Below are 57,671 nucleotides of genomic sequence, written 5' to 3' on the forward strand. Positions count from 1 at the left end.
TCGCGCGAGGCGACGCCACTCATAGAGCTGTGATCGCGATATTCCGTGACGACGTGCCGTTTCCGAACAACGGCCCGGCTCAAGCAGGCTCTCCGCGACAATCCGGAGTTTGACGGCATTGCTAAACCGCCGACGTCGACCGGTATCGACGATATCGAGGCGGCCAGCAGACTGACTGTGAGTATAGATGTCCATACAGGCAGTCAGCTATTTTTCCGCACACCTCTCAAGGCGGCCCAGCTCGGATGCGTACGATCCTTCAAGAGATCGACGGTAAAGCCACCGGCCGCGATCTCGGCCGCTTTCATCGTCTTGAGCCAGATTTTCGGATCGCGCACCGAGTCCAGAAAGTCGTGTCCGGCCCACGTAAGTCCTCGAAATCCGATCCCGGACATCGGCCGGACACCGCCATCGTCGATAAATGCTGCCTCTTTCAAAAGAGCCAAATGATAATCAATCTCATTATAATTGAAGCCCTCGACACGGATCTCCTCGTCATCGAAAGCGGAAAAGGTGCACATGCCTCCCGCGCGAAGCGGATAGGCTTCCAGCTTTAGAAGCAATTCGCGAATGAGATCCATATCGCGCTTCATGTAGGTCTTCTCTCTGTGCGTTAGGCAAAATAAAAAGCGGCGTCGCTAGTCGACATACCGTAAATGAATTGGTCTTTCTCCCAATACTCAGCCTGACTGCGTATTCCGGAAACGGGATACCAATAGCTATTTCTTATCCAAAAATGGGCTTGCTGACCCTCCATACCATATGCATACCCGTTCAAGATGTAAAAGCGAGCGGCGTGCGTATTGTAGTCATAGACGTATCTCATAGTCGCTCCCATGGATGTTACGAACATTATCATGGATTTCAGGCACTTGGCGATCCAGACGATGTGGTCGAACGTTCGATCCCGTTTCAAGATCGCCGATTATTTCTGTTAGCCTGAAGCCCGGCTGTGCATCGGCCGCCTCTGGAACAAACTTGATTCGCTTCGGGGAGATTCGGAGTTTTTGGGTTATAGACGTCATTCCCGAAGGCAAAGGACAAATGCTCCGCGCTTCGAGGCGCGATGGCAGTTAACTTGGATCGGTTACTTGTTCAGCTCGGTTGCCATCTGCAGGTGGTGTTCAAGGGCAGGGTGCGTGCCGGCAGCCCAGGTTTTCAACGCTGCGTTCTTGCCATCATCGCCATAACGTTTGAAAAGGTCGACGGCATCTTCGGAAGCGTGGCGACGATCTTGTGCTCGGCGAAATACACATCTTTCAAGGTGTCGTGAAAGAGAATGTCGAGCGTTTTGGACTCCTTAGCCATCATGGCTCCTTAGGCTGTGTTGCTTTTCGGTTGGAATGAATGGCCGCGTCACTTCTAAGTTTGACGGTCGTCCATGCAGAGGCACTGAGCAGCACCTGCGAACGCTGCCGCGACGTCATGCGATCTAAGGAAGTGCCTTTTATCCCTTCACGATCATACGACCATGGGTAAACAACCTACACGGCGGACTAAAATTCCGGTGGCCGTCGATCAGGCGAAACACTCTGTATTCTCGATGGTGCGGAACCCGGGTTGGCGCGAAACGGAAAAATGGGTCAAATCATTGGGCAACTCGACAGTCAGAGCCACGGTTGGACACAGATTACCCTACCAGACGCCCCAATATTCGACACCGCTAGACACCCGATCATGATTGCTCAACCCTGTGGGGTATGCTGCAGGTCCCGGAATGAACACAAACCGACAAAATTCGGCTGTATCCCAAGCCAAACCGATCCGGAGTAGCGTAGATCTATCCGCGTTTGACAGGCGAATCTGCGTTTTATGTAACCATTAATAGAATTATCTCTAATTACTTTATTCGCGGTAGCAACTCTTCAATAGAATCTCCGACTTTTCATCGGAGGATCATGGATACCTATGTCGTTGCCTGACCAAATTCACAATGAACTGAAGGCTCAGATTCTGAGCCATGAACTCGTCCCGGGCAGTACCTTAAAGATCGACGCTCTATCTGACCAATTTCGTGCCAGTACTATCCCCGTTAGAGAAGCACTTGCCAGGCTTTGCAGTGAAGGCTTGGCAATCCAGGAGAACAGAGTGGGTTTCAAAGTTCGGTCAGTGACGCCGAGTTTGGTGGAGGATGACTATCGGACCTTAGCTTCTGTCCTACAAATCGCCGTCAGTGAGGTCGCAGCCAGCTTGGCGCAAAAGGCAGGAGAACCACCGGGGCTAAGCGACGAAAGCAACGCGTTGGCATTGATAGCGAATTCTGAAAATGCTGAAACGTTGGATGAGTTTCTGTTTGGGTGTCTTTCATCGAAGCGTCTCGCCGCTCTGGCTGTGTTCTGTCTGTCGCATTGCCGCTATTTTCTTAAGCTCGACCTTGAACTTCGTGGAAAAGAAGGGTGGCGGCACTACATCCGCCGAAGGCAACGTACCGCAACAGCAATCCTCACTGGCAGAATCGCCCTGGCGCAAAAGCTGATCGCGGAAGAAAGAGATTGGCGTATCGAGAATATTCCAACTGTTGTGCGAGAGATGCTGTTTCGGCAGCTTATCGCCTGAATTCGCCTACCGGTCGCAATAGCACGCCCCCTCCACTCCCGTCATCCCAGAAACTCTTCCTTTGACTGCTGCCCACCCAGGCCGCGCGACGCTTTCACTTTTCGGTGGAAATGAAAGTGTTGCGCGATCTGGCAGGCTTCTGTGGCCCGGTTCCCGAATATATTTGAAAATATATTCTTTCATATCTCATAAATCGCGGCGAAGTTGAACCAATCACGACCGAAAGGTCCTGACTTCAGCATTGACCCGTTGTCGACTAGGCATTGCTGGGCAAACAGTCGCCATGTGCCGATTCTGAGAACTGATGAGCAAAGTTTAAGAGAAGTGCCAGTCGCCGATCTCCGGTGACGCTGATCCTCACTATTCGGCAAAGCCTGAAGATAGAAAAGGAGCATGGTAATGACGTCAAAGAAAATTGCGAAGGAAATTCAATCAACTGTGGCGGAAGTTGGATCCGCGGACGGGGCTAAAGCAGTTGATCGTCAGATAGGAACTCAAATTCGCGTCCAGCGGCAGCAGGCGAATATGTCGCAACTCATGCTTGGTGAAAGAATTGGTGTAACATTTCAACAAGTACAAAAATACGAACGCGGCAGCAATCGTGTCAGTTCATCCACACTTTATGAAATCGCTTGCGCACTGGGAAAGCCAATCGATTGCTTCTTCGAGGGCCTGCCACGGCCGAGATATGTTGATGCCATCGGGCGTGCCTCCAGCCATCAGATAGCTGATAGCGATGTCACAATGCTTTCCGGTTATCTTGGTCGAATCAATCAAGACGTGCGCGATTCGATTATGGATCTAATAGAGGCTATTACAGATAGATACTGATGAAATATGAAAATGCTTTCTCAAGGGCATAACTGATTCATATACAATGGTAATGACAATTACATGAACGATATGGATATATCGACATAGCAGATGATGCAGTCATTAATCAAAGATGCACAGTACATGGACCAAAGATACGTCCACGGAGGCAAAATGGCTCACAACACGATGATTACAGAGGCAGCAATACTCTCAATTACACGATCATTTGAGAGTACAGCCGAGGTTAAAGCGCTATTTCTGGCGGGAAGTTATGGATTTGGTATTCAGGATCGCTTTAGCGACATCGACCTAGTGGTGGTAACGTCAGATCCAGGCAGCGGCGAGTTCATTTCGAAATGCAGGACTGCCATCGATCAGATTGAGGAAGTTGTTCTTTGGCGTGTCCACGATTCGGATGTTGTAAGAGTTAGCAGCATAACCAGCGGTTGGCTAAGACTCGATATGATATTGGTGTCACCCGGTCAGATTGAAAGTCGTGTGCGCGACAGCCTGTCAAGACAGGGTCTGAGAACCTTATTTGACAAAGAGCGCATTTCCGAAATGCTTCCGAGTTCCACTGACAACAGGCCGATACAGCCATGTCGCACCCAGTGGCAATTCAGCGAGTTTATAAGGATCCTGGGTCTTTTGCCGCTCACCATTGGCCGTGAGAATTTTTTGAATGCGATAACAGGGGTCACTTATCTCAGAAACCTGCTTATCGATTTGATGATAGCGGAAACGGCAGCTCCAAACAAAGGCGGCGCCTTAAATATGCATCGAGGCCTAACAGACGCCCAGATCGAGATCTTATATTCACTTACCTTGCCTCAACCGGATCGAGATTCAATCATTGCTGCGAACCTCAGATTCGCAAGTGAATATATGCCACGCGGGCGCACGCTCGCTACGAGGCTCGGAATTGTATGGCCCGAGTCTTTTGAAATTGCGACGTGGCGACATCTGCAAGACGAACTGGCTATCACGCCGGTGTATGAGGTCCCGTCTTGCTGACCTCTAAGGTTGTGCAAATTGGTAAAGCAATCAAAGATAGAAATACCAGTTGACGCCGCCGCCCCCAGCTGCCACAATAGGTAGTATTATACGTTATAGCCTTCATAGGTTGTATATGTAGGCCAATCTCGCAGGGAGGCATTAGGGCGATGTGTCGGCGATCAAAGCGCACATGTTCAACGGACTCGCGTACTTCGTCAAAGGAAAGGTTTAGCCATGAAGAAAATAGCACGAAACCAGATCTGCAAAAATTATTCCGCGGATAATCTTCCTCTGATTGCTGTTGATCTGGGTGAAATCTTCATTGTGGAAACGGAAGATCGTCTTGCTCATTACGAAGGGCCCGGATCGGACGATATATTGAAAGCGATGACCGGCCCGATTTACATCAATGGCGTGAAACCCGGCGACTCGATCAAAGTAGAGTTTCTGGAAATGAGTTTGCCCTTCGAGCAAGGCTGGATCATTACGACGGGCCGTGGACCATTAAGTGATCAGGTGCCTGCGCTGATCAAAAAGAAAGTCAGAATCACGGACCGTGGAGTTCTGTTCAACGACAAGCTGACCTTGCCGCTTAGGCCGATGATCAGCCGCGTTGGTGTTGCACCAAGGGAAGGACAGCATGCGAGCATTGCAAAGGGCGAGTTTGGCGGTGCCATGGGTAACCCCCTGGTAACAAAAGGTGCTGCCGTCTACCTCCCGGTCTATCACGAAGGCGGTCTTCTCAGCATCGGAGACGGCCACGCTGCGCAAGGCGATGGAGAGGTCTCAGCATCAGCGGTAGAATGTGCTGTCGACGTAACCATCCGCGTGACGAAAGAGAGCCGCTTTAGGATTCCCCGACCTATCGTAACGACGCCGACGCACGTCCTGACCACCGGCGAGGGTCAAACAATGGAAGAGGCGGTGAACATAGCCGTCAGATCCATGAGCGAATTCTTGAAGCAGCAATTGGGTGTCGACGAAACCGATTCAGCAATGCTGATGAGTTCAGCAGGTGATGTGAGGTTCGGCCTCGCCGGCTATCCTCCTTTTACAATCTGCATGGCGATGCCGCAGTCAATCCTTCGAATTTAGATTCGTATCTGACAGCTTTGGACTTTTGCGGGAGATGGGGCCGGCCGGTATGTCGCTGGCGGTTTGTCGCAACGAGTGCGAGCTCCATTGAAACTCGACAGGCAACCGTCAACCTTGAGTATGGCAGTTATTAGATGGATGAGACCAAACAAGTTGTATTCATCGGAGCAGGCTCCGCGGGAATCGGTCCGCTTGTCTACGCCAAGGGAGCTGGGCGACTTCCAGGCTACCTCAAGCGACCTATTGCAATCATCGAGAAATCGTCACAATTTGGATCGGGTTCTTTCGGCGATTACCTCATAAACACCAACTCAAAGAGTGAGTTGTTTCTCGAGTGCTTGCAAGGAAGCCGGGCAGAACACTTTCCAAGAGCGATAGGAAGCGCCGCCTTTAGGATCCTGAGTGGCCAACGGCACCTGCCCGGAGCAATGCGGACTGTCGGTGAGCTTCTCGAGGAGATCGGCAAGGATGTTGCCGACACGATATACCGGTCGGGCACCTCGTCGATAATGACGAGAACAGCAGCGACGAAGATTACAACGAATATCGATGGCACATTCAGCGTAGATATCGCGTCTGAGAGCGGTGCATCGAGGATCCATGCACATAATTTGGTGCTCGCCACTGGCGGATCTGCTCTGCGAATGCCGCATGCTCTCAAACGGCTGGTATCCATTTGCTCCAGGCGAGCACGAAGCGACCTCCTTATGCTGCATTCCGGAGACCTTCTGGGTGCGCATGGATACAAGATGGCCATCGAGGAACTCAAGAAGCGGCGGGGTTGCCGTGCTCTGATTATCGGAGGAGGAGACAGTGCGTTTTCAGCGGCATGGCTTCTGCTTCAGTCAACGGAGCTGGAATTTGGCGAACGTGGTTTGACAGTCGCTTACCGCTCGACCCCAAAGGTATGTTTCGACAGTGCCGAGCGGGCTCTGGAATGCGGATACTCCGAATTTGCGAAGGATGACATATGTCCCCAGACGGGAATAGTTTTCCGTATAGGCGGTCTGCGACATGATGCAAAGGAGTTGTATCTCAATATCACGGCCGGACGCGAACCCAGGGTATGCTTAAAGCAACTTGACGATGGCCTCGCGGCGCTTGCAGCCGAGGACTTAAGTGATGTCGGTGTCGTGATATTCGCTACCGGTTATCTTCCGACGGAAGTACCAATTTTCGATGATAGCGCCCGCCCCATACCATTATTGGGCACCTTCACGGGCAAATATGTCGATGGCCAAGGTCGAGTGATCCGGGCGAATGGAGAGGTCTTTAAGCATATGTATGCAATCGGCCTATGTTCCGGCTACTTACCGATGGAAGGTGGGTTCGGAGGTGAGAGTAGTTTTGATGGTCTCGCAAACAGCGTCGCGCTATGTCAGACCTCAGTGGGAAAGATGATATTTGATCAGCTCGAACAGGAATAACAAAGCCCATTTATAACATAAGAACGACTGCTATTTCTCGAGCTCTTTTTGACATGAGGGTTGGCCGGCCATGAGCGATTTTGTGTATCGTAGCGCATCAATGGATGACAGGATGCGATCAGTTAATGAGAAGTATGAGGTGGAACGGCAGAAAAGGTTGAGAAGAGACGGGCTTTCTCAATATGCGCGAATATCAGATCGCCTGCCAAAAATCGCATTCGACCCATTTAATCCCATAGAACAACGTGAGCCGAAGAGAGATCATGTTACGTTTGCGTTTGTCGGCGGCGGCTTCTCCGGTTTGGTAACGTGCGCACGTTTGCGTGAGGTTGGAATCAATGACATTCGCATCATTGATCGCGCGGGTGACTTTGGAGGTACATGGTACTGGAATCGATACCCCGGCGCTCAATGTGATACAGCATCCACGGTATACATGCCACTCCTTGAGGAAACGAACTACATACCAACAGAGAAATATGCACACGCACCTGAGATATTGGCACACTGCCGGCGAATAGGGCTTCATTATTGCCTATACGAACATGCTCTATTTCATACAGATGTGACCGGATTGTCGTGGAGTGCTAGGGACCGTGTGTGGCACGTTACGACAAACAGAGGCGATGATTTTACCGCTCAGTATGTAGGGCTCGGTATAGGTGAGCTTCATATTCCTAAGGTACCGGACGTACCGGGAGTCGAGCGGTTCGAAGGCCGCTCAATTCATACTAGTCGCTGGGACTTGGAATGTGCGGGGGGTGATCCTGGCGGGCGCATCCTTAACGAGCTCTCCGGTAAACGTGTCGGCGTTATCGGTACCGGTGCGACCGCGGTCCAGTGTGTGCCGGAGCTTGCCCGCGCCGCAGGCGAGTTGTTCGTGTTCCAGCGAACGCCCTCTGCGGTATTCGCACGCGGAAACCACAAGATTGATCGGACATTATTTGCCGCAACACTGCAGCGCGGGTGGCAGAAACGCATGATGGCAAATTTTGCGGCCAACCGCAGCGATCTATGTCCAGAAGAAGATCTGGTAGATGATGGATGGACGTCCATATCACGGGATATTTGCGCAAGGGCGAGCGACTTTGGCAGTGGTCTTGATCAGCTTGGTGCAATGACAGCAGCCGAGAACGAAATCAATTTTCAGTATATGGAAAATGTGAGGCGGCGGATCGATATCACTGTCGTGGAACAAGCGACAGCCGAGAAGCTAAAGCCTTGGTATGGTCTCTTCTGCAAACGGCCCTGCTTTCATGATGACTACCTAGAGACGTTCAATAGCCCTACGGTCCACTTGATCGATACCGGTGGCAAGGGAATAGATCGGATCGTCGAGACCGGCATCGTTGCTGGCGGCAAGATGATCGAACTCGACAGTATTATCTACGCTTCCGGCTTTGAGGCATGGACTCCATACGTGCACCGGCTTGGTTTTGATCCGGTGGGAAGGAAAGGCATAAAGCTATCGGCGCACTGGCGAGACGGCGTCAAAACTCTTCATGGTATTCATATTCATGGATTCCCGAACCTGTTCGTAGTTGACCCGACGCAGGGGGCCAGCCTGTTTTCCAATATTACCCACAACATCTGCTCTTCGGCGGAAGCCATAGCGGAAATAGTAAAATACGCGCGAGAAAAGAGGGCTCGATCTGTTGAGGTTTCTCTGGCTGCCGAGAAAGAATGGGTGCAGCTCATTCTCTCCGGGGATCGGCTGCTCGGATCTTCTCATTGCACGCCAGGAAGATACAATTACGAAGGTCAGGCACTTGGTCGTGCCGCACAGCTAAATGCCGGCTACCCGGCAGGAGCATCCGCGTTTTTTGACTATCTGTCTGATTGGTGCTGCTCGGGCTCCTTCCGAGGTCTCTTGTTCGGCTGATGTTCGAATTTGCTCGGGCGGCGCACTATCTTTTTACGATAGTAAATTACAATATACACTTGAAAAGTGCAATATCCTGTGTGCTAATCGAGAAGACATCCAAAGTAACGAAGTTCGTGGTCTTCATCGGGTCGGGCAGGCCTTCGGCGGCCCCGCGCACCAGTGCAGACGTTAAGACAACATGGAGATCCCGCATGGACATCCTTTCATTCAAGCCGGGTCATGACGGGCAGATTGCCTGTCTTAGAGACGGTAGGCTGGCCTTCTCGATCGAGGCGGAAAAAGACAATGGTCCGCGCTACGCGGGCATTACACCCTCGACGATGCTCAAAGCATCTGCAGGGCTCGACAAATATCCTGATGTAGTAGCCCTCTCTGGTTGGACGTCCGAATTTTCCGAGCGGGGTATGCCGGTCGGCGCAGGTTATTTTGGTCATTCCGAAGCTGCAGTTTCTTGGCGCCATGAAAATTGGTTCGGAAGAGACGTCAGACACTTCACGTCGTCCCACGAGCGATCACATATAATGTGCGCCTACGGTCTATCGCCGTTCCCACAAGGTCAGCCCTGCTATGCGCTCACGTGGGAAAGCGAATTGGGGAGTTTCTACTTTATCGATGAAAAGGTCCGCGTGACCAAAATAGCGGAGGTTCTGCGCAGTCCCGGGCTTAAATACAGTATGATTTATGCATTGGCAGATGAAACGTTTCGCGGCCGATTTCGCATGGAGGATGCCGGCAAACTGATGGCCCTCGCAGGGTATGGCAAGCGCGGTAAACTCACACCGGCGGAACGCGAGACGGTTGATCGTGTGCTGAACGCCGATATATCCGTGAATTCGTTCCGAAAGGAGGCGTTCCAGGATTCACCCTATTACAATGTGGGGCTTCTCGATGAGGCGTTCGTGAATCTCGCCAAGCGTTTTTCCGATCAACTCTTTGACGTGTTCTGCAATCGGACACGCGAACTCGCGTTTGATCGAAGTTTCCCGTTACTGATAGTCGGTGGCTGCGGACTTAACTGCGACTGGAATTCGGCGTGGAAAGACAAGGGGCAATTTCAGAATATTTTCATTCCACCGTGTTGCAATGATTCTGGCGCGGCGATTGGCACCGCAATAGACGCTCAATTCTTCTTCACTGGTGACGCCAAAGTCCAGTGGTCAGTATACGCCGGCGAGGAATTCGTTAGCGATCTTGACGAGGTTCCCGGCTTCGATGTCGAAGACATGTCATTCGGGCGGATTGCCCAATTGCTCGCTGATGGAAAGATCTTGGGATGGGTGCAGGGCCGATATGAAATCGGGCCGCGAGCATTGGGAAACAGGTCAATATTGGCATCCCCGTTTCATGCTGAGACGCGAGACGCTCTCAATCGGATAAAAGAGCGGGAGCACTTCAGGCCGATTGCGCCGATATGCCTCGAGGAGGACATGCAGCTTCATTTCTCAGGCCCTAGCTCAAGCCCCTATATGCTGTTCTTTCATAAGGTGAATGACCAACGCTTGGCGGCCGTCACTCACGTAGATGGATCAGCAAGAGTGCAAACCGTGTCTCCTTCCAGCAACGAGCAAGCCTATACGCTTCTGATGGAATTTAAGAAGAGGACGGGGGTAGGAGTTCTCTGCAATACCTCTCTCAATTTCAAGGGCGCGGGCTTCATCAACCGGATATCCGATCTGGCTAGCTATGCGCTGAAGACCGGACTGGATGGATTTGTCGTGGGTAATCGCGTTTATCTCAACAAATCGGTTCGTCCTCGACATTAGGCCAAGGGTGAACGGGACCGATGGCGCTTGGTTGAAATTGCGGGCATAGTCCCACGCGTTGGCCGATCATTTTCATTTCCTATCGAAGGAGAAACTAATGTTAGCAGCTCACGATCGTATCTTTCAGAATCTCGCGGAGCGAGGTGATCCCCATATCAACGCCGCGATTTCACGCGGTGCCTGGCGATCGGTAGCGGAATTCATCGCAAACGGTCCCGAATGGGTTACAGAGCAAATTAAGCTATCTGGACTGAGGGGGCGTGGGGGTGCCGGCGTCTCGACGGCGCTGAAATGGGAGTTCATGCCCAAGCAGGTAGGCGACCGGCCCCACTATCTTGTTGTAAACGCGGATGAAAGCGAACCCGGGGCATGTAAGGATCGTGACATAATTGGCTACGATCCGCATCTGCTCATTGAGGGGTGTCTATTGGCCAGCTTCGCTATGCGAGCACACACCGCCGTAGTCTATATCCGGGGCGAGTATATGCGCACTCGTGAGCGCCTCGAGGCCGCCGTTCAAGACGCTTACGACGCCGGCCTTATAGGCAAAGACAACAAGCACGGATGGGACTTCGAGCTAATTGTTCACCACGGGGCCGGAGCGTATGTCTGCGGAGAGGAAACGGCCCTGCTCGAGAGCATTGAGGGAAAAAAGGGGCAACCACGCCTCAGGCCTCCTTTTCCCGCAAATGCGGGACTTTACGGATGTCCTACGACCGTGAACAATGTCGAATCCATAGCCGTCGTCGGCACTATTCTTCGCCGCGGTGCTGCCTGGTTTTCCGGTCTGGGCCGCCAGAATAACGCTGGCACGAAGGTTTTCTCAATCTCGGGACATGTCAACAATCCCCGGAATGTTGAGGATGTACTCGGCGTGCCGCTCAAAGAATTGTTGGAGGGACCGGCAGGTGGCGTACTGGGCGGATGGCAAAATCTCAAGGCAGTGATTCCGGGTGGCGGGTCGACGCCTCTCATTCCTGCCCATCAAGCAGAGTTTGCATTAATGGACTACGATTCTCTTCGCGAATTGAAGACTTTCCTGGGATCCGGTTCGATTATCGTCTTCGATAAATCGACCGATCTCGTAAAGGCTATCGCGAGACTTTCCAGGTTCTACATGCATGAGAGTTGCGGACAATGTACGCCATGCCGTGAGGGAACTGGTTGGTTGTGGCGCGTCATGCAGCGCATGGCGGCCGGCAGTGCGGATTATCGCGAGATCGACCTGTTGTTGGACGTCGCGGGCAGGGTTGAGGGGCACACAATCTGTGGCCTTGGCGACTTCGCGGCGTGGCCGATCCAAGGCTTAGTGCGTCACTTTCGCCACGAGATAGAAGAACGCATTAATTCCTATCGCTCATCCAGGCAATTTCATCCGGTCGTCTCGTCGCCGCGGCAGGTGGCCTAAGGCACGACAACAGGAGGAGACAGCTCATTAAAAGTCGCAGCGGGAGCGGCAAGAGAATGGAACGATTATTTGTCGCAATCGATATTTCAGATTCCCAGGTGGCGGATGCCTTGAAACGTATCGCGTGTGGGGCGCCCAATGTGGATTGGACCGCTCCCGAAAACCTCCACCTGACGCTCGCATTCATCGGTGACCCCCCTCAGCCTGTGCGACAGACTGCTCGGCTTTTTGAAGCCATCGCCGTAGAACCTTTCACGGCTAGCTTGTCGGGTGTTGAAGCCTATGATCTCGGCAACGGATATTCGGCGTTGTGCGCGCGAGTTGAAAAGACCGCCGAGCTGATGTCATTGCAATGTCAGTGCGTTGCGGTGCTGGCCCGGACCGAAGCCGATCTCAAAGGGCGCTCCTACCGCCCCCATGTTACGTTGGGTCTGGTCGAAAGCAAAAATTTGCATAAGTCACGGCCTTGGCTGAAGCGCCATGAAAGGTTCCAAGCGGAGTGTTTTGTTTCGGCTTTCCATCTTTATGCCAGCCATCGCATCGGCCGTTTCGTTGAACTGACAAGAATCCGCAGATACAGTGTAAGTGGTGTCTCGCTCACACCTCCGAAGACAAATTCCGAAACGTTGTAATAGGCGACTCACGGGTCTGATCTCCGCAGGTTGCCATTGCCTCCATCCCCGGAAGAAGAGTGTTCCCGAGATTTGTCAGACTATACTCCGTCGTCGGCGGGAATGTTGCTTAGTCGTGTCTGGCGATCACTCCCCAGCCCTCCAAGTCCTTTAATTCCTTTGAAAGAATCCTGACGCTGATCGATCAGCGAGACGATGGTTGGCCAGTTCTTGACTCGGGCGTCGTGGCCGGCGAAGTGAGCATTCTTGCGGTCCAGCGCTATCGATCTGATGGTCCTTTCAGCGGTGCCGTTACCGATCTCGATGCGGCCGCCAGTCAGGGGTGCCGCAGAGTCCATCCAGTATTTGGCAATATGGTCAACAGCTTCGCCGAGCGCCGACTTGTCCGCCGTTCGAAGACGGTGATGCGAGTGGATACGATCACGCGGTTCTTTAGGTCTTCCATGGCCACATCTGACCGCTGAAGCGGATCGTCTGCGCGGCGGCAATCACGGTGAGATTCAGCGTCAATCAGGATGAGACTCTGCGCCGGGGATGTGACGTAGGGAGGGCGTAGCCCGACCGGAGGCACATTCCCGGCGCGGCGCAAGATTTTGGCGTCTCATGATCGCGGTCGGCCCGATACGGTGGCGGTTTTCTGGATTGGAGAACCACCTTTGTGCCGGGTCGCCATGTAACCGATCATCAGATGAGATTATTCATGAAGTACCGACAAACACATTCTATTGAGGTTGCCGCCGCCAAGGCGTCGATCAGCCGGGCGACGGCTTTCCGTGTTGAGAAAGAGCAACGTCTTCCATCGCAGAGCAAGCCGCCGCGCAGTCGGCGTCGGCCCGATCCGCTTGAGCATATCTTTGATGCGGAGGTGGTTCCGCTCCTCATGGCCGCTCCCGGCATCCGGGCGGTCGCCGTTTACGACGAGATGCTGCGGCGTCATCCAGAGTTGTCAGGGGGCATTCGCCGCACACTCGAACGTCGGATCCGATCATGGCGAGCCGTTCACGGTCAGGAGCAGGAGGTGATCTTCCGCCAGTTCCATGAGCCTGGCCGGCTGGGGCTGTCGGATTTTACTGACATGGGCAGCCTCAACGTGACAATTGCCGGTCAGCCACTCGACCATCTGCTCTATCACTTCCGGCTGGTCTGGTCGGGCTTCGAGCACGCCCATGTCATCCTTGGCGGCGAAAGCTTCATCGCTTTGGCGGAGGGGCTTCAAAACGCCTTGTGGTCGATCGGCGGTACACCGCTCTATCACCGCAGCGACAGCCTGTCGGCTGCCTTCCGCAATCTCGATGCCGATGCCAAGGTCGATCTGACGCATCGTTACGAGGAACTGTGCGCCCATTATCGCATGACGCCGACGCGCAACAACAAGGGCGTCGCGCACGAGAACGGCTCGATCGAAAGTTCTCACGGCCATCTCAAGAACGCCATTCGCGATGCGCTCCTGATGCGCGGCACCAGAGATTTTGACGATCTCTGCTCCTATCGTGCCTTCATTGATGAGATCGTCAGCCGCCGCAATGCTGCACATGGCAAGCGCATCGATACCGAGCGGCCGCATCTGCAGGCGCTTCCCGATCGTCGCACCACCGACTTCGAAGAGGTGGTTGTCACCGTGTCGCGCACTGGCGGTTTTGCCTTACGCAAGGTCTTCTACACGGTCCCCTCCCGCCTTATCGGTCATAGGCTACGGGTGCGCCTGTTCGACGACCGCCTCGACGTCTTTATCGGCGGCACGCATCTACTGACGCTGCCCCGAGGTCGCGCCCATGCGAGTGGCAAGCACGATCAGGTCGTCAACTACCACCACGTCATCCATTCGCTACGCAAAAAGCCGATGGCGCTTCTCAATCTCGTCTATCGCGACAAGCTCTTCCCTCGGCCGGAATATCGCAGGGCTTTCGACGCTCTCATCGAGCAATTACCTGACCGACAGGCTTGCAAGATCACCGTCGAACTGCTGGCGCTGGCTCACGATCGCGGTTGCGAGCGTGAACTGGCAGAGGAGCTTGCCAGAACCGTCGACGCTGGCGAGCTGCCTGACCTTGCCGCCCTGCGGGCATTCTTTGCCCCCGACCCGGATCAGTTGCCGACCGTTCATGTGCAACTCGCATCACTCAATGGCTACGAAGCCCTGATCGGTGCGTCTTACGCGGGAGAGGTCGCATGAGGACCACTCACATCATCGACGAAGCCCGGCTCGGCATCATGCTCAATGAACTGAGGCTGCCGACGATCAAAATGCTGTGGCCACAATTTGCCGAGCAGGCCGATCGGGAAGGATGGCCAGCAGCCCGTTTCCTCTCGGCCATTGCCGAGCACGAACTGGCCGAACGGGCAAATCGTCGGATCGAACGTCACCTCGCCGAGGCGCATCTGCCACCGGGAAAGACCCTCGACAGCTTCGCCTTCGACGCCGTACCCATGGTCTCAAAGGCCCAGGTCATGGCCATTGCCGCTGGCGATAGCTGGCTCGCCAAAGGTGCCAACGTCCTTATGTTCGGCCCGCCGGGCGGCGGAAAGAGCCATCTCGCTGCAGCCATCGGCCTCGCGCTGATCGAGAACGGCTGGAGGATATTGTTCACTCGCACCACCGACCTCGTCCAGAAGCTGCAGGTCGCACGGCGGGAGCTCCAGCTCGAAGCCGCTATTGCCAAGCTCGACAAGTTCGATCTGCTCATCCTCGACGACCTGGCATACGTCACCAAGGATCAGGCCGAGACCAGCGTGCTCTTCGAACTCATCTCCGCCAGATATGAGCGGCGTTCCATTATGATCACCGCAAATCAGCCCTTCGGAGAGTGGAACAGGGTCTTCCCGGATCCCGCAATGACGCTCGCCGCAGTGGATCGTCTCGTCCACCATGCGACCATCTTCGAGATGAATGTCGAAAGCTACCGGCGCAGATCAGCCATGGAAGCCAAACGTCAGCGTGGAAGGCCTGCTTCGTTCGCGACAATCAAAAGCTCCACCCCGTTTGTCGCGGAGCGGCAATCAGAAACCGAGGAGACCCTTGCCAGCGACAATCAACATGATACCTTCACCCCGACCGCGACCTAAGAGTCTCATCTAGATTGTCGCTAGCGTCTCATCCTGATCGCCGCGCTATACGGATCGTCCGTGGACCAGACGTGTCGTGCAACATGATCGGCAGGACACATCGCTCCGATGCGACCGATTTTTCACGCGGGCGGGGATGGTCAGCCGAGACGAACGATGGCAGCCTGGAAGATCGAGATCAAGGTGCCTTCTGGCCGCCGGCAACGGCAAGGTAAGCCAGGAACGGTTATGACGCTGACATGGATAGTAAGCAGGGCCTGGCGCGTCGTTCCGCCGTTGGCTATAGCGCAACCAGGAGCCGTCACGGCCGCCGCGAGTGCCGCTCTCATCAGCTCGACTGAGACCTACGTCACTTGCCATAATCCCAGCAGGGACGGTCGAGCTGGCGCAGGTCTAGCTTTGCCACAGGTGGTAGTGTTTGCGCGAAGCTATAATCTTTCTAGCGCTGCCAGGACAAATGCCCGTCGTGCATAGGGCAGGCGAAGCGGGTCAGCATCGCAAGCGGTTTCACAGGCAACCTGGATAGGGTGCTGCTATGGATGCCGGTTTATTTTTTCGGCCACGTTCGTTAGTCAGATCTATTCTGGATACGCCACAGCTCCGCGTAACGCCCTCCAATCGACATCAACTCACAATGGTTACCATCCTCAACAATGGTACCCCTATCAAGAACCATTATCCGGTCGAACGTCGTCAAGGTCGACAGGCGGTGTGAAACAACAAGCGCTGTCTTGCGCTTGCGTTCTAGCCAGGAAATAATATTTTCTGTGACTGCCCATTCGAGCCGGGGATCGAGAGCGGAGGTCGCTTCGTCCAGCAGCAAGACGGGGCTATCCTTCAAAAAGGCTCTCGCCAGCATGATCCGTTGGCGTTGGCCAGCCGATATGTCGCGCCCGGAGCCACCCACGAAGGCCTCGAAGCCTGTTCTGCCCTCTGAATCAACGAGATCATGGACAAATTCATTGGCATAGGCGAGTTCTGCCGCATTTTCGATTTCCTCAAGCGTCGCGCTTGGGCGGGCAAGGGCAATATTTTCCCGAACGGATCGGTTCAGCAGCGGAACCTGAGTAGATACCAGGGTCATTGAACGCCAGAGTGAGTTTCTGTCGAGAGACCGCACTGACTGACCATCCAGTAGAACGTCACCACTAGAGGCCACATGAAGACCTAGCACCAAGTCGAGGATTGTTGATTTTCCTGCCCCTGATTGACCGACGATGCCGATTTTCTGACCAGCCTCAATCTTGAGAGTAAAATCGTTGAAGAGAGGTCGATCCTTATGGTGGTGAAATGAGACCTTGTGGAAGGCGATGCTGCCGTTCAAGAACCGAAAATTCGTTTCGGCGACCTCCGCCGGCACATCAGTGGGAAACGTATCCATTGAGTCGCGAACCGTGCCCAGGGCATCGAAAACGCCTTTGAAGAGATACATTATCCAGCCCGACATTCCCACAATCCGCAGGACAAGACCGAGAGTGGCGGCAATCTCGCCCTCCGTTATGGCCCCAGACTTCCAAAGCTCGAGCGATAACAATGCAAAGATGGCGATAAGGGCGCTATTTAATATCTCAAGCGCGGTTGTGGATATTGTGGTGAGCCTGGTAAGATGCCGGTGCCGAGCGGCCCAATCCTCTAAATCATCTTGTAACCTGCTGTTTTCGTCCGAGGTTCGGGAAAACAATTTTACCGTGGTTGCGTTTGTATAAACGTCGACGACCCGGCCCGCGAAAACCGATCGTGCCGCGGCGTTGTCCCGCGCGGCGATGCGGGCACGCGTCACGAAACAGGAAATAACAAATACGAAGGCCAGAAACCATGTCAGAAAGACAATGATATAGAGCTTGTTCAAAGTAACAAGAAAGCCAAGGGTTATCGCGCAGAAAACTAATACATAGGAAATATTGTCAAATACCTCAATTGTCGCGCCTCGCACGGCGTCTCCGGATTGAACGATCCGGTTGGCAATCCTTCCAACTGGTTGAGACATAAAGAATGGGATGGGCTGCTTCATCGTGTGGAGATGGCTCCGCCATCGGACCCTCGCCGATAAGTTCGGCACCACTATCTGGTCGACTGCCACATGACTGAGGAAAAAAAGCAGCGGGCGAACAACAAGGATGGAACCAATCGCAATATAGGCAAGTGCAGCAAAATCAGCCCCGCTTTCGCGGCTTTGGCGCAGCCCATCTATGCCCCAGCCAATGGAGAGGAACAGAAATGCCTCGAATATACTAAACCCCAGGCTGGTGGTGAAAATCAACAACAGCCACAATCTCACTTCATTGAGGTGGAATCTCAAGAATGACAAAGTCCCGCATTGCGGTTGTCGACTAAGGCTATAACCGGCATCGATTTTGATTCGGCTTTCCAGCCATCGGAATATGACGTGTGTTGGCCGAAGCATCGTCCTGCGATCTCCACTTTGACTTTGTTGTTATTCCACGGCTCGCAAACTCAGGACGACCCAGGTGCTTCGCGCCCCTATTTGGGTGTCGCTTGATCGCGGGCGCCAATGATGTGCTTGCTGATTGTGAAAAGACGCTAGCTTGGAAAACGCGCGGCGGGGTATGGGTAATTCGAGGGGAAAAGGGCCCTTTTCGTCTCCTCGTCATTTGTTGTCTTAAAGGTGTGGTCCTTGCCGACGAGCCTGGCTCGAGCGACGGCCGGTCGCGCCTCGATTGCCGTGAACCACCTTTCCACATGTGGATAGTGTCCAAGACACGCATCCTGGTCTCTGAATACGCGCGGCGCACGATCTACCCAGGCCCAAGCCGACATATCAGCGATGGTATATTCTCGTCCAAGTATGTATTCGCTGTTGGCCAATTGCTCGTCGAGCACTTGATAATGGCGCTGAGCTTCCCGCAGATAGCGATTGACAGCGTAGCCATTTCCTTCCGGAGCGGTGAACTGGAAGTGCACGGCTTGTCCCGAAAACGGGCCGAGGCCGCTGGACAGAAAGAAAAGCCAGGAGAGTAGTTCAGCCCGATCGGCTGACCTCCCCAGGAAAAGCCCGGCTCGCTCAGCCAGAAAAAGAAGAATCGCCGATGAGTCAAAGATGCGCACTTTAGGACCTGTTGGCTCATCTTTAATGATGATCGCCGGAACTTTGCTGTTCGGATTAACAGATCGGAATTCAGCCGAATGCTGCTCACCCTTAAAGATGTCCACTGGGACAACCTCATAGGGCATCCCAGCCTCTTCCAGAAAGAGAGCAACCTTGAGTGGGTTCGGTGAAGGGTGGAAATAGAAGCATATCATCAAACTTCTCCTGCTTCCTAGTCATCATGCGTGTTTGACGCTCTTTATGTAGTTATTCCAAGAGATTGTATTTTATTCTCGCGCGCATACTTTCACTAATACCTAGAATATTCCCAAGGTAGTTTTCGAAACTTCCGCATTTTTGGGAAATATTGTTGAAGAATACCTCGAGATGCATGGGGTCGACGCTTAGCGCCACACGCAAGGCGTTCTCTTCGACGCGATGCCCCGTTTGGCTCTCGAGCCAGTTGTACAGGCGAGGAATGCGGAGGTTGATTCTGGTATCGTCGTTGGTCTTAAGGAATTCGGCGACTATGTCATCGTCATGAGCGCCGAGCAGCTTTTGGACAATCGCACAAAGCATCCCGGTTCGATCCTTTCCGGCCGCACAATGTACCAATATGCCGCCTTGGGTATCGGCGCAGGCTCTTAGGTAGGCACCGAAAAGCCAGATGTTTCGCGGTGAAAACGGTACTTCTCTGTAGGATTTCAAGCTCGAATTCCGAAACCAGCTGACGTCGACGATGTCCACCGTCTTCAAGGCCACCGCCCAATCTTGAAAGTCCTCAGGAATGTCACTTGTGATTACATTTCCCTCGAATCCTGCCCAAGGTACCGAGACTGAATATTGGCGCTCGATTGGGCGCCTGAGATCGACAATTAGGTCAACTCCAAGGGAGCCCAGATAAACGAGATCGTCCTCGGTGGCGCGAGACAAATCGCCGGAGCGAAAAAGGATCCCTTGGCGGATTTGACGGTCTCCCGCGGCATATCCGCCAAAGTCGCGGAAATTGTCTACGCCGCTTAGATGTATGGGCTGCGGCTGTTCACTGTCCTCTGCCATGTTAGATAGCCCTCAACACGCTGATCTGATGGACGCGGTTGCGGCGGAGCTTTTCATCGGGAAGTGCGCGCAATGCCTTGACAGTCGGCGCTATGATATCGCGCACCTGGTCGTCCGTGGCCTGCTGCAATATGGACATGCCACGCCGTTCTATATGAAGAGCGAGTTCATTTGGCGTCGTCTCATAGTTACGCTTGATATCCACGACACGTTCAAACAGGTAACCCGCGTCGGGGGCATATCCTTCCAGCTGATGAGGAGCATCCACAGTAAGTTCGGCGCCAGCGAGCGCGGAGTGCATTTCCCAGATAATCTTTTCGGCCGCATCGTTGACTTCGACGAGATCGCGATTGACCGCGGAGCAGTTGAGAAAGCATCCCCCCGACTTGAGGGTGCGCCTTATTTCCTTCAACATGTCTGGGACACTGTTAGACAAATGCAGCGCCCAGACAGAATATGCACTTCCAAAATAAGCATCAAGAAAGGGCAACTTATTCATATCGCTCCATACAAGGTGGTTCAGTCTCGCTTCGGCTCGTTTCAGCATTTCCTTTGAGGCATCGATCCCAATGATACTGACACCGGCGCTTTGAAGTGCGGCTGCAACAACTCCGGTTCCTACACCAATCTCCAGCACGCGCGTGTCCCGCTGTAAAAGAGGTAGGAGATGGCCCGCGAAACGTTTGCCTCGATCCTCTCCTCCTCGGTTCTCGTCATACTGATAGGCAATTTTATCGAAGACGGCGTTGTTTTGCATGGTCAATATCCTGTCGGTCGGAGGGGTGATGTGGAAAGCGCTTGGCTTTGAGTTTCTCCTTGAGCCTGCTTCCTTTTGGCGGTGAGGCTGGCTCGGGTCCGGAGAAATTGAGATGTACACGTAAAACGTTTGTTAGTTAATATACTACACCAAAAAGTGTATGGTCGCAAGTGCCGACCGTAAGATTGAGATCGGTTACCACGCCACAAAGGCATACGTTCAGCTGGGGTTGTTCAGGGTGGCCAACTGGAGGAATCATGCTCGGATCTCCGATCGCGATCTTGATCTGATCGCTGTCGGCGATGGTCCAAGGCCCCACAGCCTCGCTATTTCCTCAATTGTGAACGACCGGAAGAAATCTCTGGGATCTTCAGCACATTTGTCGACCAGCCAGAGCATCGATTCTATGTAATCATCCAACGGCCCCGGCCAGAGCGTCGCGTCCAACATCCAATCGGTTACGTCATTTGGTCGCGTGTAGCCTTTGGCATTGAGCAAAGATTTTGACAGCTTGGCGCCGCTTGCGCTGAGAATTTGCGGAGCGAACATCCTGACCGGTAGTTGACCCTCCGGGGTTCCCATGGCGACATGCGCACCGTCAACGAGCTGACAAGCATAAGTCCAGTCTCCGCCCTTCACCATCACTTGAAGCGCGTCGGCCTCGCCAGCACCAGATCGCTCTTTGACAAGGTTGCGATACAAAGTGCTCAGATCAAGATAAGCTCCACCGTCTGATCCAATTTCGACGCCATATTCGCCATGATGCAAACAATGAGCAGCGATGGCAGCGAAGCCGTTGTCATGGCGCAAGATTCTCGTGCGCTCGGCACGTTTTTCCGCCCAGCCACACGAGGGACAAGGCACCCTTAGGTGGACTTGTCCCTGAGATGGCGCGAGCCACCACCTAATTTCGTCAAGTGAATCGATCGAACTTAGAAACGTCTCCCTGAACTTTCGCGTTGCTTGTTGATCGGTGTAGGTGATCAGCTGATATGCGATACCAGTCGCTACCGACAATCCATCTAAGAACGGCACGTAGTGTCTATCTATAAGGGTCGTAACGCGCTCGCTACCAAGCGCATGGTGCCAGGTGCGCTGATACTGATGTCCCGATCTGAGATCGCAGGTGATCTCATGGGGAGAATTATCGAGAGCGACGAACTGAACAGAGGTGTCAATCGAGAAACGCCGGCTCGCGAGGCGAGCTAAGGCAAAAGCGGTTGCCTGAACCAGATGTGTTCCAAAATGTGGCGCGCCGTTGATCTGTGTTCCAACGACAAATATAGCCTTCTGGGGACGTCTTGCGAAGATCGTTGGGGCGAGCAGGTCAATTGTCCTGTTCAGGACATTCGCCAATACAAGATTGGGCGACCTCATAAGTTTTGGGTTTCCCCCGGTGGATTGTTCCATGGCCATGCTCCCATCTCTCGGCAAAGAAATTGAGGCCCGCGAACGCACACACTCCGGATCATGACCGAAGGAGCGTTCAAACGGGTAGGGTCTTCCATATTTCGAACGGGGCTGCGCGAGCTAGGAAATGAGGGATGTGTTCGGCTGGACAAACCGCAACAGCCTCATTGCCTCCGCTTCAGGGTATTACAACTCCAACATTGTGCAATTGAATGTTTGCACGCTAAGGAGTATGTCGCGTCCCTAGGTTTAGTGCAAGATATTTTTCGCGCTTTGGTAGATTTTGCGATCCCGCACGGGGCCGCGCGAAATTCCACATTATATGTCAACTGCTTAGCGCAATCCGGCGTGTTGGCCTTCCCTTCTGCTCCTTTCGGAAAGCTCTCCGTCCCAGGAGATTCAAGGCATCCAAGAATAAGAGCACGAGAAAATAGGCGTCGGCCAAGGACTTGATAATGCTCCTAAAGAGGGTATTATTACAACGATGCAATCTTAAGAAGATGTGTCACTCCAGGCGAACCTTCGATTTCTCCGAGACATCGAGCGCCTTTGCCCGACGAACGCAGACATCGGAGCTTCCTTGACAAACACGCGCTTTGATCTATGGCCGGCCATCAACCATCCCGCAACCTTACAGGTAAGCCGTTCCATTGCTTCGATGTGGTCAGCTCACAATATTGTCCACGCAGACCAGGAACCAGCATTGGCCATGGATCTGGCAAGTTTCGCCATAGACCAATATTGGGATAAACGCTTCCAAACTGATCCGATGGAGTTGTTGGACCACATTGCGGCTTTTTGCTCAAAAGAAAGCGAAATATGGAGAGAGTTTGAATGGGCTGGTTTGTCGCCTTTGCTCGAGCGAATAAGGCCAACCGTTAAGGTACTACGATTTCTCTATGAGAGTTACCTGCCTCAACTGCAGCGGCGCTTTTCCTCCTGTTTCGTTGTTGGCTCCTTGAGTTATGGGAGGTTCTACTCCTTTCGTGGAAATGAGCACGAAAAGCCCTCCGACCTGGACCTCTTCCTTGTCATGAACGAAGGCGGGTTTGGGCGCGCCGATATACTTCAACCGGGGATTCTGGAGGATTCCATCGATGAGCCGAGGCGCTTGGATAAGTTCCTTCGGGGTCTGAACGAACGGCCAACAGACCTCATGAATTATAAGCTGTTCAATTCAAGGGACGGCTTCGGCGTGTCCTTGACGATTTGCACTGAGGATGGACTTCGAAACATACTTGAATTCGGAGATGGGGAACACCGGTCCACCACGCTGCACTGGAACACCTGCCTTCATGGAAGGTCAGTGAGACGGTTCGATTTGGCCGGGAGACCTTACACGGTGCGCTACCGTGAGGGAGAGTCAGATTTCGGTGGGACAACTTTGACCTTACCGGTGGCAACCACAGAGATATTTAAAGGCCAGCAGCTTCGGCGCTTCAACGGCTTTGCTGAAATGCTAACGCCTCGTTTTGATTGGACATTTCAGTCGGAAAAAGTTCGGGCTTTAATCCTTTCATTCGTCAGGCAGATTGAAGATATCTCGCGGGATTTTGTGAAGGTCGGTCTAACGCCGCATATCTGTAATGTTCACTGTCGCCACGATCGATTTTCACATCAATTTCGTGATCGCATGGCGAGCCAATTCAATAATCTAAATGGGCTTACCTAAGGTGGCGGCCGATTTCGTTCGATGATGAGAAAGCGATAGAGCAGGAAGTATGGCAGATCCAAATGAGATTGATGTAGTCATTTATCATGGTGGCACGGTTGAGCTTCAGGCCGTCGCGCCACGTTTGATTGCTGTGGAACTTGCGAAGTTTTTTCCCGCTCTTAAACTTGCTGAGCGCGGGCGGTTTGTGATGATGAATGAGCTGGCGGCCAAGGTTCTCGCTGGCGTTAAGGTCACCACAATCAGGTTCGTGCGGGGAGGGTTAGACTTTCCTGGTGCCGCATCATTACCGCTGTTTGAGGTCCGGATTGCAAATCTGCATGACGATGCGATATGGGTGGCCGACCTGAGGATCTCACGCGTCGTCTACAAGCGAGTGGTCGATCTGACAGAGGAGGATGTCAGAAACGACGGGCGGGCGAACCTGGTCGAGCTGCTGGAGACAATGCAGAATTTCTACGGAGACATATCCGCTGACGATATTCTATCGATATACGAGTTTAGCGTATTGCCCCGTTAAGGTGAAGGCTGCGCTCCCATTTCGCCGCGTGAAATTATGAAGTCCTACGGACGATGAAATGCCTCCGGGCTTAGACTCCCATTGCGCAGCAAATGTTGCAGCGTATAAGCAATCGAGAGTGCATCATCAGGCGCGTCATGCGCCTTGAATGGAGGATGGTCAACACCGTAGTAATCCGCGAGCTTGTTGCTCGGCGTCCTCGCCAGATCTTCAATCGGCATACCTGCAGCAAGGAGAAGCTTCACCGCGTTATCGAACCGATGTGCTGGAATGACAGGGGGCACACCGGCTACATAACAGCTGATCGCAACCATGTTGAGCTCATCTTTGCCCCAAGACCACAACGTCGCCCCCTCCGAGAACCGATCTACTTCGTGGAGAGCCTTTTCCAAGGTGATGCCATGGTTCTCGATGTCTGCCTCTGTCACTCCAGTTAACTCGGTGAAATAGGTATCCAGTTGATACCGGTTGCCGAAGCGATCGATTGGGCGAACATACGCCTTATGCATGTCTAGGAGCGGGTAGTCGTCCTCGAGCCCAAGCTTTACAGCTCCGATTTGGGCTATGACTGGATCGGGGTCGTGAGCCGCACACCAAAATCTGCGTTGCGATCCTTCGAGGCAAAGGAATTCGCAGTCGAAAACGATAGCAGTTTTCATCAACTATATCCTGGTAACCAGAGCGTTCGCCTAACCAATTCGATCCACGACATATCAGTTGGGGTCAAAATAGGCAAATTCAAAACTTATGGGTTCATCGATCGGGGGCACACGTTCTCCATCTCAACAGAAAATTGAGAGGCATGGTCGGACGTTTGGATTTTATTGCTGGCTGGCGTTGCTTGTGACCGCGGCGTACCAGTGAGGGTCGATATAATCCAATCGGGTTCTTGGCAAAAGGTCCCTTGGAAATTTCGTGCCGAGAAGGTTGATGCTTAAAGCAAGTGGCGAGGGCGCTGCAACCAGTAGCGAGAGTGGATGGCACGATGGCTGGAGACCGTCCGGTAGCCATACACTCTTTCCTCCGACAGTCTCCTGGAAACGGCGGGTACGCTTCAAGGCGGCCCCGAGAGCAGCCTTGAACAATTCGATGTAGATCATTTGGCGGTGCCCCCCGAAACAGGCAAGGTCGGGAAGTATACACAGCGCCATAAACGTTAGTAGAAGGTTGGGGACGATGCGACCCGCTCTCAAGTTGGCAACGAGTTCGTCACGTTGCAGTGCCAGCGAAAAGTTCATACGGGAGTTCTGAAGCCTGCCATCAGCTACCTTAGCCGGATGACGTCTACCCTCTGCGATAATCCAAAATAGTTCAGTCGAGCTCGGAAGGAGTTGTGGAAAGCGTGCGCGATGGGTTTCAAGTTCTTCCAGAAGACATTCACGAAGGTTTTGATCCAGAACGCACGCTGATAGCACACTGCCCACCGTGAGATGACGGGCGACCAATCCTGCCGTTTGGTTGTCGGCGAGCGATAACAGCCCCGGCTGTCCGCCCGCGGTTTCTGTGCCGCAGAGCATGTCGTTAGCTTGCTGAATAGCCTCTTCCGGAGAGGTTGTCTGCACGTTCGCGATTCTCGCCGCCATGTCTCTCACTTCACCGTGCGGGGAACCCAGGAGGCTATTGAATCTCCAAATTCCGTGTCTCGCGCAGACAGCGGTGCTATCCCTAATCTGCCGTGGAACGCCAAAGATATTATGTCGCGTTCCTTTAAACTCCATCCATCCTGGCCCAACGCCATTCTTAGATTGGAGTGAGACCGTGCTGCATTCATATGTCAATGCGAATGGGCTAGCTCGCTTCGCGGCGGCCCTGATGGCAAGGCACCGGGACACGAAAGTGGGAAGAGAGACGAAAAGGGAACAATGGGGACCGGTAAAAATCGCAGGGCATACCAGAAGACCCCCCAAAATCTCTCTTACTGGCGCCAACGTCCGTTGCGCAATGATTTCCGCAAGTAGATCGCGAGAGTGGAGTGCGCTTGCTGACAACGTTGGACTCTGAGCGATATTCTCATTCAGAAAATCGTCAATCGATATGTCCGGTTCGTCAAAGACGTCTAGAAAATATTGTTGTGAACCCATAGACAGGATCTGCCTGAGGGCGCCCCGATAGCCATTTGTGTTAATTTCGTTCGGCGACGTCATCGGCAAGCTCCATCCATGCTTTGCGGAATAGCCGACAAACTGATGCCAGTTGTTGATCCGTCAATCCGATAGGGCTAAGGCAAATGATACGCCTGGCTCGAATGTAGTGGACACCGATCGGTGCCGGGCCGTTTAGCAGTCGATTGGTCAAAGTCTTGAAAAACTCGTGGCCGAGGCCGCTCGTATCTTCGACAGCTATCATCGGTATTTTTTCGATTAGTATCTCCGGCAATATCGATACGGCGGCACCGCGCAGCTGTCCGAGCTCACTGACACCGGCCTCACAGCGTTGCCGATATTCCGCCTGGAATGTAGTGGACGGCTTGGCGAGAAATTTGACAATCGCTGCCGCCAGACCCAACATTTGACCGCGGTCCAGCTTTACGGCGCGCAGCGGGCCGTCGCTTGGAAAGGACATAAGATGCGCAAACTCGACAAACGATTGATCACCAAGGAGTAGTCCCGACGCCTGAGGCCCTCCGAACACCTTCCCCCCGGAAAGGAGAACGGCATGGCATCCCGTGCCAAGGATTTCCGACAGCCGTTCACGAGACGGGAAGATCGCTGCACAATCTGCAATGACAGGGATATTATGATCGTCCGCGAGTTTCACCAGTTCCGCCAGGCTCAAATCTGCCGGCGGAAGCCTCGGGCTTATCACCACCGCCAAGGCAACGGTTCGCTCATTAAATGCGTCCGTCAGTTCTTCACTTGAACAGCCGACGATATTGCCGACCTCATGAAGCACGCACCCCGCCTGCTGAAACAAATAGGCATAGTGACCGAAATCGCCGCGCCGGATAATTACCTCCGGCGTGGAGTCTACCTTGTTCATCTTCTTTGCTACTTCGAGCGCGAGGAGTATGCCGGCACTCGTCCCACCCGTGAGGGCACCACTCCCAGCCCCTAACTGCGCAGCGCAATAGGCGCCGGCGCGGCGATTGAGATCGGCCAGATCAAAACACCACTTCTGCGCTTCACCAACGATAGAGGCTATGTCATGAGATAAGGCGGGACCAGATAGGTTCGACTTCGGCGCGGATGCATTTATGATGGGCGAGACGCCAAGTTCCGCCATAAGGCTCGCTAGCTTATCGTCTGGCCCCAACCCGTCTGACTGAGAAAATATGCGGGTATGTTCATTGTGAATCAGCATCATCTTCTCCTGAAAAATACTGAATATCCCGGATCATCGCGGATATTTGCATTGGGTCGGCGTTCAGTCCGGCCATCCGCATTTCTCTGTCTAGAAACGGCCGGGAAAAGCTCATCAAACCTGGATCAACTATGCGGATGGCCCCATCGTCTGCTCTTCGCGGAACGCAAAGCCCCTTGCAATAACGGCTCGGGCAAAAGGGGACGTCCAGACGACCCTCTGCGAAAAGATTGGCTATGGTACCGTTTGAATCGCCATGTTCGAACGTCATTGAAACGAGCGACTCAACCTCGCAATAAATCTGTTGGGCTTCTTCATCGATTTTGCTGTTGTCTGGTAGGAACCCATCAAAAATCGGGGAAAAGAAAATCCTTGAAAAGTTGATCGCCGTTGCGTTTGCGTCGGCGCTCGGTATCCCAAGTGCCTCAACCTGCGTCTTCACGACAACCTTTGTCGCCTTGCCAAGGCGCGCGGTGACGGACCCCTGTGCAATGAGGGCCAAAGCCTTGGTCGGGTCACGCGGAAAAACACCCATGAAATGATGCAGGATTGGAAAGACAGTCTTGCCCGGACATAAGGATGTCGCGAGGAGCTCGATCGCCCGCAAGCCCGCGATATCCTGATATGGGCAGCCGCTTTGAGATATTGCGATTCCCACTTTGTTTGCCCCCTTGCTGAACGCCTTCATTGCTTCGATGAACGTAACGCTGAGCGAGATGACCGGATGTACAAGCGTACCAGAAAGGCTGCCAAAAAATTCTCTATCGATATTGATTCCGTCTTCGGCGAGTTCTCCACAGACCTCATCGACGATGTCCCAGGCGCGAAGGGATCGTTCGAGAGGGAAGTCCTTGGAATAGGGCAGAGTGTAGGAAAGGGGGCCGCCTTCAAACCCATCCGCGCCGCCTTCAAGAGAGGTTGAGAAAAGACGCCGCGGATCCGGTGACCCGTGGCGGATTTGTATCGGAGCCTCGATGGCCAATACCATTTCGCGAAGCCTTTCCGCTCCGTGAGCCACCAACGGGTACCCATTGAGCGTTGCAGGATTTGTGCGGGCCAGTTCATGGGCTTTGTCGAATGCGCCGAGTCTCGTATAGGAATCTATAGTAATGGTCGCAACATCCGGATTCGCATCCTCGGATAACTTCTTCAGTAGAGCCAATTGTTGCTCATGCGAGCCGACACCGCACCTTGGTTGAAGCAAAATGCGACCACTTGCTCTTGCCTTTTCCATCGTGGAGGCTACGGATCGAGATTGCCGTGAACGCAAAAAGTCTCGTGCCTGTTTGGAAACGGACATGGTTTCATGTTCAAAACTGTCCACGGCGCCGCTCTCTCCATGCGAGGCGAAGACTATTAAGCCTCCCAATTAATTGTGGAATGTCGTCGAGGATTTCGTCTAATCCCAGCGTCTCGAGCGCTCCCGGCGTGTAGTCCATCATTCTCGCGCGCCGCCCGACCTCAAGGTATCCGCCGAAGAAAATCCTGCAACCCAACTGATAGTCGCGCCGGATCGATCCGAAATCGCGGAGATCGGTACCGCCGTGGCCGTTGATGCTCCCTATCGCGATGGCAATGATATCGTTGTTCGCCTGATAGGCCTCGGCTATGTCTCGAGCAGACGTGCATACCCCCAAATTAACAACGCGAAAGCCTTCCGTCGCCAATGCCAATTCCAGAACCCTGTTGCCGACCACGTGGACGTCGCTTTCCGTCACGGCGATAATGACTCCGGCAGGCTCAATTTCTTGGCTCATAAGTCGTTCTCCCGGAACAAGGCGACGTTGTCGCGCAGGCATCGAGCGAGTTCGTTTTGACGTTCGCGATCGTAAAAGATGGACGTATGGGTGCCATCTATCTGGAAAATCGAGCATCCGCCGGCGGCGACTTCGCGCCACAGCTGCGCTTGGCCAAGGTTTTCCGAGTGTTTGGCTTCCAAATACACGATCGAAAGATCCGAGGGTGGTGGCGTATAATTGGCGACTGACTTGCATTGCGAATAATGGAAGAGAAAAAGCTTTCGCAGGTCATTGTTGGAGATATTATCGAGGTGGCCTGCCGGCCGGTGGATAGATATATAGCGCCGCACGGTGCCGAGCTGATCTGCAAGGCAGGAGCCCAGGAATTGTCGAAAAACCTCACCGTGCATGACGCTCTGCCGATCAAGACCAAAATACACGGTAAAGAATAAATCCCACACCCAGTCTATGTGTGTTTGAGCTTCTGGACCGACCAGGCGTCGATCCCCCTCAAAATGTGAATCTATGATGACGATATCTTTCGGCACAAGACCGAGAGCCGACAAACGGATCGAGACCTCATAGGCGAGCTTTCCGCCCATCGAGTAACCCAAGATTCCAAATCCACCGGAAGATACATCGTCGAATTTCAAGATACGGTCGAGCGCTGAAGCGGCCTGCTCTTCAAGCGTGGGAGGGGCTGGGACATCCAGAAAAACTCCCAAGCTTGAAAGGCCGACAAAACTTACCTTGCGACCCAGTTCCGGTACCAAATGGCGATAGATCGAGGGGCTGCCGTGTACGGGAGCGAGGCAAAAGACCGGTGGGTTTCCGGATCCACCGATCGATATGGGGGCGTATCTATCTATCATGGGTCTCCACTCATCGGTCGCCGTGTCTTACACGGATCTCTCTCTAATTCCCGGCTTCAATGTTGCGCGCGAGCAAGCGAGGGGTTGGATTTGCAAATATGTTTTCGAGGGGCAGGCTACAGCCTTCGCGTTCGTTGATCGCCAGAACAAGGTAGGTTGCCAAAAGTGAGTGGCCGCCAAGTTCAAAAAACGAGGCGTTTGGATCAACGGTAGCTGTCCCAAGGATCTCAGCGAAGGTCCTGCAAATATCCGCCTCCAGTCGCGTCTGCGGCGCCTCTGTGGTAGCGGTCGCCCGGTGCGGCTTGGGGAGCGCTCCTTTGTCCAGCTTGCCGTGCCTGTTTACGGGAAAAGAGCTGATAAAAGTGATGCTTGCTGGAAGCAAATAGGTGGGAAGTTCTTGCCGAAGTTTCTCCTTGACGACATCGCTTGTAAGCGCGCTGCCCTCGTTGAGGACGACATAGCTATGGAGTTGATGGCCTAAGCGGTCATCGAGAACCGACACGGTGACGGCATCATCAATTCCATCTATTCCCGTGAGAATTCGCGATACCTGGGTTGGCTCTACTCGAATGCCTCTAATCTTGATCTGTTCGTCCGAACGGCCGAGTATGTACAGATTTTCATCCTCGGCTATATGGCCGATATCACCGGTTCTGTAAGCCGGCCATCCATGTAGCGACTTCAAGTGCTGATCATCAATACAGGGGAGCGGCGTGCTATAGTCAGCACAAACGCCGCGACCGACGATCCATACTTCACCATCCTGTGAGACCTCGCATACCTCACCTGACTCAGCGTCTATTATGAGGATACTCGTGTCACGATTGGGGGTTCCGACCGGCAATCGATCAAGCAATTTATCGCCAGCGGGCACGATCCAGGCTGTGGATGTCATCGTGCATTCTGACGGACCATAATGATTGATGAGAACGGCATTCGGGAAAAGCCGGCGGCCGACGTCTGCAATTCGCTGGTCGAACACCTCGCCTCCAACACACAGAAGCCTTAGCGCCGGAAGCGCTTCAATTCGATTGCCGGATGCTGCTACGGCGATGACCTTGAGAATACTCGGCGTCATCGACAAAACTGCTGTTATGCCCTTTTCCTGCAGCACTCTGACATAGCCATCAGCATCGAATCCCTTGCCTCGCTGAATGAGGTAGAGCGTGCTTCCGGTAAGGAGCGCGCAGAATATCTCCCGAATGGAAGCATCGAAGGACAGCGACGCGGTGGTAATGAGCGACGAACGCAGCGGGAGTTCATAGCGCTCTATGATGCCGCCGAGATAACCCATCATCGATTGCTCGGATATCCTTATCGATTTTGGCCGTCCAGTCGAACCCGAAGTATAGGTCTGGTAGCATATACGTGATGTCGCGAGTACTTCCCGAGAGCGCGATACCGGGTTTGGATTTGGCTCAATTAGCTCGGAAAGATAGACAGAGGGACAGGGAAGACTGCCGAATGGCTGATGGTGATCGAGGACCACAATTTTAGCTTGGCCGTCTGTAAGAATTTCAATTGCTCGACTATCGGGAAGTGTTCGATCAATTGGCACATAGACGGCGTTGATTTTAAAGATTGCGACAATGGTCGCGATGAGCGCGCCGGATTCACCGGTCCAGACACCAACCGCCTGATTGGCGACAATTCCACGGCTGGCGAGGTTTATTGCGATGACGGTCGAAAGCTCGTCGAGTGCCCTGTATGTCAGAGTGTTATCGCCGGATTCAACCGCGACTTCGTTCGCGTATGTCGCGGCGATTTCAGTGAATTCATCAACGAAGCGTCGGGGTTCCGGTCCAGGTGCGCCGGCCAGAGCCGCGAATTTAGGGCTGATCATCAAACTGATTCCTGAGAACGAACGTTCAATGACCAAAGCTCGTCCTTGATTGTGGGAGGCTGCAGCCAACCCGGAAGCGCACCGCGCTCCGGGCTCAAAAATTTCCCTTGCATGAATATCAATATCCATACGGGCCAACTTCCAAAGCAGCACATTCTTTAGGTTGTGTTTTATATTAGAACTACCATTGCATGTATCTCGCAAAGGTGCAATAGCGAAATGGAATTATCTCTAAACGTGTATTCCGACTGGCCTTGGCGATAGCATTCGTCGGAGGGGAAGATCGTTCCCTGGCAGTAATTGCCCCAACCGCACGTGTTCCCTTCGATGAAGACTGATGCTGCGAGACAGAGAGGCGGTGAAACCGACATCCAAGTGGACGCTACTGGATAGGCCGTAAACACGTAAAAGAGGCAATTTAAAATTTGCGCATTTATTAGTTGTAATCTTGATGACTCGATGCTAACTATCTCGACAACCATAGAGGCTAAACAATTTATAACACCACCGAAAAGTGTACTTCGACTGCGGAACGGTGGGGGGAACTGGCGGCCGCGAATGCGTCGGCAATGCCTTGAATTTGTTGAATATCACTAAAGTGAGGAGGCAAAACCCAATGAGTGTCGGTATTAGCATGGTCGTCAAGAATGAGATGAAAAATATCGATCGATGCCTCTCGAGCATCCGCGTTGCCGTGGATGAAATCATTATCGTTGATACCGGCTCCACCGACGGCACCGACGAATATCTTCGAAGCCAATTGGGGGCGAAAGTCGTCAATGTGGCTCCTCCAGCTGAGGATCCACACGTCATTACTGAGGCGCGCAATTTGAGTTTGGCCAACAATCCCTGTGACTGGGTGTTGGTCCTTGATGCAGATGAGCAGATCTCGACAAGTGCAATTGGAAAAATCAAAGCACTAATGCGAGGTGACGATCAGGCCTACTTTCTGACCTGGCGGAACGCGCGCAATGGTACATTTTTTGACGACTATAAGTTCGCTATGTTTAGGCGAGACCTCGGACTTCATTACGAAGGAATGGTTCATTGTAATCCGACACGATCGGCAAGACGACTTGGTATTAATGCCACCCTAGTGCCGGATGTAGTAATCAATCATTCCCTTGATGGCACCAACGGCTTTCGCTCAGCCCGCTCCGAGAGGCTGGAGCGACATAGTCGTCACGATCCCACTTGGTGGCGATATCAATGGTTTCTTGGGTATACATATTTCAAGGCAGGTGACTTTGAGCGTGCGGTGCCATTGCTAAGAGATACCTGCAATTCGCTCTCTCGGGATTTTCCAGTTGAATGTCTAAATGCACACATAGTGCTAACGGATTTGAACGCGCGGAAGGGAATGCACGACAAGTGCGCTCGCATCATAAGGCAGGCTGCGTCTTTCTATGATGAGATGAAAAATGATTTCGAGGTAAAGGCCAATCTACAGATGGGTACATGGATCACGAATGCCGCTGAACTAATCGATCATAATCGCCTGGAAGAGGTAAAGAGCTATGAATTCGCCTACTAGAAAGCGCAGAGCTTCGTTGCCACTAACGAAGAATGTATTCGGGTCATCAGATCCGCTGTTCCGTAAGGAGCCGGGTGAGTATATGACAGCGGAAGAACAGGCATACTGGCGGGACAAATACGAGGACGAAGCGAAAAGGCTCTATAGAGGGCATTTTCGTCAAACGACTGAGATTTCACTGGCTCTTCGCGGGAAATATGACAAGCCAATATTCGGCGATGTATATGTCTTCGATATACTACTAAAGCTGGCGGAATGTATTGATCCGACAGATACAGAGCTATACTGTGTCGATCAATTGGTACATACGCTTCAAGTGGCCGAGGGCATGGAAAGAGATGGAGTTGATGACGAGACATTGATCTTAGCTGCTCTGATACACGATTTGGGTAAGGTTACCGAGTTGGTCGGAGAAAATCCGGAGTTTATTAACGGCCCGAATGAGCCTATCGGCAAGAACAGGCCGGGGGTAGGTCTCGACAACATAGTAACAACATGGAATCATGATGAATTCGCTTATCAGAAACTCAAGGATCATGTTCCCGACCATGTCGCTTGGTTGACCAGATTCCATAGCCTGCGATTTGATATGTCTCGCGAATTTATGGATGACCGAGACAGGCTCTATTATGAAAAGTATCTCGGGATATTTCGCAAACATGATTTGGGTACAAAATCAATCTACAATCTTCCGAAGAAGCGCCTCAAAGACTACGGATCGCTGATACGGCAGTATTTTCCCAACAAGATTCCGATCTGACAGACGCACGGTCTACGTCGATGTTTCGCATATTCAGGGTGCGGCCCACTCAGCGCCGCCAGACCATCCCAAGCGATCGAGGTACGCCATGTGCGGTATAACGGGATTTGCCGCCGCCGCGGGTATCCGAAAGGCTGGCGAGAAGATATTGGCGATGGCTCAGACCCTTAACCACCGTGGGCCCGACCACCTCGCCACATGGACTGAGTTGGAAACGCATTCCGTGGCTTTGGGGCATACCAGACTTTCCGTGATGGATCCGAAGAGCCGGTCGCATCAACCAATGACTTCCAGCAACGGTCGATTTGTCATTACCTTTAACGGTGAGATCTACAATCATTTGCAGTTTCGTTCATTGCTGGCGTCCGAAGGCGTGCGATTTTCTACCACTTCCGACACTGAAGCTCTCGTTGAAGCGATCAACGCGTGGGGCATAGAACGAACGCTCGTCGTTCTAGAGGGAATGTTCGCCTTTGCCGCGTGGGATGTCGTCGATCGAAAGCTTTGGCTATGTCGGGATAGATTAGGAATCAAGCCGTGCTATTGGATGTGGCATGACAACGCGCTCGTCTTCGGATCGCAAATAAAGTCGCTCTTGGAGTGGTCAGGACAACCGTTGCAGCTCGACCAAGATTCGGTGGCATCTTTGGTCGATCGCGGATTTATCATGTCACCACGATCCATCTTTTTGAGGATCAAGCAGCTTGAACCAGGTCAGGTCCTTTCACTGAAAATCGGTGAGGAGCCGAATTTGCAGTTTTTCTGGAGCCTTCGAAGTGCAAAGCAGCAGCAAGCGAAAGGGCGCGCCTATAGACCCGAAGTCCAACTGCGGCGGGAGCTTGATGAGATCTTAAACGATACCATTAAGCAGTATATGCAAGCTGATGTGCCCACTGGGTGCTTCTTGTCGGGGGGCTTCGATTCGTCATTGGTGGCTGCGATAGCGTGCCGTCATTCGGCTCGACCCATCAAAACTTTCGCCGTCGGCTTTGCCGAGAGGCAGTGGGACGAGAGTTGGAAGGCAAGGCGCGTCGCCAAGTATCTTGGGTCGGACCATCATGAGATCATTCTTGACGCACAGGGTGCATTGGAAATCGTCGAGGACATTCCAAAATACTATGACGAGCCCTTTGCAGATTTTTCGCAGCTTCCCACATTGGCCGTCTCGCGCCTGGCACGCGAACAAGTGACCGTCAGCTTGTCGGGAGACGGAGGGGACGAGCTATTCTGCGGATATGATCGATATGGCTGGTGCCAACAGTTTTGGGAATTGCTATCCAGTTTGGAGCCAGACCTACGTGAAAAAGCCCTTAAATTCCTGGAATGCAACCGCGTAAGCATCCGATCATCCGCAGCTCAGATGAATCATACGCTATTCGAGGTCTCCAAGCATCTTCCGTTTGGATACCCCGTCGCGACGTTCAGGGATCTCTATAGCCGAGTAACTACGACTGGCCCCGGGTCATTATTCGACGGCGACCGAATTCGTTTTCAGGGCGATGATTTATTTTGGAATGATTCAGACGAATTTCTAACGCTGACCGATCGCATGCAGCTGCAGGATATGCGGCGGTACATGGGGGATGGAATTCTCACGAAGGTCGATAGAGCCAGCATGAGTGTCGGTCTTGAGGTCAGGGTGCCACTGCTATCTGAGCAGGTGGTTGATTACGCCTTTGGTCTTCCCGAATGGGCGAAGTATGCCGGGCAGAGTCAAAGAGATCTCCAGAAGACGCTTTCATACGACTACATACCCCGACAGCTTCTCGACTATCCTAAAATGGGATTTGGGTTCCCCATCGATGAATGGTTGAGGACATCGTTGAGGGAGTGGGCGGAAGATCTAATCTCTGTGCAAAGCCTGGAAAACGTCCCGTATCTCAAATCGCAGTCCGTAAGAGCGCTATGGTTGGCGCACTCCTCAAGGCATTCCGACGAACATTGGAGATTGTGGCCGGTTCTCATGTATGTCCAATGGTACAGACATTGGAGCCACTTCGTTGCACATTGAGGGTAATTTGCCAGAATTGCCGGCAGAAGGCTTGAGTGTTTCGGGGCAATCCTTTCGCTCAGTGCTCTTCGTGTGCCTGGGCAACATATGCAGATCACCGCTTGCCGAAGGCATATTCAAAGTTACTTGCCAAGCGATGCAAAAAAACAGCCAGGTGCGGGTTGAATCTGCGGGAACGAGCGGGCGTCACCAGGGCGAATGTGCGGATCTGCGTGCCCGCACCGTCGCTCTTAAATTTGGTCTAGACATTTCCAATCACCGCTCGCGGCAGATTTCACCCGCAGACTTCACTCGCTTCGATCTGATTCTGTGCATGGACCATAGAAATTTGGACGCAGTTAAAAAAAGGAAGCCCGTCGAATCGACTGCGAGAATTGAGCTGGTTTACAAGCTCGTCTTCAATCAAGATATTTCAATACCTGATCCTTACGAGGGCGAGGAATCGGATTTTCGGCGCGTTTACTTCATGCTTCTTTCCGCGTGCCAGGAATTGGCGGGAGAGCGCTTCTTTCCAGGGAGATAGTTTAGGTTTCGAACCATATTTCACGGGAACATCATGCGTAGACATGCGACATGTCTTCATCAGGTGAGCCAAACAAGCGCGATGCATCCAGTTGACGCGGTAGCCGTAGTTTCAATCATCTGCATAGGCGGCTGATGTTGGCGTTGGGATTTGCGTGTTAAGGGGGATGATGTGGCCCATGGGCGGGTCGCAGTGTGTCCGACGAAACGAACGTGGCGTGTCGCTCCGTCGGACGCTGCAGTTGCCAGATCGGGGGTGGCGTCCAATCCGGTGGTAATTATATTAGCGACTACCTTGGGTTTATGCAGCCGCCCAAACGGGTAGTCTGTACGATTACTCGGCCTAAACCTAGAGCCGATCACCGATACGCGCTGCAGCTTGTCGGACTTCCCACGGGGCCCCGATCATCTCAATTGCGGCGCCTTTGGCAAAGTTGTCATCGATCTCTGGATTTGACCAAACACGCCACAAAAAGGGATGCGTGTTAATTTCTACCCGGCACAGTTCCGGGTGGAAATTAACACGCATGAGGCTCCAATGATCTCCTGGATGAGATCCGGAAGTTCCATAATAACGCCTTACGCCACATCCGGCTTTCAGCGCTCTAAAGCGAGCGCATTATCAAGTGCTTAGAAAAGCTGAGGCGTTGGTCGAAGGTTCGATTCCCTTCAAGAGCAGAAGTTTCCGACTTTCATCGGCTCGGGGTAACGACCGAGTGAAATTGGAATGCAAAAGCTGCCCGATATATAGTGGATGACTTTCGTCGGGTTACGTCAGATAGGGCAAGATCTGTGTCCACCACACTCCGCGAAGCTATGGCTTTTTGACTTCTCGAATTTAAATTTGAATACGGAATATTTCTCAAATGGAGGCCGCAGCCCGTCGGCTGCGGCCGGCCAAAAGCTGGAATATTCAGACAGCGAGCGGTGTCAGCCAAGGCTGCTCACTGGCCACGGAACTATCGACAACCGCCTCGACGAATGCCACACCCTTGAGCCCATCATAGGCTGTGGGGATATCGCGCCCGATCGCCGTTGGTTCGCGTCTTTCGCGCTTGGCGCGAATTGCCTCGGCAAAGCCGGCATACAGGTTTGCAAATGCCTCGAGGTAGCCTTCGGGATGGCCGGGAGGCGTGCGAGTCCGCGCCTTTGCGCCCTCGCTGAGATCGTCGGCGCCGCGTTTGATGATTTCAGTCCGTCCATTCAGCCGGGCGTGCACGAGCTCATTCGGTTGCTCCTGAAACCATGTTAGCGAGGCTTTCTCGCCAAATACCCGGAGGCGCACGCCATTTGACGATCCCAGTGCTACCTGCGAGGACCAAAGAAGCCCTCGGGCGCCGCCTTCATAGCGCAGCATGACATGGGCATTATCATCCAGAGCGCGTCCGTCGACAAAGGTCGCGAGATCTGCGGTCAGCGATTGAAGCTTGAGGCCCGAGACGAAGCCAGCCAGATGATAGGCATGGGTACCGATATCGCCGATTGAGCCACCGCGGCCGTTTTTCTTCGGATCGGTTCGCCAGGCGGCCTGTGCATTGCCTTCCGTCTCAATCGCGGTTGCCATCCATTCGAGCGGGTACTCTACTTGGACAGTGCGGATCTTGCCGAGCTGACCCGTCGCGACCATGTGCTTGGCTTCATGTATCATCGGATAGCCGGAATAGGTGTAAGTGACGCCCATGAATCGGCCGCTACTGCGAACCAGGGCTTCGAGCGCAACTGCGTCTTCCAAAGTCGCGGTCAAAGGCTTCTCGCAGATGACGTCGAAGCCTGCCTCCAGGAACGCCTTGGCGATCGGGAAATGGGTAAAGTTCGGCGTGCAGATGGCGACAGCATCAATCCGATCCTCGCGGGCGCTCTCGCCGGCGATCATGGCCTTGAAGTCGTCATAGGAGCGTGCGGGATCCAAGCCTTCGCTGATAGCAAAAGCGTGGCCGCGGGCGGCATCGACGTCAAAAGCACCTGCAAGTAGGTTCCACGCTCTGTCCTGGCGAGCGGCGATGCGGTGGATATTGCCGATGTATGCGCCGTTGCCTCCGCCCACCATTCCGAGGCGCAATGGCTTTTGGGAAGTAGAATTTGCAGTCATGTCCTGTCCTCAATCAAGTCCGAGCATGGCTCGATTGGCGTCTCTATTCGCGCCGGATTTCACGAAGTCGTCGAATGCACGGTCGGCGACCCTGATGATATGTTCGCGGATGAACTTTGCGCCTTCAGCGGCGCCGTCCTCGGGATGCTTGATGAAGCATTCCCATTCCAGCACCGCCCAGCCGTCGAAATCATAGGTCGCGAGCTTGGTGAAAACGGCGCCGAAATCGACCTGACCGTCGCCGAGCGAGCGGAACCGTCCAGCGCGTTTCGACCATGGCTGGAACCCGCCATAGGCTCCCGTCTTGCCGTTCGGCCGGAACTCGGCATCCTTGACGTGGAACATCTTGATGCGCTCGTGGTAGTGATCGATGAACTCCAGATAGTCGAGCGCCTGCAGCACGAAGTGGCTGGGGTCGTAGAGAATGTTGCAGCGGGGATGATTGCCGACCCGCTCGAGAAACATCTCGAACGTCAGCCCGTCATGGACATCCTCGCAAGGATGGATCTCGAAACACAGATCGACACCCTGTTCGTCGAAGTCATTCAGGATGGGCAGCCAGCGTTTTGCCAGCTCGTCGAACGCTTCGTCGACTAGGCCTTCCGGCCATTGCGGATAGGGATAGAGGTAGGGCCAAAGCAGCGATCCGGTGAAGCTTACATGGCGATCGATGCCGAGATTGCGGGAGGCGCAGGCGGCAAAGCGCAGTTGCTCCTCCGCCCAGGCCCGCCGCGCGGCCGGATTATTGTGCACATGCGCTGGGGCGAAACTGTCCATGATCCGGTCGTGTGCCGGATGAACGGCGACGAGCTGCCCGGTAATGTGCGAACCGAGCTCCGTTACCTCGAGGCCGTTGTCCGCAAGCACACCCCTAAGATCGTCGCAATAGGCCTTGCTTTCGGCTGCCAGCTTCATGTCGATCAGCCGATTGTCCCAGGTCGGGATTTGAACGCCGGCGAAGCCTCTGGCAGCGACCCATTTTGAGAGGCTTGGAAGCGAGTTATAGGGCGCTTCCTCCGCCGCGAATTGGGCGAGATAGATGCCCGGTCCCTTGATCGTCTTCATGTTTTCTCCCTTATTCGCACAGGGCCACAGCCGGCGCCGGAGGGCCGCCGTCATAGGCTCCCCAGACTGATTGATCGAAATGGACAACCGAGCCCGTCATCATCCCCGAATCGTCGGATGCCAGGAAAAGGACGGCTTTGGCGACTTCTTCGGGCGCCAGGATACGGCCGAAGGGTTGGCCTGCTGCCGCCTTTGCCAGCCAGTCTGGCTCCGCGCCATGATATTCGCGCTGGACGCGATCCTCTCCATCAGACGCCATCCAGCCTATATCAAGCTGGTTCACCCGGATCTGGTTGCGCATCAGTGCATAGCCGGAGTTTCGGGTAAGCGTCGCCAGCGCACCTTTTGAAGAGGAGTAGGGCGAGAGAAATGGCTGTCCCGCATGCTCCGACGTCGAACCGATATTGATCATGCTACCTTTGATGCCATCGCGGATCATGAGCTTTGCCGCGTCTTGCATGAGGAAGAACGGTGCACGCACATTGATCGCGAACATGCGATCGAAAAGCTCAGGCGATGAATTCAAAAGGTTGCCGCGGTCGGTAAGGCCGGCGGCATTGACCAGAATATCGATCCTGCCGAATTCGGCGTCCGCTTTCGCAATGATCGATCGGCAATCTTCGACCTTTTCGAGATCTGCCGTCGCAAACGTCACCGGGACCCCGGTGTCGCCAGTAATCGAAGCGGCGACCTCATTACCTTTCTTGGTATTTCGTCCGCACGTCACAATCCCTGCGGCACCGGCTTCAGCAAAAAGTCGGGCAATTGCCGCGCCCAGTCCCTGCGTGCCGCCGGTAGTAACGGCGATTTTCCCGTCTATGCGATTCATTTTACACACCCACACGCTGTTTCTTGCGAATTTCCTCCTGGGCGGCGCGCGCCTTTTGAACAGATTCCCGCTCGGAGACCTCGGGAACGCCGACATCCCAGTCGGCATCGCCTGGCACCCAGGCATAGGCATCGGTGACCAGCGTGACGATGGTCGTACGATCGGTTGTCTGCGCCCACTCCATGGCCGTCTTCAGATCGGCAAGGCTTTCGCAGCGACGCGCAAGCGCGCCCATGGATTCGGCATGTTTTACGAAGTCGACGGCAAAGGGCTCCTTCACCCGGCAATCCTTGATGAGATTGTTGAAGCCGGGCACGCCCTTGAACTGCTGAAGACGATTAATGACGGCGTAACCGCCATTGTCGCAAACGACCACGATCATCTTGTGGCCCGACAGCACCGTCGAGTAGATGTCGGAGTTCATCATCATATAGGTGCCGTCACCAATCATGACGATCGGCGTGCCGTCACCGGCTTTCGCCATCGCATGGCCCCAGCCCGCGGCGATCTCGTATCCCATACAACTGAAGCCGAATTCGCAGTCGAATGTATTCGGGTTCTTGACGCGCCAGCCTTTGGTGACCTCGCCAGGCGTGCCGCCTGCAGCCGCGATCAACGTATCGTTCGGCTTTGACGTCTCGTTGACGATGCCGACCACCTGCGCGTAGGTGGGGATCGGCCCGTTCGTGACAGCCTGATGCTGATCGAGGAGCTCGTTCCAATCGGCAAAAAGCGATTGAGCTTTCGCAAGCAGTTCGGGATCGGCCTGCCAATCACCGAGTGCGTCGTCCAGTTCGATCACCGTTTCAAGAGCATCTCCGACAACGGCAAGCGCGCGATGCTTGACGGCGTCAAAGCGCGCTGCGTTGATCGAAATGAACTTCGCGTCCTCGCGGAAAACCGTCCATGAGCCGGTGGTGAAGTCCTGCAGACGCGTGCCGATTGCCAGAATGACATCCGCCTCGCCGGCAAGCGCATTCGCGGACGTCGAACCAACGATCCCAATCGGGCCGGCGTGAGCAGGGTGATTGTGGGTCAGCGCGCCTTTGCCGGCGATGGTTTCGACAATCGGGATACCACGGCTGATGGCGAAGTCCGCGACCTTGTCCTCTGCCAGCGAATAGCGAACGCCGCCCCCTGAAATGATCAGCGGCTTTTTCGCCGATTTGAGTAGTGTGGCCGCTTCCGCCAGCTTTGTTCTGTCGGGCCGCGGGCGCGGTATGGACCACACCGTCGGCTCGAAGAATGCCAAGGGATAGTCGAAGGCGACTTCCTGGGTATCCTGTGCGAGACCAATGAAGGCGGGGCCGCAATCAGCCGGATCCAGCATGGCAGCAATCGCTTGCGGCAAGGACGAGATGATCTGCTCTGGCAGAACGATGCGATCCCAGTATCGGGTCACCGGCTTGAACGCGTCATTCACAGTGACCGTCGGGTCATTGAAGTGTTCGACCTGCTGCAAGACCGGATCCGGAATTCGACTGGCGAAAGTATCTCCGGCTATCAGAAGCACCGGCAGGCGGTTGGCGTGAGCGGTGCCTGCCGCCGTCACCATGTTGGCAGCACCTGGTCCGATCGAGGTCGCAGCGACCATCAATTGGCGCCGACGCTTGGCTTTGGCAAAGGCAATCGCTGCAAGGGCCATCGACTGCTCGTTTTGACCGCGCCAGGTCGGCAACTGATCTTGCAGCGCCTCGAGCACTTCCGACAGGCACGTCACATTGCCATGGCCGAAAATGCCGAACACGCCAGCAAAAAGCGGGACACGCTCGCCGTCGATCTCTGTGAATTGATTGCACAAATAGCGCACAAGCGCCTGCGCCATCGTCAGGCGCACAGTCTTCCGGGACATCCGGCTTCCTCCCATGGATCATGTTTTCTGGACGTTACGAAATAATAATTGACAAAGCAATAGTTACGCAACAATCATTGCAAAAATTGAATTGGGAGGATCCTGATGCTGAAAATCGCCGTTCTCGGCTGTGGTCGCATTGGCCGCATGCACGCCGAAAACATAGACGCGCATCCGCGGGCAGCGCTTGCCGGCGTCTTCGACGTCCATCGGCCTGCCGCTGACGATGTCGGGCGAAAACTTGGCGTGACGGTATTCGATTCGGCCGAGGCGGTGCTCGCCAGCAGTGATGTCGACGCAGTCCTGATTGCCACCTCGACGCCGACACATGCCGACTTCATCGAGAAGGCCGTCACGGCCGGCAAACCAATTTTATGTGAAAAGCCGATCGATCTGAGCCTTCATCGTGTTCAGCGATGCGCGATAGCGATTGGGACGACGAAGGTGCCGATCATGCTGGGTTTTGTCCGGCGCTTCGATCCCGGTCACAGGGCGGCTCGCGATGCCGTTCAGGCGGGCGATATCGGGGACTTGCATCAGGTTGTCATAACATCGCGCGATCCGGGTATGCCGCCGGTCGCCTATTCCGAGGCATCGGGAGGCATCTTCCACGACATGACCATCCACGACTTTGATATGGCCCGCTTCATGCTCGGCGAAGAGGTGACCGAGGTTTCGGCGGTGGGTAGCCGCCTTGTAGACCCGTCTCTTATGCAACGCTTGAACGACTACGACACCGTGACGGTCGTGCTGAAGACAGCATCGGGCAAGCAGTGCATCATCAATAATTCGCGTCAGGCCGTCTATGGTTACGACCAGCGCGTCGAGGCGCTGGGAACGAAGGGAATGGTCGTCTCCGAGAATCGCCGCCCCAACATGACAACGCTGCACCGTGCCGATTTCACCGGCAAGAGCGCACCGCTCCTGAACTTCTTCATCGACCGTTACGCAGAGGCCTTCATGGCCGAGATCGGCGCCTTCGTCGACGCCATCGACTCAGGCCAACCTCCAGAGGTCGGCTTTGAAGACGGTCGTCAGGCCCTGATTCTCGCCGAGGCCGCGATCAAATCGGCGGCCGAAGGCCGTACTGTAAAAACCAGCGAAATCGGGTGACCCATGTATCAGAAGTTTGGACTGTATATCGACGGCAAATGGCGCGGAGCCTCCGACGGAGCAACCGCCGATGTCCTCAGCCCCGTCACGCAAACTGCTCTTGGCGCTGTTCCCGTGGCGACGAGAGCTGACACGCAGGAAGCGCTTGATGCAGCAGACAAAGGTTTCGCAGCTTGGCGTGCGGTGGCCGCTTTCGCGCGCGCTGACGCTCTACACCGGATTGCCGACGAGATGATCCGCCGCACTGACGAGGCGAAAAGGATGATCTCTGCAGAGACCGGCAAGCCGATTGCACAGTCGGAGCGCGAATGGGGACTGTCGATCGATCAGTTTCGTTGGTTTGCGGAAGAAGCGCGCCGCATCTATGGCAGGATCATCGAATCGCGGGTGCCGGGCGGCCGCTTCGAGGTGTCGCGCGAGCCTGTCGGCATTGTCGGCGCCTTTACCGCCTGGAATTTCCCTGCAGCACTTGTCGCCCGCAAAGCAGCGCCGGCGCTTGCAGCCGGTTGTGCGATCATTATCCGACCCTCCAGCCAGACACCGGGCGTCGCCATGGTCATGGTGGATTGCATGCGGGCGGGCAACCTGCCCGATGGCGCCGTCAATCTGGTCGTCGGTCCGACCGCGACCACCTATACGCCGATCATGGCAGATAAAACGGTGCGGAAAGTCTCTCTGACCGGCTCGACCCGCGTTGGCCAGCAGATGATCCGCGATGCCGCCGATACCGTCAAGAAAGTATCGATGGAACTCGGCGGCAACGCACCGCTGATCGTATATGATGATGCCGATCTCGAGCTTGCGCTGAATGTATCCGTGCCGACGAAGTTTGCAAATGCAGGCCAGGTTTGCGTGACGCCGGATCGCTTTTTCGTACATGAACGCCTGCATGACGCCTTCGTCGACGGGTTCGTTTCGCGAACAAGGGCATTGAAGCTCGGCGATGGTCTGGATCCCTCCGTGCAAATGGGACCGCTGATCAATGGCGGGCGCCTCTCGGAGATCGAGTCGATCGTCTCAGACGCCGTGAAAGCAGGCGCGCAAGTTGCGGCGGGAGGGGAGCGTGCTTCGGAATTCAACGTCGGGCACTTCTACAAGCCAACCGTTCTGACCTATGTCACCGATGACATGAAGGTCTTTGCCGAGGAGAATTTCGGCCCGATTGCCGCGATCACCCGGTTTAGCGAGGAGGATGAAGTTCTTTCCCGCGCCAATGCCTCCGATATGGGATTGTCGGCCTATGCCTTTACTCGTTCGCCAGATCGAGCAAGGCGGACGGTATCGGCCCTGAAGGCAGGGATGGTCGGCATAAACAGCTTTGCGCTGGCGGCGTCCGAGGCGCCTTTTGGGGGCACCAATCATTCGGGCATGGGCCGGGAAGGCGGGATCGAGGGTATCAGCGACTATCTCGACACCAAGCTTGCACAGATCGTGTTCTAAGGGAGGCGGATATGATCAAGAACAGGCTGAAAGAAATCTGGGCCGAGGGCCGCCCCTCGATCAATGGTTGGTTGTCGATCGGCAATGCCTTCACGGCGGAGATCATGGCTGCTCAGGGCTACGATTCCGTCTCGATCGACATCCAGCATGGTGCGCTGGACTATAATTCGGTGCTGCCAATGTTTCAGGCCATGTGCGCCTCCGGTGTCGTGCCGATGGCGCGCGTGCCGTGGCTCGAACCCGGCATCATCATGAAAGTGCTGGATGCCGGTGCCTATGGCGTGATCTGCCCGATGGTCAACACCGCCGCGCAAGCAGCCGAATTCGTCAGTTATCTCCGCTATCCGCCGCACGGTCAGCGCAGTTTCGGGCCGACACGTGTCAGCTTTGCCGCCGGGCCGAATTATGCGGGTGAGGCGAATGGCGAAATCCTCGCCTTTGCCATGGTCGAGACCAAGCAGGCGATGGACAATCTCGATGCGATTGCCGCAACGCCGGGATTAGACGGCATTTACGTTGGCCCGGCCGATCTGACTTTCAGCCTAACGGAAGGTCGACTAGCGCCGGGCTTCGATCGCGAAGAGCCGGACATGATCGCGGCTCTCCAGCGCATCGTCGCGGCCTGCAAGACGAACAAAATTCGCGCCGCTCTTCATTGCGGCACTCCGGAATATGCCGCCCGCGCCATTCAGTGGGGCTTCGATATGACGACCGTGTCTGGCGACACCCGGCTCTTGGCGGCGGCAGCGGCGGCGAGCGTCGCGAAATTTCGCGACCTCGCAGGGCAGGCGGCGACCAAGGCTGAAAAGGGGGCCTATTGATGCCGCATATTCTCGTTGCTGGGAAGTTGCATCCTTCTGGGGTGGCACTTCTGAAAAGCGCGCCGAACGTGACGTTCGACTACGTGGAAGAGGTATCTGAACAGTCCTATCACCCCCTCATCGGCAAGGCTGACGCGCTGGTGCTGCGTACACAGCCTCTCTCGGCAGCAACCGTTGCAAACGCTGAGCGCTTGAAAATCGTTTCGCGCCATGGCGTTGGATATGACGCCGTTCATCTGGCCTCTCTCAATGAAAGAGGCATCGCGCTCGCCGTGGTCGGCGATGTCAATTCGGTGTCGGTGGCTGAGCATGCCATGATGTTGATCCTGTCCGCGGCGAAGCGCGTTCTTCGCGGTGATCGCGCTGTCCGCAATCCCTCAGAATGGGGGTGGCGTAACCGGCTGGAAGCGGAAGAGATCTCGGGGAAACGCCTGTTGATTATCGGGTATGGCCGCATTGGGCGTCATCTTTCGCGGATGGCCAGCGGTTTTGGCATGGAGACGAGAGCTTTTGACCCTTTCTTGCAGGCCCAGGGCTGGCCCGAAGGGCCGGTCTCGCCGGCAGATGATCTTCTAGAGGGACTTGAATGGGCCGATGTGGTCTCTATCAATGTTCCAAAAGCCGATCGACCGGTCATCGGCAAAACCGAATTGGTGGCGATGAAGCGTGGCGCCATCCTAGTCAACACGGCTCGCGGAGGTGTCGTCGACGAGGCGGCCTTGATCGAAGCGTTGCAATCCGGACATCTGGGCGCTGCAGGTCTTGATGTCTTTGACGACGAACCTCCTTCCAAAGATTGCCGGCTTCTTACGCTCGACCAGGTGGTGTTGTCGCCGCATATCGCCGGCTTGACCCGCGAGTGCGGTAAACGAATGGCCATAGCGTCGGTCCAAAACGTGCTCGATTTTTTCGCTGGAAGAATAGATCCGAAGCTCATCGTGAATGCCGATCAGCTGCGGTAAAACTGGGACTGGATAGGGATCAATCGCAATTCGAGCGCGGCAATGGCGTATACTTTCGCCGCAGCGAAGTTCGCTTGATCATTGCTTGCAATAAAAATTGCTGATATCAAAATCTGCATTGAAAATTGAAATATGCTTTGACTCAGTAGTTATTGCGATCTAGTCTTATTTGCAATGATTGTTGCAATATGGGTGCCAACGGCAATCATGGGCTGACAGAGGGATTGGCGCTGGGAGGCGTCTTCCGCAAAAAATTCTGGCGGCATCGGAATTCACTTTAGTTCCATGGGAGGTAAGAGATGGGACGTCTGATCCGTAGCCTTTTGGCTACAACAATTATCGCAGCCGCAATGGGCGGGGCAGCCGCCGCGCAGGACAAGTCAAAAGTCTTCTTCCTGCTGCCAAATCAAACGACAATTCGTTTCGAGAGCCGTGACGCGCCATTCTTTGTTCAGGCGATGAAAGAGAAGGCGCCCAATGTCGAGGTCGTGGTTCAAAACGCGCAGGGCGATCCCAATAAGCAACAGGCTCAGGTAGAGGACGCAATCGCACAAGGAGCGAAGGTGATTCTGCTTGCATCGGCCGATGCAAACCTCGCAGCCGGTGAGCTTGCCGCAGCGGCAAAGGCAAATGTGCCTGTTGTTCTTTATGATCATGATGCCGTAGGAGGCAAGGCCGAAGCCCACATCGTTTTCGACAGTTTGGCGGTCGGCGAAGCGCAAGGAAAACGCGCCGCCGAATTAATCAAGGCCATGTCGAAGTCGCCGGTTAAGGTCGCCCGCGTCAAGGGCAATCAGGGCGAGTATGGCACCCGGCAATATGAGAAAGGGCAGAACGAATTTCTTCAGCCGCTGATCGATTCTGGAAAGGTCAAGATAGTTTGCGAGCAGTACACTCAGAATTGGGATCCAACACTGGCCCAAAGCTTTGCTGAGGATTGCCTCACGAAAAACGGCGGTGACGTCGATGTCTTCCTCGGCATGAATGACGGCACCACGGGAGGCTCTGTCGCGGCGCTCATTTCCCAAGGATCTAAACCAGGCGAAAAGCTCGTGACCGGCGGTCAGGATGCCACGGTGGAAGCGCTTCGCTATATCGCGCAAGGGTGGCAAGACAATTCCGTTCTCAAGGATCTGAAGGTTCAGGCAACCTATGCCGCAGATGTCGTCGCATCGATTGTTGCCGGCAAGGGCGTTCCGAAAGAGCTGATCAACGGCAAGGTCAACAATAGCTTCATGGATGTCCCAGCGGTGTTCCTGCCGGTCACCAACATCACAAAGGACCATCTTGGTGATGTGGTCTCGAAGGGCGTTTGGACGTGGGCCGAAATCTGCAAGGGCATCGAAACCACCGATGTCTGCAAGAAAAATCTCTAATTCGACTGTTTGCCACGGGGGAAAGCGGTTTGGCCGCCTTCCCCCGTCTGCAGGATCAAGACCCTTGCGAGGATGAGATGACCGCAACTGTTTCCGGGCGTCCAGAGCATGAAGCCCTTTCGAACAAAAAATCCACTCCGCTGATTTCGATGCGCAACATCCAGAAGTCGTTCGGCTCGGTTCATGCCCTCAGAGGGGCCTCCGTTGATGTGCATGCCGGAGAAATCGTTGCACTGGTCGGCGACAATGGCGCAGGCAAATCGACGCTCGTAAAGGTGATGGCGGGTGTGCACGCAGCCGACTCCGGAGACTATGAAATCGAGGGCAAGCCGGTAAACATCCGAACTCCGGCAGATGCGACTGCCCAAGGGATTGCGACCGTCTATCAGGATCTCGCTTTGTGCAACAATCTGGACGCTGTCCAGAACCTCTTTCTCGGCCGCGAGCTGACCGGTCCCGGTATTTTTGGACATCGCGTCCGCCGCGCCGAGTGTGAAGTGCGGGCTCGCGAAGTGATGACGAGAATGCGGCTCGGCAATCTTTCGCTTACTCGGCCCGTCGGAGCCATGTCCGGCGGCCAGCGTCAGAATATCGCGATCGCCAGATCCATTCTTTGGAAGCCTAAGGTCGTCATACTCGACGAACCCACGGCTGCCCTCAGCCACTCGGCGGCGCAACAAGTCGCGGACCTCATTCGCAGTCTCGCAGACGATGGACTGGGTATCGTCATCGTCAGTCACGACATCCACCATTTTGTCGTGAACTCGACCGACCGGATCGAAGTCATGAGACTTGGCGCGAATGCGGCGAGTTTTCGCTCCAAGGACGTGACCGGCGAAATGGTTGTCAATGCGATGGTCGGTGGCAACGAAGGCGTCAATCTCGCCGGCTGACCAACAATTTCCATTTCCGAGGAATGAATACAATGGCTTCCATCTCCACAACCACGGCGCCGAAGCGGCGCACTTTCGGAGAGCTTCTCAATAGCGATCTCAGAGCCTTGCCGGTGGTCATCGCGCTCGTCGCATTGTGGATCTTCTTCGCCCTTCAGAGCGATATCTTCCTCACGCCAAGAAATCTGTCGAACCTGCTGCAGCAGTCGACGGTCGTCGGAATCATGGCGCTCGGTTTGATGTTTGTCCTTCTCGTCAAGGAGATTGATCTTTCGATCGCCGCAATCCACGGCGTCACCTCGGTCTTCAGTGCGAAGCTGATTGTCGACTATGGGTTGTCGCCCTGGCTCGCCTTGCCGATTGCCGTCATCATCGGTGCTGCGATCGGATCCTGCTCTGCCCGCTGGGTGAATTGGGTCGGGGTACCATCATTCGTCGTGACCCTGGGCTTGGGCCTTGCGCTGAATGGCATACAGCTCATGCTGCTTCCTGCGACCGCCCGTTATGGCCTGATGGGAACGGGCGTCGAATATATTGCGCAGACCACCATCTCAGGTGCCAGCGCATGGGTTACTTGGGCTATCGGACTTGCACTGCTTGCTGGCCTGATTTTTTCCAGTGTCGCTCGACGAAAGAGGGCTGGCCTTGAAGTCTCTACGCTTCACGGCGTCGTGTTTCCATTGGTCGGTGCCGGCGTTCTGGGAGCGATCGTCGTGTTGGTTCTTAACGCCAGCCAAGGGATTCCTCTGCCCGTTCTAATGTTCGTCATTCTTCTTGGCATTGGCGGCTACGTCTTAAACGAGACCCGCTTCGGTCTTTATCTCTATGCTGTTGGAAACAACGACGAAGCGGCGCGACGGGCCGGTATAAAGGTGCAGGTCATCCGCATGGCTGCCTTTGCGATTGCAGGCGGCGTTGCAGCCATTGCAGGCATTGTTGCGTCATCAAGAACCCTTGGTGTCGGAGTGTTCTCGGGTGGCGGGGTCGGCGGGGGAACTCTTTTGCTGGAGTCAATTGCGGCGGCTGTCATCGGCGGTGTCAGCCTGTTTGGAGGCCGAGGCGCTATTCATGCAGCCCTTTTGGGAGCCTTGGTCATCGGCACGGTCCAGAATGGACTTAATCTCATGGGTGTCGAGAACGAGGTTCGTCTGATCGTCACCGGCCTTCTTCTGGTTTTTGCGGTTTCCATAGACAAGATCATCGAGAAACTGACCGGACAACAGTCGTTTTGATCCTCCGTCGCGCAAGATACCGGCGGCTGCCATGGCCACCAGCCATATCGTTCGATTTGACATTGGCAATCTTTTGCTATTCAGGGCATGATGCAATGAAATTTGCAGGTTTGGAAAATGGCAGAGATCGAACCACCGCGCGATTACGAAGAATTCATTCGTCTGGTCCATGACCGCTACGACGGTATGAGCAAAGCCTATCAGACGATCTCAGTCTACCTTACCCAGAACCCGAATGATGTGGCTGTCCTTTCCGTCAATGCGATCGCAGATCGCTGCGGCATCCATGCGTCCAGTTTCGTGCGTTTCGCACAAGCTTTGGGATACGAGGGCTTCAAAGATCTGCAGGGCCTGTTTCAGCGGCGGCTCTCGACGGCCGCTCCCGGTTTCGAGGCGCGAAAAAAAGCGCTTGAAGTGGAACTCGGGACGCGAACGGACAGAAGCGAGGCCGGATTTCTTCGGGACCTCGTGGTACGGGACATTGCATCCTTGCAGGACGTGCTCGCCCAGGTCTCGGGCGAAGATCTGGCCACAGCAGTCGATCTTCTGGAAAAGAGTGAGACCATCTACTTGATCGGACAGCTGCGCTCGGCACCGGTGGTCGAATTGCTTCGCTACGTCCTGACCATGCTGGGAAAGCGATGTGTTCTGCTCGATCCGAGCGGTGGACTTGCGACATATATGGCACGCACGATGAAGGACACCGATCTTCTGCTTGCCGTATCGTTTCGCTTCTATGCAACGGAAGTCGTCAACGTCGTCGAGGATGCGGCCGCTCGTGGCATTCCAATCGTTGCCATTTCCGACAGCACGCTTTCGCCTCTGGCTAAGTCTGCAACGGTTCTCTTCCCCGTCCCCGAGCACGAATATACGTTTTCGCGCTCGCTTGCCGCGCCGATGTGCCTGGCGCAGGCCCTGACGGTTGCCTTGGCGAGCCGGCTGCAAGGCAGCAAAAATGAACCTCGCATTCCAATCGTGACTGGGCAATAGGGCGTGTCCCTAGGAACATGTAGTCGATAAGCTATGTTGTTTTCCAAGGAGCGACGCTAAGGGCGTAAAGTCACAACGCGCCGGGCGTTTGAAGGATCGACGATTAGATTCGTGCAGGAGGTGTCTCCGGTTCGACTCCCTTCAAGAGCGAGGCACGTTAAACATATTGCTATACGCTCGAGAAGGTCCACTCCCACGCGTTGGTCCGTGCCAATGTCTACGTCCGCCTCCGAGGTATTCGGACGAGCCGCCATCGTTGTTCCTCCATAAGCTTCATGGTAAGCGCAAGCCGTTCCTGGAGGATCACATGCAATTTTCACTTCAGACCGTGCTGATGGTGGCGCAGGCGCTCGCAAGCATCTCAACGCCCATCGCTATACTTCTTGCCATTCGGCAGTTTCAGTTGGTTCGCCAGCAGGCAAAAAAACAATCCGACACTGCCGCCGTCAACTTCATCCTGCAGGCAGAAGGTCAGTTCGATCGCGCCATGGAAACGCTCATCAATGCTCCGCCAGCAGTCATCAGGCAGGCTTATGCGCCCGAAATCGACCCTTCCTGGAAGGACGAGGATCTGGCAGCCTTTATTTTCATGAAGCGACTGTTTGGGCAAGTTTCGCGCATGGTCTTTATTGCCCATAACCAGGCCATCGATCTCGGCATGTCCCAGAAGGATCGGGAGGACCTGATTGTCGATTGGGAGAATACATTGCGCAAGTATCGGGAGCACCCGATCATGCGTCGGATTTTTGAAAACGCCATACGCAACCAAGACTACAACCGGCATATGCTGGCCATGTGCCGAAAGATATTCGAGGGCTCCTCCTGAATTCTCCGAACTAAGTGCCGTTCCGTTCAAGCGGCCCGCCGGCAGAGGGTGAGGACGAAGAACTCACGATAACAAAAGTCCGGTTGATCAAGGAGGCGATCTGGATCCTCAGCCAAACTCTTCCAATAACGATGGTCGCTCTCGGGTAAATCGTAATCGGGTGCCACCGTCGTGAAGTAGGCGATCAAATCGCGGACATAAGCGCGGGTATGTTCGCCGGCCGGCGCCCAACGCTCGACGAGCCAACCGCGACGCCAGAGCATGTCCAGGCCGAAGTCACGCAGCCGCGCCGGGATCGTGGAGCCGCAATCCGTGCCAAGCACGCCACGCTCACGAAATTTCCGCAGCCGCGCCGAAATAAACCGGCTGAAGACGCCGTGATCCATCGGCAAGATCTGCAGCATGGTGGAGTCGAAATCCTTGACAGCCAGGATGCCGCCAGGTTTCAAAACACGGATCGCCTCGCCTGTGGCTAGTCTGAATTCCTCCGGCGTCAGATATTGCATAACATTCGCGGACCAGACGCAATCGAAAGATTGATCGTCGAAGGGCAGCGAGAGGATGCTGCCGATGTGAGCGCTGAAAAGCGGACCGGCATTCAGCTTGCCCATCATTCCTTCTGCTCGCCGGACATTTTCAGGCGCAAGGTCGAGAGCCGTGACCGCGCCTCCGGGGCCGGTACTATCGCAGATCAACGGCAGGAAGCTGCCACTGCCGCAACCGGCATCGAGCACTGACCAACCGGGCTGGATGCCGATCTGCCGCAGTGCGTCCTCGTATTCGGGACGCGACGATTCAAAGTGAAGATCCAACCAGTCGACGCCACTGGCTTCGTGACCTGTCGACGTTTCGTTCTTAGCGGACATCAATGCAACCCTCCCAATGATGGCTCTACTTCGATAACAAGGTAAAAGGGCAAAGGCGAGGGAAGGTCTTGCCCTCTCGCAAAATAGTCGCCCTTGGCGCTCACCGACAAGGATGGCCAAGAGCCGTCTGGTGAGCAATTAAGATCGTACTCGTAGATCTCTGACTGGCGAGCGCATTGGGCAGGGTAGCCACCGAATTTTGCAGGAAGACGCGTGGCTTTGATTGCAATTCGCGATATTTGGGATGACCATCGCGGGCATCGAAATTCACATGACTCGGAATTATGTTAAATAACAAGGGCGTAGACGACGGGCGCCTAGCCATCCCTTCATCATGTTTCAAAGCGTTAGCCAAAGTCCCAACGAACAGGGCGGCGGTCAGTATCCCTTCAAGAGCAACGCACCGTAGCAATTGTTCGCTTGGAAAAGTTGTCAGCAAGCACGATGATCCATTGACCTCGAATGATCTCGATATTTGTCAACAGGCCTTGGACGAAATTTTAGCGAGGCTAAAGGTTGGGAAGGACACAGAGGAAGCGCAACGAGCGGCGGCGATCATCATAGAGCTTTACCGACAAGGCGTGCACAAAGATACGCAACTGGTGGAACTGGCGGCGGGGGCGCGAGGAATTAGCAATCCGGATTGATTGCCAATGGTTCCTCAAACGACACGCCAGCGAACTTGATCTTATGTTGAGTTGCGTTAGAATCTCATCACGCACTCATTTTTGCCCCGTCGTTCAGGCGGGGTTCTTTTTGGAATATCGGTCTGCTTCGGCTCGCTGCGCCTGCGGGAAAGCCTGACGAGACGGAGCCTTCTCCGTCGGGCCGTTCCGCAGGCGCGTATCGTTTGCAAAACCCAAACAAACTGGTTCTCGGCAAGTTGTTCCCTGCAACGTGAAAATATGCGAGATGGTTCGTGCCCTTTGCCCCTGGCCGCTACGCCGTTACGTATGCGTCGTGCCGTCACGGAAATACGACCATCGAGGCTGGAGGCGACAAAGGCGCCCTCTTCGGTAGAACCTTGAGCTATGTCCGTCCATTTGGGGGTGAGAATTCCATCACGATTAGCCAGAGTGCGATTGTTGACGCAGCATAAACCCAGCTGGCAGGAACGCGCAGCGATCCGCGCGCGGTAGGATCAGAAGCCACGCTTGCCGGGCGGGACGGCCAAGGCCGAGATCATCTATATGCCAGGGCGACCTCGTCACCATTCGCTCGTATGATGAAGGAGCGGTCACTGCGTCCGTATCTATCCGCCCTGGTGGGAAGACGACGAATGAAGGCATCCGCCTCCACGGCCGAGCCCCCATCATTGTTCGACATAGGCGGCCAGTTCCTCGGGTGTTCCCTGCGGAAAGGCTGCCTTCAGATAGTCCAGAAACGCTGACACGCGCGCGCTGAGTAGCCGCCGTGTCGGATAGAGCGCCCAAAGAGCGGTCTCAAATCCTTCCACTTCGCCCCAGCTCACCAGCCTGCCGGAGGCCAGATCGAAGTTGGCGAGCGACAAAGGCAGGCGCGCCGCGCCAACTCCAGCGCGAACGGCGTCGCGAACCATGATGAACGAAGAGAGACCCAGAACAGGCTTTGCCGCGAGGCACAACTTTCCCGCAGACGTCGAGACCTCCCACGATTCAGCCTGGGCCATCGGCCCGCGGGTGACGGCAGGAACGGCGTCGCTGCCTGCAGGACGCGGCAGACTGGGGCTTGCCACGACGACCAGCCGATCGTGCAGAAAGACCCGGCCGACAAGACTGTCATCCGGCTGCGGATTCACGCGAATGACCAGGTCGTAAGCTTCTTCGATCATATCGACAGCCCGGTCTTCCGTCGTAATCTCAAGTTGAACATCGGGGTATTTCAGCACGAATCCAGCTGCAAGCTTTCCCAACGCCGTTTGAGAAAACAGCAGCGGTGCACTGATCCGCAATCGGCCCCGCGGGCTATGCCCACCCACCGCGATGGCCTTCGCCGTTTCGTCAAGCTCGGTCAGCAGCGCGCCCGTTCGCTCGAACAAAGCGCGTCCCTCCTCTGTGAGCTTCAGCATCCGCGCGCCTCGCTCGAACAGGCGCAGATCTAGATTTGCCTCTAGCTCGGCCACGCGTCGGGACAAAGTTGCCTTCGGACGACCCGCTGCGCGCGCGGCCTTTCCGAAGCCGCCGTGGCGGGCGACGAGATTAAAATCGGCAAGGCCGAGCAGGTCCATTTGTTCCACCAGTGAGACGGACTGTCCAGATATAGTGCCTATCCGGATCAATGTGGATCACTAATTTGGTGGTTGTCAACTAAACCCCAACCCGGAGTAACCACCATGACCATTCTCGTTACTGGCGCTACCGGCCGTGTCGGCCGCCATGTCGTCGACCAGCTCGTCAACCGCGGCGCCAAGGTGCGCGTACTGACCCGCGATCCCTCGAAGGCCAATGTCCCAGCCGGCGTCGAAGTCGCTCGGGGCGACCTGCTCGACATCGATGCCCTGCGTGGCGCCTTCAATGGCGTGAGCACGCTCTTCCTTCTCAACGCCGTCACCGGAGATGAATTCACCCAGGCCATCATCACACTCAATATTGCTCATGAGGCGGGCGTCGAGCGGGTCGTCTATCTGTCGGTGTTCGAAGCCGATCGTGCGGTGAACGTGCCGCATTTCGCGGTGAAGTTCGGTGCCGAGCGCATGCTCGTCCAAATGGGTTTCAGTGCTACCATCCTGCGCCCGACCTACTTCATCGACAATGAGCTGATGATCAAGGACGTCATCCTCAACCACAGCGTCTATCCCATGCCGATCGGCAGCAAGGGTATCGCCATGGTGGACGCCCGCGACATCGCCGAGGTCGCTGCGATCGAGCTGATCCGTCGCGACCGGGCCCCCGGCAAGCTGCCGATCGAGACCATCAACCTGGTCGGCCCCGACACGCTGACCGGTCCGGACGTGGCCAAGATCTGGTCGGATCTGCTGGGCCGCCCGGTTGTCTATGGCGGCGACGATCCCAGTGGGTTCGAGCAAAACATCGCAAGCTTCATGCCGAGGTGGACGGCCTATGAGATGCGTCTGATGGCCGGACGCTACGTCAGCGACGGCATGATCCCAGACGCCGGCGACGTCGAGCGGCTGACCAAGATCCTCCGCCGTCCGCTGCACTCCTATCGCGACTTTGCGAGCCAGATCGCGCATGCGGGCTAATGGCCGCGCCCTTTCCGAAAAAGAGATTCGATATGATCTAAAACTCTGGCTGAATTTGAGATGCTTCCCGGTCCTGGGCCGTCGTCCAAAGCCAATCTAAAAGAAATGTTGATCGTCACTGCTTCTAAGGAGATCGTGCAGGGGAAAGACGGCGACAAAATTGCGATTTGGAAGATGATCGGGAGCGCCTTCAGCATAAAGGCACGAAGCTCGGCATTCAGGCCGGGCTTCGATCTGGTTTTCTAGTCTTGATGCTCGGGCATCGCCTTGAGCTGATCCTTGGTCCAAGAAGTCACGCCATGAATCTCGCCGCTTTCATCGCGCATGAAATCGAGATCGGTCACTCGAACCAATACCGGCTTTGCGCCGATGCCAAGGAAGCCGCCGACATCGATCACGATACTGCTGCTGCTGCCCGCTCCGTGCACGTGATCCACCGTTCCGACCTTGTGGTCATTGGCTCCATAGATCGATGCGCCTTCCAGATTGGCTTGTGTGAGTTCATCGTCGGTCAGTCGTATGTGGTTGCTATGATCCATGGGTTATTCTTCCATTTTGATTTCGCATTGATTGTTGATTGCGCGCGACCTGTTTCCACATGAGGGATGCGATTCCCATTGCGTCTAGTCTCCCCGCGATGGTTGCCATCCGCTGAGTGACTTCCTAATGGTGCGCGTGATGGGTGGCATTGCGCTTGCGGGTGGCTGCAGCCTTCTTGGCCGACGCTGAGTGCAGGGCGGCGGTGCGGGACGCCGCAGCCTTGCCACCCTTTTCGCTGCCTTTGTGGGCGGCGGGATGGCCTGTGTGCTTGCCTTGTCCGGCTCCGCCGGCCTTCTTGCCGCCGCCATCGTCCTTGTTGACGGTCGCCCACGCTCTTCGCTTGGCTTCCTTCTCCGACATTCCGCGATCCTCGTAGTTTTCAGCGATGTGATCGGCCTTGCGTTCCTGCTTGTCGGTGTACTTGGATTTATCGCCGCGGGGCATGGCCTTTCCTCCTGATTTGATCATGAGGACCAACGACCATGCGCACGCTTTGTTCCCAAGTCGTAGCGCTTTAAGGAACACGTCACTCCGTCAGGCGACCATTCGGCGCCGTTCGTCTGAGGATGCATCGACACTGGATGCGGCCTCCGCGGACATGATAAAAGACCTTATCATGCATTTTCGAGGCTTGGCGATCTGACACAGATGGGTCGCGCGTCACATCCCCCTGAAGAGCAACGGCTCGTGGCTGCATCCAGTTTTGCTTTCCGACATCCAGGGCGAACGAGCATTGATCGAATGTCCCATGTAGAAGTCTCCCAAAGGCACCAGTCTTGTGACAAGAGCACTGACCTGGCACCTTTAGCTGAAGTTGTTAGCGGATTAACCTCGAGGTTGCGCCTCCTTGCTGGAGGTCAAATTGCCTTTTGGCATAGGCCTTCGCTCGTCCAAAAGGCGCAAAAGCAAG

Annotated in this window: 51 protein-coding genes and 3 pseudogenes (1 of these 54 running past the window's edge); 28 read left to right on the top strand and 26 right to left on the bottom strand. The window is 54.7% G+C overall.

What is annotated here, in order from left to right:
- The 4 genes and pseudogenes from QD409_RS19780 to QD409_RS19795 all read right to left on the bottom strand — a co-directional run.
- Nucleotides 1-195 (bottom strand): transposase (locus QD409_RS19780; protein WP_430763411.1); only part of this gene is annotated, 195 nt, incomplete at its 3' end.
- 8 nt (nt 196-203) lie between these two features.
- The gene (locus tag QD409_RS19785) at nt 204-593 is read right to left on the bottom strand and encodes a DUF2513 domain-containing protein (RefSeq protein WP_430763412.1); all 390 of its coding nucleotides are present in this window, start codon (nt 591-593) and stop codon (nt 204-206) included.
- A 494-nt stretch (nt 594-1,087) separates the two neighbouring features.
- Nucleotides 1,088-1,234: pseudogene (locus tag QD409_RS19790) on the bottom strand (DUF4142 domain-containing protein); the annotation flags it as partial.
- A pseudogene (locus QD409_RS19795) lies at nt 1,210-1,308 on the bottom strand (DUF892 family protein); the annotation flags it as partial. The pseudogenes QD409_RS19795 and QD409_RS19790, both read right to left, overlap by 25 nt.
- A 600-nt stretch (nt 1,309-1,908) precedes the next feature.
- On the opposite strand from QD409_RS19795, the gene QD409_RS19800 reads away from it, so the two are divergent.
- From QD409_RS19800 to thpR, 9 genes are all read left to right on the top strand, one after another.
- Nucleotides 1,909-2,556, top strand: coding sequence for a GntR family transcriptional regulator (locus QD409_RS19800; protein WP_430763413.1), 648 nt, complete (start codon nt 1,909-1,911; stop codon nt 2,554-2,556).
- Between the two features lie 399 nt (nt 2,557-2,955).
- The gene (locus tag QD409_RS19805; RefSeq protein WP_430763414.1) at nt 2,956-3,387 is read left to right on the top strand and encodes a helix-turn-helix domain-containing protein; all 432 of its coding nucleotides are present in this window, start codon (nt 2,956-2,958) and stop codon (nt 3,385-3,387) included.
- Between the two features lie 156 nt (nt 3,388-3,543).
- Nucleotides 3,544-4,386: a nucleotidyltransferase domain-containing protein gene (locus QD409_RS19810; protein WP_430763415.1), complete on the top strand. Its 843-nt coding sequence runs from the start codon at nt 3,544-3,546 to the stop codon at nt 4,384-4,386.
- Nucleotides 4,387-4,602: 216 nt separating this feature from the next.
- Nucleotides 4,603-5,463, top strand: a complete 861-nt coding sequence (locus QD409_RS19815; RefSeq protein ID WP_430763416.1) for an acetamidase/formamidase family protein — start codon at nt 4,603-4,605, stop codon at nt 5,461-5,463.
- A gap of 134 nt (nt 5,464-5,597) precedes the next feature.
- Complete coding sequence (locus QD409_RS19820) at nt 5,598-6,890, top strand: hypothetical protein (protein WP_430763417.1); 1,293 nt, start codon at nt 5,598-5,600, stop codon at nt 6,888-6,890.
- Between the two features lie 70 nt (nt 6,891-6,960).
- Nucleotides 6,961-8,772: a flavin-containing monooxygenase gene (locus QD409_RS19825; RefSeq protein ID WP_430763418.1), complete on the top strand. Its 1,812-nt coding sequence runs from the start codon at nt 6,961-6,963 to the stop codon at nt 8,770-8,772.
- A 194-nt stretch (nt 8,773-8,966) separates the two neighbouring features.
- Nucleotides 8,967-10,538, top strand: coding sequence for a carbamoyltransferase C-terminal domain-containing protein (locus tag QD409_RS19830; RefSeq protein ID WP_430763419.1), 1,572 nt, complete (start codon nt 8,967-8,969; stop codon nt 10,536-10,538).
- A 97-nt stretch (nt 10,539-10,635) separates the two neighbouring features.
- A complete protein-coding gene (nuoF, locus tag QD409_RS19835) occupies nt 10,636-11,946 on the top strand; it encodes an NADH-quinone oxidoreductase subunit NuoF (protein ID WP_113119048.1) in 1,311 nt (436 codons plus the stop codon).
- Nucleotides 11,947-12,002: 56 nt separating this feature from the next.
- Nucleotides 12,003-12,578 carry an RNA 2',3'-cyclic phosphodiesterase gene (gene thpR / locus QD409_RS19840; protein WP_430763420.1) on the top strand — a complete coding sequence of 192 codons (576 nt, stop codon included), beginning with the start codon at nt 12,003-12,005 and terminating at the stop codon, nt 12,576-12,578.
- Between the two features lie 179 nt (nt 12,579-12,757).
- Here thpR and QD409_RS19845 read toward each other — a convergent pair.
- Nucleotides 12,758-12,988: pseudogene (locus QD409_RS19845) on the bottom strand (IS66 family transposase); the annotation flags it as partial.
- 248 nt (nt 12,989-13,236) lie between these two features.
- Between QD409_RS19845 and istA the strand changes: the two are divergent.
- Together istA and istB are read left to right on the top strand one after the other, a co-directional pair.
- A complete protein-coding gene (gene istA, locus QD409_RS19850) occupies nt 13,237-14,751 on the top strand; it encodes an IS21 family transposase (protein WP_430763421.1) in 1,515 nt (504 codons plus the stop codon).
- Nucleotides 14,748-15,641 (top strand): IS21-like element helper ATPase IstB, encoded by an 894-nt coding sequence (gene istB, locus QD409_RS19855; protein ID WP_430763422.1) that lies wholly within the window; start codon nt 14,748-14,750, stop codon nt 15,639-15,641. Before istA ends, istB begins: the two co-directional genes overlap by 4 nt.
- A 568-nt stretch (nt 15,642-16,209) precedes the next feature.
- Here istB and QD409_RS19860 read toward each other — a convergent pair.
- The 5 genes from QD409_RS19860 to QD409_RS19880 all read right to left on the bottom strand — a co-directional run bounded on the left by QD409_RS19860 (nt 16,210) and on the right by QD409_RS19880 (nt 21,913).
- Nucleotides 16,210-17,913 (bottom strand): ABC transporter ATP-binding protein, encoded by a 1,704-nt coding sequence (locus QD409_RS19860; protein WP_430763423.1) that lies wholly within the window; start codon nt 17,911-17,913, stop codon nt 16,210-16,212.
- 269 nt (nt 17,914-18,182) lie between these two features.
- Nucleotides 18,183-18,902 carry a glutathione S-transferase family protein gene (locus tag QD409_RS19865; protein ID WP_430763424.1) on the bottom strand — a complete coding sequence of 240 codons (720 nt, stop codon included), beginning with the start codon at nt 18,900-18,902 and terminating at the stop codon, nt 18,183-18,185.
- Nucleotides 18,903-18,954: 52 nt separating this feature from the next.
- On the bottom strand, nt 18,955-19,746 hold the full coding sequence (locus tag QD409_RS19870) for a tyrosine-protein phosphatase (protein WP_430763425.1): 792 nt from the start codon (nt 19,744-19,746) through the stop codon (nt 18,955-18,957).
- Nucleotide 19,747: 1 nt separating this feature from the next.
- Nucleotides 19,748-20,503, bottom strand: coding sequence for a class I SAM-dependent methyltransferase (locus tag QD409_RS19875; protein ID WP_430763426.1), 756 nt, complete (start codon nt 20,501-20,503; stop codon nt 19,748-19,750).
- 255 nt (nt 20,504-20,758) lie between these two features.
- Nucleotides 20,759-21,913 carry a hypothetical protein gene (locus tag QD409_RS19880; RefSeq protein WP_430763427.1) on the bottom strand — a complete coding sequence of 385 codons (1,155 nt, stop codon included), beginning with the start codon at nt 21,911-21,913 and terminating at the stop codon, nt 20,759-20,761.
- Nucleotides 21,914-22,493: 580 nt separating this feature from the next.
- On the opposite strand from QD409_RS19880, the gene QD409_RS19885 reads away from it, so the two are divergent.
- Nucleotides 22,494-23,585: a hypothetical protein gene (locus tag QD409_RS19885; protein WP_430763428.1), complete on the top strand. Its 1,092-nt coding sequence runs from the start codon at nt 22,494-22,496 to the stop codon at nt 23,583-23,585.
- A 49-nt stretch (nt 23,586-23,634) separates the two neighbouring features.
- A complete protein-coding gene (locus QD409_RS19890) occupies nt 23,635-24,105 on the top strand; it encodes an ASCH domain-containing protein (protein ID WP_430763429.1) in 471 nt (156 codons plus the stop codon).
- A 44-nt stretch (nt 24,106-24,149) separates the two neighbouring features.
- On the opposite strand, the gene QD409_RS19895 is transcribed toward QD409_RS19890, so the two are convergent.
- The 7 genes from QD409_RS19895 to QD409_RS19925 all read right to left on the bottom strand — a co-directional run bounded on the left by QD409_RS19895 (nt 24,150) and on the right by QD409_RS19925 (nt 31,988).
- Nucleotides 24,150-24,764 (bottom strand): 3'-5' exonuclease, encoded by a 615-nt coding sequence (locus QD409_RS19895; protein ID WP_113119039.1) that lies wholly within the window; start codon nt 24,762-24,764, stop codon nt 24,150-24,152.
- Between the two features lie 162 nt (nt 24,765-24,926).
- Nucleotides 24,927-25,688: a hypothetical protein gene (locus tag QD409_RS19900; RefSeq protein ID WP_430763430.1), complete on the bottom strand. Its 762-nt coding sequence runs from the start codon at nt 25,686-25,688 to the stop codon at nt 24,927-24,929.
- 538 nt (nt 25,689-26,226) lie between these two features.
- On the bottom strand, nt 26,227-27,405 hold the full coding sequence (locus QD409_RS19905; RefSeq protein ID WP_430763431.1) for a hypothetical protein: 1,179 nt from the start codon (nt 27,403-27,405) through the stop codon (nt 26,227-26,229).
- Entirely contained in the window at nt 27,389-28,729 is a 1,341-nt protein-coding gene (locus tag QD409_RS19910) for a hypothetical protein (RefSeq protein WP_430763432.1), read from the bottom strand. Before QD409_RS19910 ends, QD409_RS19905 begins: the two co-directional genes overlap by 17 nt.
- A complete protein-coding gene (locus QD409_RS19915) occupies nt 28,716-29,162 on the bottom strand; it encodes a cobalamin-dependent protein (protein ID WP_430763433.1) in 447 nt (148 codons plus the stop codon). Before QD409_RS19915 ends, QD409_RS19910 begins: the two co-directional genes overlap by 14 nt.
- Nucleotides 29,159-30,016 carry a thioesterase domain-containing protein gene (locus tag QD409_RS19920; protein ID WP_430763434.1) on the bottom strand — a complete coding sequence of 286 codons (858 nt, stop codon included), beginning with the start codon at nt 30,014-30,016 and terminating at the stop codon, nt 29,159-29,161. The genes QD409_RS19915 and QD409_RS19920 overlap by 4 nt, the downstream gene beginning before the upstream one ends.
- 43 nt (nt 30,017-30,059) lie before the next feature.
- Nucleotides 30,060-31,988, bottom strand: a complete 1,929-nt coding sequence (locus QD409_RS19925; RefSeq protein WP_430763435.1) for a non-ribosomal peptide synthetase — start codon at nt 31,986-31,988, stop codon at nt 30,060-30,062.
- A gap of 487 nt (nt 31,989-32,475) precedes the next feature.
- Here QD409_RS19925 and QD409_RS19930 point away from each other — a divergent pair, with 487 nt between their 5' ends.
- The 4 genes from QD409_RS19930 to QD409_RS19945 all read left to right on the top strand — a co-directional run bounded on the left by QD409_RS19930 (nt 32,476) and on the right by QD409_RS19945 (nt 36,687).
- A complete protein-coding gene (locus QD409_RS19930; protein WP_430763436.1) occupies nt 32,476-33,393 on the top strand; it encodes a glycosyltransferase in 918 nt (305 codons plus the stop codon).
- Between the two features lie 82 nt (nt 33,394-33,475).
- A complete protein-coding gene (locus tag QD409_RS19935) occupies nt 33,476-34,153 on the top strand; it encodes an inositol oxygenase family protein (protein ID WP_430763437.1) in 678 nt (225 codons plus the stop codon).
- Between the two features lie 88 nt (nt 34,154-34,241).
- Nucleotides 34,242-36,164, top strand: coding sequence for an asparagine synthase (glutamine-hydrolyzing) (gene asnB, locus QD409_RS19940; RefSeq protein WP_430763438.1), 1,923 nt, complete (start codon nt 34,242-34,244; stop codon nt 36,162-36,164).
- The gene (locus tag QD409_RS19945; RefSeq protein ID WP_430763439.1) at nt 36,154-36,687 is read left to right on the top strand and encodes a low molecular weight protein-tyrosine-phosphatase; all 534 of its coding nucleotides are present in this window, start codon (nt 36,154-36,156) and stop codon (nt 36,685-36,687) included. Before asnB ends, QD409_RS19945 begins: the two co-directional genes overlap by 11 nt.
- Nucleotides 36,688-37,599: 912 nt before the next feature.
- Here QD409_RS19945 and QD409_RS19950 read toward each other — a convergent pair.
- The 4 genes from QD409_RS19950 to iolD are packed head-to-tail and all read right to left on the bottom strand — an operon-like array spanning nt 37,600 to nt 42,521.
- A complete protein-coding gene (locus QD409_RS19950; protein WP_430763440.1) occupies nt 37,600-38,775 on the bottom strand; it encodes a Gfo/Idh/MocA family protein in 1,176 nt (391 codons plus the stop codon).
- A gap of 9 nt (nt 38,776-38,784) precedes the next feature.
- Entirely contained in the window at nt 38,785-39,840 is a 1,056-nt protein-coding gene (locus QD409_RS19955; RefSeq protein WP_430763441.1) for a sugar phosphate isomerase/epimerase family protein, read from the bottom strand.
- A gap of 10 nt (nt 39,841-39,850) precedes the next feature.
- Nucleotides 39,851-40,669 (bottom strand): SDR family oxidoreductase, encoded by an 819-nt coding sequence (locus QD409_RS19960; RefSeq protein ID WP_430763494.1) that lies wholly within the window; start codon nt 40,667-40,669, stop codon nt 39,851-39,853.
- Nucleotide 40,670: 1 nt separating this feature from the next.
- A complete protein-coding gene (gene iolD, locus QD409_RS19965; protein ID WP_430763442.1) occupies nt 40,671-42,521 on the bottom strand; it encodes a 3D-(3,5/4)-trihydroxycyclohexane-1,2-dione acylhydrolase (decyclizing) in 1,851 nt (616 codons plus the stop codon).
- 102 nt (nt 42,522-42,623) lie between these two features.
- Between iolD and iolG the strand changes: the two genes are divergently transcribed.
- The 9 genes from iolG to QD409_RS20010 all read left to right on the top strand — a co-directional run bounded on the left by iolG (nt 42,624) and on the right by QD409_RS20010 (nt 52,174).
- A complete protein-coding gene (gene iolG, locus QD409_RS19970; protein WP_430763495.1) occupies nt 42,624-43,634 on the top strand; it encodes an inositol 2-dehydrogenase in 1,011 nt (336 codons plus the stop codon).
- Nucleotides 43,635-43,637: 3 nt separating this feature from the next.
- Nucleotides 43,638-45,074: an NAD-dependent succinate-semialdehyde dehydrogenase gene (locus tag QD409_RS19975; RefSeq protein WP_430763443.1), complete on the top strand. Its 1,437-nt coding sequence runs from the start codon at nt 43,638-43,640 to the stop codon at nt 45,072-45,074.
- A gap of 11 nt (nt 45,075-45,085) precedes the next feature.
- Nucleotides 45,086-45,895, top strand: coding sequence for an HpcH/HpaI aldolase family protein (locus QD409_RS19980; protein WP_430763444.1), 810 nt, complete (start codon nt 45,086-45,088; stop codon nt 45,893-45,895).
- On the top strand, nt 45,895-46,857 hold the full coding sequence (locus QD409_RS19985) for a hydroxyacid dehydrogenase (protein ID WP_430763445.1): 963 nt from the start codon (nt 45,895-45,897) through the stop codon (nt 46,855-46,857). The genes QD409_RS19980 and QD409_RS19985 overlap by 1 nt, the downstream gene beginning before the upstream one ends.
- A gap of 299 nt (nt 46,858-47,156) precedes the next feature.
- Nucleotides 47,157-48,233, top strand: coding sequence for an ABC transporter substrate-binding protein (locus tag QD409_RS19990; protein ID WP_430763446.1), 1,077 nt, complete (start codon nt 47,157-47,159; stop codon nt 48,231-48,233).
- Nucleotides 48,234-48,310: 77 nt separating this feature from the next.
- A complete protein-coding gene (locus QD409_RS19995) occupies nt 48,311-49,126 on the top strand; it encodes an ATP-binding cassette domain-containing protein (RefSeq protein WP_430763447.1) in 816 nt (271 codons plus the stop codon).
- 32 nt (nt 49,127-49,158) lie between these two features.
- A complete protein-coding gene (locus QD409_RS20000) occupies nt 49,159-50,358 on the top strand; it encodes a sugar ABC transporter permease (protein WP_430763448.1) in 1,200 nt (399 codons plus the stop codon).
- Nucleotides 50,359-50,475: 117 nt separating this feature from the next.
- Nucleotides 50,476-51,348: a MurR/RpiR family transcriptional regulator gene (locus QD409_RS20005; RefSeq protein WP_430763449.1), complete on the top strand. Its 873-nt coding sequence runs from the start codon at nt 50,476-50,478 to the stop codon at nt 51,346-51,348.
- A 334-nt stretch (nt 51,349-51,682) separates the two neighbouring features.
- The gene (locus QD409_RS20010) at nt 51,683-52,174 is read left to right on the top strand and encodes a hypothetical protein (RefSeq protein ID WP_430763450.1); all 492 of its coding nucleotides are present in this window, start codon (nt 51,683-51,685) and stop codon (nt 52,172-52,174) included.
- 26 nt (nt 52,175-52,200) lie between these two features.
- On the opposite strand, the gene QD409_RS20015 is transcribed toward QD409_RS20010, so the two are convergent.
- Nucleotides 52,201-53,160 carry a class I SAM-dependent methyltransferase gene (locus tag QD409_RS20015; RefSeq protein WP_430763451.1) on the bottom strand — a complete coding sequence of 320 codons (960 nt, stop codon included), beginning with the start codon at nt 53,158-53,160 and terminating at the stop codon, nt 52,201-52,203.
- A gap of 332 nt (nt 53,161-53,492) precedes the next feature.
- Between QD409_RS20015 and QD409_RS20020 the strand changes: the two genes are divergently transcribed.
- Entirely contained in the window at nt 53,493-53,687 is a 195-nt protein-coding gene (locus tag QD409_RS20020; protein WP_342588055.1) for a hypothetical protein, read from the top strand.
- Nucleotides 53,688-54,352: 665 nt separating this feature from the next.
- Here the strand turns inward: QD409_RS20020 and QD409_RS20025 are convergent.
- Nucleotides 54,353-55,246, bottom strand: a complete 894-nt coding sequence (locus QD409_RS20025; protein ID WP_430763452.1) for a LysR family transcriptional regulator — start codon at nt 55,244-55,246, stop codon at nt 54,353-54,355.
- Between the two features lie 105 nt (nt 55,247-55,351).
- On the opposite strand from QD409_RS20025, the gene QD409_RS20030 reads away from it, so the two are divergent.
- Nucleotides 55,352-56,221: an SDR family oxidoreductase gene (locus QD409_RS20030; protein WP_430763453.1), complete on the top strand. Its 870-nt coding sequence runs from the start codon at nt 55,352-55,354 to the stop codon at nt 56,219-56,221.
- A 242-nt stretch (nt 56,222-56,463) separates the two neighbouring features.
- Here QD409_RS20030 and QD409_RS20035 read toward each other — a convergent pair whose 3' ends face one another.
- The 3 genes from QD409_RS20035 to QD409_RS20045 form a co-directional block, all read right to left on the bottom strand.
- Entirely contained in the window at nt 56,464-56,760 is a 297-nt protein-coding gene (locus QD409_RS20035) for a PRC-barrel domain-containing protein (protein ID WP_430763454.1), read from the bottom strand.
- Between the two features lie 124 nt (nt 56,761-56,884).
- Nucleotides 56,885-57,205, bottom strand: a complete 321-nt coding sequence (locus tag QD409_RS20040) for a plasmid stabilization protein (protein WP_430763455.1) — start codon at nt 57,203-57,205, stop codon at nt 56,885-56,887.
- Nucleotides 57,206-57,586: 381 nt separating this feature from the next.
- Nucleotides 57,587-57,671, bottom strand: the 3' end of a protein-coding gene (locus QD409_RS20045) for an ABC transporter ATP-binding protein/permease (protein WP_430763456.1). Its footprint extends 1,919 nt past the window's final position; 85 of the gene's 2,004 nt are visible here — the last part of the coding sequence; the start codon falls outside the window, past its right edge; it ends in the stop codon at nt 57,587-57,589.

Origin of the sequence: Rhizobium sp. BR 315, from assembly GCF_050577975.1 — a bacterium.
GTDB lineage: Bacteria > Pseudomonadota > Alphaproteobacteria > Rhizobiales > Rhizobiaceae > Rhizobium > Rhizobium miluonense.

Excerpts from the sequence above, each read along its gene's own strand:
- QD409_RS19920 (WP_430763434.1), bottom strand. The coding sequence starts at position 30,016 with ATGATAGATAGATACGCCCCCATATCGATCGGTGGATCCGGAAACCCA.
- QD409_RS19820 (WP_430763417.1), top strand. The coding sequence starts at position 5,598 with ATGGATGAGACCAAACAAGTTGTATTCATCGGAGCAGGCTCCGCGGGA.
- QD409_RS19915 (WP_430763433.1), bottom strand. The coding sequence starts at position 29,162 with ATGAGCCAAGAAATTGAGCCTGCCGGAGTCATTATCGCCGTGACGGAA.
- QD409_RS19815 (WP_430763416.1), top strand. The coding sequence starts at position 4,603 with ATGAAGAAAATAGCACGAAACCAGATCTGCAAAAATTATTCCGCGGAT.
- QD409_RS20025 (WP_430763452.1), bottom strand. The coding sequence starts at position 55,246 with ATGGACCTGCTCGGCCTTGCCGATTTTAATCTCGTCGCCCGCCACGGC.
- QD409_RS19975 (WP_430763443.1), top strand. The coding sequence starts at position 43,638 with ATGTATCAGAAGTTTGGACTGTATATCGACGGCAAATGGCGCGGAGCC.
- QD409_RS19880 (WP_430763427.1), bottom strand. The coding sequence starts at position 21,913 with ATGGAACAATCCACCGGGGGAAACCCAAAACTTATGAGGTCGCCCAAT.
- QD409_RS19830 (WP_430763419.1), top strand. The coding sequence starts at position 8,967 with ATGGACATCCTTTCATTCAAGCCGGGTCATGACGGGCAGATTGCCTGT.
- QD409_RS19925 (WP_430763435.1), bottom strand. The coding sequence starts at position 31,988 with ATGGATATTGATATTCATGCAAGGGAAATTTTTGAGCCCGGAGCGCGG.
- QD409_RS19870 (WP_430763425.1), bottom strand. The coding sequence starts at position 19,746 with ATGGCAGAGGACAGTGAACAGCCGCAGCCCATACATCTAAGCGGCGTA.
- QD409_RS19985 (WP_430763445.1), top strand. The coding sequence starts at position 45,895 with ATGCCGCATATTCTCGTTGCTGGGAAGTTGCATCCTTCTGGGGTGGCA.
- QD409_RS19875 (WP_430763426.1), bottom strand. The coding sequence starts at position 20,503 with ATGCAAAACAACGCCGTCTTCGATAAAATTGCCTATCAGTATGACGAG.
- QD409_RS20040 (WP_430763455.1), bottom strand. The coding sequence starts at position 57,205 with ATGCCCCGCGGCGATAAATCCAAGTACACCGACAAGCAGGAACGCAAG.
- QD409_RS19905 (WP_430763431.1), bottom strand. The coding sequence starts at position 27,405 with ATGCTGATTCACAATGAACATACCCGCATATTTTCTCAGTCAGACGGG.
- QD409_RS19895 (WP_113119039.1), bottom strand. The coding sequence starts at position 24,764 with ATGAAAACTGCTATCGTTTTCGACTGCGAATTCCTTTGCCTCGAAGGA.
- thpR (WP_430763420.1), top strand. The coding sequence starts at position 12,003 with ATGGAACGATTATTTGTCGCAATCGATATTTCAGATTCCCAGGTGGCG.
- QD409_RS20010 (WP_430763450.1), top strand. The coding sequence starts at position 51,683 with ATGGTGGCGCAGGCGCTCGCAAGCATCTCAACGCCCATCGCTATACTT.
- QD409_RS19960 (WP_430763494.1), bottom strand. The coding sequence starts at position 40,669 with ATGAATCGCATAGACGGGAAAATCGCCGTTACTACCGGCGGCACGCAG.
- QD409_RS20005 (WP_430763449.1), top strand. The coding sequence starts at position 50,476 with ATGGCAGAGATCGAACCACCGCGCGATTACGAAGAATTCATTCGTCTG.
- QD409_RS19805 (WP_430763414.1), top strand. The coding sequence starts at position 2,956 with ATGACGTCAAAGAAAATTGCGAAGGAAATTCAATCAACTGTGGCGGAA.
- QD409_RS20030 (WP_430763453.1), top strand. The coding sequence starts at position 55,352 with ATGACCATTCTCGTTACTGGCGCTACCGGCCGTGTCGGCCGCCATGTC.
- QD409_RS19950 (WP_430763440.1), bottom strand. The coding sequence starts at position 38,775 with ATGACTGCAAATTCTACTTCCCAAAAGCCATTGCGCCTCGGAATGGTG.
- QD409_RS20000 (WP_430763448.1), top strand. The coding sequence starts at position 49,159 with ATGGCTTCCATCTCCACAACCACGGCGCCGAAGCGGCGCACTTTCGGA.
- QD409_RS19935 (WP_430763437.1), top strand. The coding sequence starts at position 33,476 with ATGACAGCGGAAGAACAGGCATACTGGCGGGACAAATACGAGGACGAA.
- QD409_RS19930 (WP_430763436.1), top strand. The coding sequence starts at position 32,476 with ATGAGTGTCGGTATTAGCATGGTCGTCAAGAATGAGATGAAAAATATC.
- asnB (WP_430763438.1), top strand. The coding sequence starts at position 34,242 with ATGTGCGGTATAACGGGATTTGCCGCCGCCGCGGGTATCCGAAAGGCT.
- istB (WP_430763422.1), top strand. The coding sequence starts at position 14,748 with ATGAGGACCACTCACATCATCGACGAAGCCCGGCTCGGCATCATGCTC.
- QD409_RS20035 (WP_430763454.1), bottom strand. The coding sequence starts at position 56,760 with ATGGATCATAGCAACCACATACGACTGACCGACGATGAACTCACACAA.
- QD409_RS19800 (WP_430763413.1), top strand. The coding sequence starts at position 1,909 with ATGTCGTTGCCTGACCAAATTCACAATGAACTGAAGGCTCAGATTCTG.
- QD409_RS19810 (WP_430763415.1), top strand. The coding sequence starts at position 3,544 with ATGGCTCACAACACGATGATTACAGAGGCAGCAATACTCTCAATTACA.
- QD409_RS19825 (WP_430763418.1), top strand. The coding sequence starts at position 6,961 with ATGAGCGATTTTGTGTATCGTAGCGCATCAATGGATGACAGGATGCGA.
- QD409_RS19865 (WP_430763424.1), bottom strand. The coding sequence starts at position 18,902 with ATGATATGCTTCTATTTCCACCCTTCACCGAACCCACTCAAGGTTGCT.
- QD409_RS19990 (WP_430763446.1), top strand. The coding sequence starts at position 47,157 with ATGGGACGTCTGATCCGTAGCCTTTTGGCTACAACAATTATCGCAGCC.
- iolD (WP_430763442.1), bottom strand. The coding sequence starts at position 42,521 with ATGTCCCGGAAGACTGTGCGCCTGACGATGGCGCAGGCGCTTGTGCGC.
- QD409_RS19785 (WP_430763412.1), bottom strand. The coding sequence starts at position 593 with ATGAAGCGCGATATGGATCTCATTCGCGAATTGCTTCTAAAGCTGGAA.
- QD409_RS19900 (WP_430763430.1), bottom strand. The coding sequence starts at position 25,688 with ATGGCGGCGAGAATCGCGAACGTGCAGACAACCTCTCCGGAAGAGGCT.
- QD409_RS19980 (WP_430763444.1), top strand. The coding sequence starts at position 45,086 with ATGATCAAGAACAGGCTGAAAGAAATCTGGGCCGAGGGCCGCCCCTCG.
- QD409_RS19890 (WP_430763429.1), top strand. The coding sequence starts at position 23,635 with ATGGCAGATCCAAATGAGATTGATGTAGTCATTTATCATGGTGGCACG.
- QD409_RS19955 (WP_430763441.1), bottom strand. The coding sequence starts at position 39,840 with ATGAAGACGATCAAGGGACCGGGCATCTATCTCGCCCAATTCGCGGCG.
- nuoF (WP_113119048.1), top strand. The coding sequence starts at position 10,636 with ATGTTAGCAGCTCACGATCGTATCTTTCAGAATCTCGCGGAGCGAGGT.
- QD409_RS19995 (WP_430763447.1), top strand. The coding sequence starts at position 48,311 with ATGACCGCAACTGTTTCCGGGCGTCCAGAGCATGAAGCCCTTTCGAAC.